The sequence below is a fragment of the Methanosarcina mazei S-6 genome, assembly GCF_000970205.1.
Taxonomy (GTDB): domain Archaea; phylum Halobacteriota; class Methanosarcinia; order Methanosarcinales; family Methanosarcinaceae; genus Methanosarcina; species Methanosarcina mazei.
In genome coordinates this window covers 173,014-230,684 of the sequence record NZ_CP009512.1, presented here as the reverse complement: position 1 = coordinate 230,684, position 57,671 = coordinate 173,014, and the positions used below count along the sequence as shown (strand labels likewise).

Annotated in this window: 38 protein-coding genes and 1 pseudogene (1 of these 39 running past the window's edge); 22 read left to right on the top strand and 17 right to left on the bottom strand. The window is 39.3% G+C overall.

The features are described 5' to 3' along the window. The 3 genes from MSMAS_RS00950 to MSMAS_RS00940 all read left to right on the top strand — a co-directional run. Window positions 1–122: the 3' portion of a UDP-N-acetylglucosamine 3-dehydrogenase gene (locus MSMAS_RS00950; protein WP_230633320.1), read on the top strand. The gene continues 814 nt to the left of window position 1, outside the view; only the last 122 of its 936 coding nucleotides appear in the window; its start codon lies beyond the left edge, outside the window; the stop codon is at window positions 120–122. A 673-nt stretch (window positions 123–795) separates the two neighbouring features. Beyond that, window positions 796–2,730 carry a hypothetical protein gene (locus tag MSMAS_RS00945; protein WP_048046279.1) on the top strand — a complete coding sequence of 645 codons (1,935 nt, stop codon included), beginning with the start codon at window positions 796–798 and terminating at the stop codon, window positions 2,728–2,730. A gap of 117 nt (window positions 2,731–2,847) precedes the next feature. Then, the gene (locus MSMAS_RS00940) at window positions 2,848–4,305 is read left to right on the top strand and encodes a lipopolysaccharide biosynthesis protein (protein WP_011033073.1); all 1,458 of its coding nucleotides are present in this window, start codon (window positions 2,848–2,850) and stop codon (window positions 4,303–4,305) included. 157 nt (window positions 4,306–4,462) lie between these two features. Here MSMAS_RS00940 and MSMAS_RS00935 read toward each other — a convergent pair whose 3' ends face one another. The 6 genes from MSMAS_RS00935 to MSMAS_RS00905 form a co-directional block, all read right to left on the bottom strand. Then, window positions 4,463–5,470 (bottom strand): GNAT family N-acetyltransferase, encoded by a 1,008-nt coding sequence (locus MSMAS_RS00935; RefSeq protein ID WP_048039301.1) that lies wholly within the window; start codon window positions 5,468–5,470, stop codon window positions 4,463–4,465. Window positions 5,471–5,545: 75 nt separating this feature from the next. Next, a complete protein-coding gene (locus MSMAS_RS00930; RefSeq protein WP_048046278.1) occupies window positions 5,546–6,760 on the bottom strand; it encodes a glycosyltransferase family 4 protein in 1,215 nt (404 codons plus the stop codon). 44 nt (window positions 6,761–6,804) lie between these two features. Beyond that, on the bottom strand, window positions 6,805–7,731 hold the full coding sequence (locus tag MSMAS_RS00925; protein ID WP_015411601.1) for a glycosyltransferase family 2 protein: 927 nt from the start codon (window positions 7,729–7,731) through the stop codon (window positions 6,805–6,807). Continuing rightward, window positions 7,721–8,770: a polysaccharide deacetylase family protein gene (locus tag MSMAS_RS00920; RefSeq protein ID WP_011033077.1), complete on the bottom strand. Its 1,050-nt coding sequence runs from the start codon at window positions 8,768–8,770 to the stop codon at window positions 7,721–7,723. The genes MSMAS_RS00925 and MSMAS_RS00920 overlap by 11 nt, the downstream gene beginning before the upstream one ends. Next, window positions 8,754–9,839, bottom strand: a complete 1,086-nt coding sequence (locus MSMAS_RS00915; protein ID WP_048046277.1) for a DUF354 domain-containing protein — start codon at window positions 9,837–9,839, stop codon at window positions 8,754–8,756. The genes MSMAS_RS00920 and MSMAS_RS00915 overlap by 17 nt, the downstream gene beginning before the upstream one ends. A gap of 577 nt (window positions 9,840–10,416) precedes the next feature. Next, the gene (locus MSMAS_RS00905; RefSeq protein WP_226987736.1) at window positions 10,417–10,698 is read right to left on the bottom strand and encodes a hypothetical protein; all 282 of its coding nucleotides are present in this window, start codon (window positions 10,696–10,698) and stop codon (window positions 10,417–10,419) included. A 245-nt stretch (window positions 10,699–10,943) separates the two neighbouring features. On the opposite strand from MSMAS_RS00905, the gene MSMAS_RS00900 reads away from it, so the two are divergent. Beyond that, window positions 10,944–12,227: a UDP-glucose dehydrogenase family protein gene (locus tag MSMAS_RS00900; protein ID WP_048039621.1), complete on the top strand. Its 1,284-nt coding sequence runs from the start codon at window positions 10,944–10,946 to the stop codon at window positions 12,225–12,227. Window positions 12,228–12,345: 118 nt separating this feature from the next. On the opposite strand, the gene galU is transcribed toward MSMAS_RS00900, so the two are convergent. Next, on the bottom strand, window positions 12,346–13,248 hold the full coding sequence (galU, locus tag MSMAS_RS00895; protein ID WP_175413352.1) for a UTP--glucose-1-phosphate uridylyltransferase GalU: 903 nt from the start codon (window positions 13,246–13,248) through the stop codon (window positions 12,346–12,348). A gap of 188 nt (window positions 13,249–13,436) precedes the next feature. On the opposite strand from galU, the gene MSMAS_RS00890 reads away from it, so the two are divergent. Beyond that, window positions 13,437–14,387 carry an NAD-dependent epimerase/dehydratase family protein gene (locus MSMAS_RS00890; protein ID WP_048046276.1) on the top strand — a complete coding sequence of 317 codons (951 nt, stop codon included), beginning with the start codon at window positions 13,437–13,439 and terminating at the stop codon, window positions 14,385–14,387. Window positions 14,388–14,657: 270 nt separating this feature from the next. Here the strand turns inward: MSMAS_RS00890 and MSMAS_RS00885 are convergent, their stop codons facing one another. The 3 genes from MSMAS_RS00885 to MSMAS_RS00875 all read right to left on the bottom strand — a co-directional run bounded on the left by MSMAS_RS00885 (window position 14,658) and on the right by MSMAS_RS00875 (window position 22,048). Continuing rightward, window positions 14,658–16,133: a flippase gene (locus MSMAS_RS00885; protein ID WP_048037463.1), complete on the bottom strand. Its 1,476-nt coding sequence runs from the start codon at window positions 16,131–16,133 to the stop codon at window positions 14,658–14,660. 645 nt (window positions 16,134–16,778) lie between these two features. Beyond that, window positions 16,779–20,102, bottom strand: a complete 3,324-nt coding sequence (locus MSMAS_RS00880) for a disaggregatase related repeat-containing protein (protein ID WP_196296807.1) — start codon at window positions 20,100–20,102, stop codon at window positions 16,779–16,781. A 761-nt stretch (window positions 20,103–20,863) separates the two neighbouring features. Next, window positions 20,864–22,048, bottom strand: coding sequence for a glycosyltransferase family 4 protein (locus MSMAS_RS00875; protein ID WP_048039619.1), 1,185 nt, complete (start codon window positions 22,046–22,048; stop codon window positions 20,864–20,866). 195 nt (window positions 22,049–22,243) lie between these two features. Here MSMAS_RS00875 and MSMAS_RS00870 point away from each other — a divergent pair, with 195 nt between their 5' ends. Beyond that, complete coding sequence (locus tag MSMAS_RS00870) at window positions 22,244–23,449, top strand: glycosyltransferase (protein WP_048039618.1); 1,206 nt, start codon at window positions 22,244–22,246, stop codon at window positions 23,447–23,449. A gap of 578 nt (window positions 23,450–24,027) precedes the next feature. Here the strand turns inward: MSMAS_RS00870 and MSMAS_RS00865 are convergent. Further along, window positions 24,028–25,047, bottom strand: a complete 1,020-nt coding sequence (locus MSMAS_RS00865) for a glycosyltransferase family 2 protein (RefSeq protein WP_011033088.1) — start codon at window positions 25,045–25,047, stop codon at window positions 24,028–24,030. A gap of 21 nt (window positions 25,048–25,068) precedes the next feature. Continuing rightward, a complete protein-coding gene (locus MSMAS_RS00860; RefSeq protein WP_011033089.1) occupies window positions 25,069–25,968 on the bottom strand; it encodes a glycosyltransferase family 2 protein in 900 nt (299 codons plus the stop codon). Between the two features lie 659 nt (window positions 25,969–26,627). Here MSMAS_RS00860 and MSMAS_RS00850 point away from each other — a divergent pair. From MSMAS_RS00850 to MSMAS_RS19675, 6 genes and pseudogenes are all read left to right on the top strand, one after another. Further along, window positions 26,628–28,085, top strand: a pseudogene (locus MSMAS_RS00850) (IS66-like element ISMma15 family transposase). Between the two features lie 363 nt (window positions 28,086–28,448). Next, complete coding sequence (locus tag MSMAS_RS00845; protein WP_011033090.1) at window positions 28,449–29,384, top strand: glycosyltransferase family 2 protein; 936 nt, start codon at window positions 28,449–28,451, stop codon at window positions 29,382–29,384. 94 nt (window positions 29,385–29,478) lie between these two features. After that, window positions 29,479–30,618, top strand: a complete 1,140-nt coding sequence (locus tag MSMAS_RS00840) for a glycosyltransferase family 4 protein (RefSeq protein ID WP_011033091.1) — start codon at window positions 29,479–29,481, stop codon at window positions 30,616–30,618. Between the two features lie 133 nt (window positions 30,619–30,751). After that, complete coding sequence (locus MSMAS_RS00835; RefSeq protein WP_048046275.1) at window positions 30,752–31,933, top strand: glycosyltransferase family 4 protein; 1,182 nt, start codon at window positions 30,752–30,754, stop codon at window positions 31,931–31,933. A gap of 983 nt (window positions 31,934–32,916) precedes the next feature. Further along, on the top strand, window positions 32,917–36,150 hold the full coding sequence (locus MSMAS_RS00830) for a disaggregatase related repeat-containing protein (RefSeq protein WP_230633319.1): 3,234 nt from the start codon (window positions 32,917–32,919) through the stop codon (window positions 36,148–36,150). Beyond that, a complete protein-coding gene (locus tag MSMAS_RS19675; RefSeq protein ID WP_268765542.1) occupies window positions 36,147–36,269 on the top strand; it encodes a hypothetical protein in 123 nt (40 codons plus the stop codon). The genes MSMAS_RS00830 and MSMAS_RS19675 overlap by 4 nt, the downstream gene beginning before the upstream one ends. Here MSMAS_RS19675 and MSMAS_RS00825 read toward each other — a convergent pair. The 3 genes from MSMAS_RS00825 to MSMAS_RS00815 form a co-directional block, all read right to left on the bottom strand. Then, the gene (locus tag MSMAS_RS00825) at window positions 36,262–37,869 is read right to left on the bottom strand and encodes a right-handed parallel beta-helix repeat-containing protein (protein WP_048042563.1); all 1,608 of its coding nucleotides are present in this window, start codon (window positions 37,867–37,869) and stop codon (window positions 36,262–36,264) included. The genes MSMAS_RS19675 and MSMAS_RS00825 overlap by 8 nt on opposite strands. Window positions 37,870–38,326: 457 nt before the next feature. Continuing rightward, window positions 38,327–40,297, bottom strand: coding sequence for a hypothetical protein (locus MSMAS_RS00820; RefSeq protein ID WP_015411617.1), 1,971 nt, complete (start codon window positions 40,295–40,297; stop codon window positions 38,327–38,329). A 380-nt stretch (window positions 40,298–40,677) separates the two neighbouring features. After that, window positions 40,678–41,574: a glycosyltransferase family 2 protein gene (locus MSMAS_RS00815; protein ID WP_011033096.1), complete on the bottom strand. Its 897-nt coding sequence runs from the start codon at window positions 41,572–41,574 to the stop codon at window positions 40,678–40,680. A gap of 903 nt (window positions 41,575–42,477) precedes the next feature. Between MSMAS_RS00815 and MSMAS_RS00810 the strand changes: the two genes are divergently transcribed. Continuing rightward, window positions 42,478–43,362, top strand: a complete 885-nt coding sequence (locus tag MSMAS_RS00810) for a DUF1616 domain-containing protein (RefSeq protein ID WP_048042559.1) — start codon at window positions 42,478–42,480, stop codon at window positions 43,360–43,362. 2 nt (window positions 43,363–43,364) lie between these two features. Next, on the top strand, window positions 43,365–44,222 hold the full coding sequence (locus MSMAS_RS00805) for a CPBP family intramembrane glutamic endopeptidase (RefSeq protein ID WP_048036813.1): 858 nt from the start codon (window positions 43,365–43,367) through the stop codon (window positions 44,220–44,222). Between the two features lie 312 nt (window positions 44,223–44,534). Here the strand turns inward: MSMAS_RS00805 and MSMAS_RS00800 are convergent, their stop codons facing one another. Continuing rightward, on the bottom strand, window positions 44,535–44,732 hold the full coding sequence (locus tag MSMAS_RS00800; protein WP_015411621.1) for a hypothetical protein: 198 nt from the start codon (window positions 44,730–44,732) through the stop codon (window positions 44,535–44,537). 1,003 nt (window positions 44,733–45,735) lie between these two features. Between MSMAS_RS00800 and MSMAS_RS00795 the strand changes: the two genes are divergently transcribed. The 8 genes from MSMAS_RS00795 to MSMAS_RS00760 all read left to right on the top strand — a co-directional run bounded on the left by MSMAS_RS00795 (window position 45,736) and on the right by MSMAS_RS00760 (window position 56,347). Next, window positions 45,736–46,404, top strand: a complete 669-nt coding sequence (locus tag MSMAS_RS00795; RefSeq protein ID WP_048042557.1) for an acyltransferase — start codon at window positions 45,736–45,738, stop codon at window positions 46,402–46,404. A 61-nt stretch (window positions 46,405–46,465) separates the two neighbouring features. Beyond that, complete coding sequence (locus tag MSMAS_RS00790; RefSeq protein WP_015411622.1) at window positions 46,466–47,548, top strand: DegT/DnrJ/EryC1/StrS family aminotransferase; 1,083 nt, start codon at window positions 46,466–46,468, stop codon at window positions 47,546–47,548. Window positions 47,549–47,593: 45 nt separating this feature from the next. Further along, on the top strand, window positions 47,594–48,532 hold the full coding sequence (locus MSMAS_RS00785; RefSeq protein ID WP_011033102.1) for a UDP-N-acetylglucosamine 3-dehydrogenase: 939 nt from the start codon (window positions 47,594–47,596) through the stop codon (window positions 48,530–48,532). 95 nt (window positions 48,533–48,627) lie between these two features. Continuing rightward, entirely contained in the window at window positions 48,628–50,055 is a 1,428-nt protein-coding gene (locus tag MSMAS_RS00780; RefSeq protein ID WP_048042555.1) for a nucleotide sugar dehydrogenase, read from the top strand. Between the two features lie 54 nt (window positions 50,056–50,109). Beyond that, window positions 50,110–51,156, top strand: coding sequence for a polysaccharide deacetylase family protein (locus tag MSMAS_RS00775; RefSeq protein WP_011033104.1), 1,047 nt, complete (start codon window positions 50,110–50,112; stop codon window positions 51,154–51,156). 596 nt (window positions 51,157–51,752) lie between these two features. Next, entirely contained in the window at window positions 51,753–53,261 is a 1,509-nt protein-coding gene (locus MSMAS_RS00770) for a lipopolysaccharide biosynthesis protein (RefSeq protein WP_048046273.1), read from the top strand. A 593-nt stretch (window positions 53,262–53,854) separates the two neighbouring features. Continuing rightward, the gene (locus MSMAS_RS00765) at window positions 53,855–54,541 is read left to right on the top strand and encodes a hypothetical protein (protein ID WP_011033106.1); all 687 of its coding nucleotides are present in this window, start codon (window positions 53,855–53,857) and stop codon (window positions 54,539–54,541) included. A 366-nt stretch (window positions 54,542–54,907) separates the two neighbouring features. Beyond that, window positions 54,908–56,347 (top strand): TIGR04279 domain-containing protein, encoded by a 1,440-nt coding sequence (locus MSMAS_RS00760; protein WP_048046272.1) that lies wholly within the window; start codon window positions 54,908–54,910, stop codon window positions 56,345–56,347. A gap of 261 nt (window positions 56,348–56,608) precedes the next feature. Here the strand turns inward: MSMAS_RS00760 and MSMAS_RS00755 are convergent, their stop codons facing one another. Next, window positions 56,609–57,310 (bottom strand): acylphosphatase, encoded by a 702-nt coding sequence (locus MSMAS_RS00755; protein WP_011033108.1) that lies wholly within the window; start codon window positions 57,308–57,310, stop codon window positions 56,609–56,611. Window positions 57,311–57,671 lie beyond the last annotated feature (361 nt).

Sequence of the window (57,671 nt, the reverse complement as noted above, 5' to 3'; positions counted from 1 at the left end):
TTATCTGCTGTTCCAGAGACGGAACCTGTCCGAGTCCTTCAGGGGAAGAAGGAAAACATGCTCTTGAAGTGGCTTTAGCTGCAATTCAATCATACAGGGAAGAAAAAATGATAGAGATCTGAAACTGCAGCCAGATGAAGCAACCTCCATACATTTGCCCGTTAACCTGCCTTTATTTACGGATAGAAAAATATTACGCAAAGTAAACACTACGCAAAGTAAACACTACGGAAAGAACTTATAGGTTCTAAAAAGTCAGCTTTAGGGAGCCACGATGCTTCTGCTTTCAAGAATAAATAAAAAATGGAGCCCGTTATGGGACTTCTTGAATTTACTCTAACCATGAAGGATGCCCCTTCTTTTAACATTCAGTTTTCTGGACTTCAAGTACGCGCTGGTTCTCAGGAAAAGATTGATTTTCACAACTGGACTCTGCAAAGAGATTTTTGACAGCTGCTGAAATGGTACTTATTCACAGAATAAACGCCAAGAAATTACAAAAAAATTCACGTTGTAGCTCAGAAAAGGCTCATAGATGGATTCAAACATTCAGGTCTGTGGCTGATGGAAAGTAAAATACAAAAGTCAGAGATAATTATTAAATCTAAAAAAGTAAAAGAGTCATCAATTAAAAGAAACATAATTAGTCTAAACAAAGAGAAGTGATAGATATCAATCCTTAAAAAGAAAGAAAAAAAGGATGTGCAACCTGATGAACAGGGGACGTCGGGTTACAAAAATTCTTCATCGGGAAACTATATAACCTCAAAGAAAGTTTAGTATGTAGTGGGTAATATGGAAATTGTAAAAAAGTGTAAAGAGACATTTACCGGGAATCTTGACATGATTCTCAGCTTCATGGGATTTAGCCTGGGCCTGTTCATTGTTTCATTATATTACCTTATCAATTTAAACCAGCAAGACATTGGACTTGCTGTTCTTTTTGCCTGCTTAATCTATTACGTTTTCAGAAAAAAATTTAAAAACGAAGCCCCTATTTCCCCGGGAAAAGATGAATTAAAGAGCGCACTTAATCTATCCTTTTACTTCGTATTTCTGATAAGCATTTTGATTTATAGCATGCACCTTTATTACAGGCCGTTATCTTACTTTATACTTTTATGCGTACTTGCAGGGATCATAGCCTCGGAAATTCTCTATGTAAAGAAAGGAGACCGAGTAGCTCCCATCCTGCTGCAAATATTCCTCCTTTCAATTCTCATAAGGTCCGGAATTTATTATAATTTTCCAAGCCTTATGGGTTATGATGCTTATGCACATGCCGGAATAGCAAAATTGATTACAGAGACAGGAACCGTTCCTCCAATTGAAATCAGCAGTAAATATTTTTATTACCCACTTGCCCATATTTTTGTTTCCATGACCCAGCTGATGGGCGGGCTGGACGTCAAAGATGGATTCTTTTATTCCATAGGTTTTGCTAATATCTTTATCACGGCGGGGATTTACCTTATAGGAAAAAAACTTGAAGGCCCCCAGATGGGGTTACTTGCTGCTTTGTTGATAAACCTTAATAACCACAATATTGTCACCGGAATTACCAACATAACACCGGGTTCCCTGGTCCTATGCTACTTTATAATCATTCTCTACGCGGTCTTCAGCGAAAAGCCTGGTCTGGTTCAGGCAGGTCTTCTTCTTCTGGCTACAATCCTGATGGTGCTGACCCACCAGCTGACCACATTTGTTGTTTTTCTGGCTATGATCTCGATTCTGGCGGGAAAATATCTGCATAACCTTCTTTATGGCAGTTTGCCCACCGCATCAGGCAGCTTCAATTACATACTTTTTTTTGTAATCAGTCTGCAGACCTACTGGATGTTTACATATGTCACCCGGGATACTTCTTTTTTTGAAATGATCTTCAAACCTCTTGTAGAAGTGCTCCAGTCAGGGTCCAGCTACTCAAGTGATGAGCTTATCGTAGGAAGCGCGACCAGCCAGAGCTCAATGGAAGTACTGATACTTCATATAAGCTACCTTGCCCTGCCTTTCTTTGCAATAGGAGGAGTTCTAACCTGGTTTTCCCGCAGGGACGCCGAAAAAATAAATAAATTTTCAATTGCCCTTGTTGTTGCAATTTTATATGGTTTAGCCTATGGGATTCCTTTGCTTGGCATGAGAAATTTCCTTACAAGCAGGTGGTTCCCATTGATAGCAGTATTTCTGGTACTTGTGTCTGCATCATATATGCTAAAACTTGTGAGCCTGTTCAGCTCCAGAAAAGCAAAAGTTTCTGCGGTATTTGCCATAATGCTGTTATTTTCATTTGTAATGATAACAACACCGGGAATAAATAAAGACAACCCTCTTGTAGGAAAAGATACAACTGTAAGAAACCAGTTCAAGAATATTGAAATCCAGGCTGTAAAAACTCTAACTGGAATGTATTCTGGAGGCATCTTGATGGACTCTCCCTATGATAGCTGCCTTTTTTACAGGGACCCTGGATACGATGTAAATAACGCAACATATTTCGATACTGAGCAGATAGAGTCAAAAGAAATAAGTGGCGACCATATGATACTGCTTAGAAGATCGTCCCTTGGTGAACCAGTATCCATAAATGATCCGGAAAGATACGGAGTAAATATAATCAGGCCATTACCTGCAGAGTTCTTTAACAGTTTCGATGCTCCGAAATATGAACTTGTATATGACAACGCAGAAGTACTGGCTTACCTTAAAAAGAGCAAAGAAGCAAACTAATAAGAATTTATTGGACACTAGATAAGAATTCATTGGAAACTATTATATAAATCGCCTGAGTGAAAGCTCTTATCCATGACCGGAACTGGTTTAATATATAAAAAAGGTTGAAACCCCATGTCAAACTTTATTACTAACGTACTGAAACTGGTATCAGGTAGTGTTACTGCACAGATCCTGGGCATACTTCTCATACCTATAATCACAAGAATTTATAACCCGGATGATTTTGGAATTTTTCAGCTCTTCATATCAATATCAGGCATACTTGTAATAGTTTCTACTTTTTCATATCAGCTGGCTATAATGTTGCCCAAAACAGAGGAAGACGCTGCAAATATTACCTCTGTGTGCGTCGTACTGGTGACTCTCATATCCATACTTACAGGCGTTGTGGTCTTATTTATCCCGGAAGACATCAATATTTTTAATACTCCTGGGATTTCGAAATATCTTCCTCTCCTGCCAGTGATAATATTCCTCAATGGGATGTTTTTTGTACAAAACTACTGGCTTTCAAGAAAAACCCGGTTTGGGGTTATTGCAGGGTCCAGAGTTTCAAACACCCTGACCTCAAAAATATCTCAAATAGGACTTGCAAAAATGAGTGTCACTCCATTCGGCCTGATAGGAGGATACATTGCAGGATATGCATTTGCAGACATTGTCATGCTGAAAGGTGTTAAAAAAGACATTCAGATTTTCAAAAAGGTATCAGTAAAAAGAATGAAAGAGGTAGCCATCCAGTATAAGAAATTCCCATTATTCAGCTTCTGGTCATCTATCGCGAACACCATATCCCCACAGGTCCCTGCCTTTCTGCTCGCATACTTTTACAGCACTGCGGTAGTAGGGCATTTCTCACTGGCAAATCAGGTTGTAAACCTGCCAATGGGAATTGTCGGCGGCGCTATAGGGCAGGTTTTTTTCCAGAAAGTGAGCGAGGTTAAAAACGGGAATGGAGAAGGAGATATGAAAGTCATAGTTGGCGAAGTATATAACAAACTGATTTCAATAGGTCTCTTCCCCATGATACTCCTGGTTATTCTTGGAGAGCAGATATTCACTTTTGCTTTCGGAGAAGAGTGGGGCATTTCAGGGACATATGTGAGAATCCTTGTACCCTGGATATTTCTTGTCTTTCTGTCTTCGCCTATTACAACCCTCTATAACGTATTTGAAAAACAGAAAGTCTGGCTCATTTTCAGCATGTCTCTCCTTGTCTCAAGAGTGGTGGCGCTGGTTATCGGAGGAAGGTATGGGAGCCCTGAGTTTGCTCTTGCCCTGTATAGTTTTACGGGAATTGTGTTCTGGCTATGGAACAATGCATACCTCCTGGGGCTTGCAGGAATTAGTAAGAAAGAGAGTTTAGAAGTGCTTATAAAATATGCAATAATAGGCTTTGCAGTTTCTATCCCTCTAATTCTGGTAGAACTGATTTCTTCGAGCTTTTATGTAATAATAATTACAGCTGTTATCACAACGGTCATGTATTATGCGATAACCCTTCACGAAGACCCTATGTTCAAAAAAATGTTCTCATCTTTTCTTATAAAAGTAAAAAATAGAAGCTAAGATGAGAATTGTATTTTTCTGAAAAAATAAGCTCAGGTAGAAGCTATCATTTAAAGGGCTTCTACAAATTTTTAATAAATCAGATCAGGGGAAAGACCCTGATATCAGTTTTTCAGTTTACCTGATTTCCAGGAAAAGAATTCCTTCTATTCCCCAATCATTCATTTTCTTCATGCGTAGCCTGATATAATATCCTCATGAGAGAATACTTTTTGCTGCGGAGGGTTACTCTATAATAAGGAACAATCTTTGGAGAAAATCCCATAATAAAGTCCGTAAATCTTGGAATGTTTGCTGCCATTACGTTCATATATTCAAAATTTCTGGATTTAAGGTCGAGAAACTCATTATAATATAAAAGCGCATTTGGACCCATTCTGCCAAAATCGGGGTTAAGGGCTGAAGACCAGGTGACAGTGCACTTCTTACCATACAGGTTCAGATGAGATGCAACTGCTTCACCTTCAGGAGTCTCCGAGACAAACATATAGCCAGCATCTTTTTCCGCTACCAATTTAAACACTCTTTCAAAGAATTCCTTTGGTACAGGGAGCTTCAGATTCTGTTTATCATATACAAGAGAAAGAAGGTGATAATAAGTTTCAGGGTCATTTGAGATTCTTGTTTTAAGGCCTGCTTCCTCAGCGCTCTTAAGTTCTCTCCGGATTTTCCTGGAGAGATTGCTGTCTACATTTTCTTTAAGGTCCAGGTGGTGAGTATAATACACACTCGATTCCCATCCTTTCCAGGTAAAAGGTCTTACATCCTCAAGCCCCGGGGCAAGTGTTAGAGTAATGCTGTCAAACCCCTGCTTGCAGAGGAATTCCCTGAGAGCTCCTAAAATCTCGTGCGTGTCCTGCATACGTTTGCTGACTTTAGAACTCCCCCCTTCTTTTATGAGGGGACCGCAATAATCAGTCATATTACAGGTGGAAGATGCTATTTTCACCATTCCTTTAATATTTTTAATGAAAATGGGACATCCCCCTACAAGTTCACCATTCCTGAAGCAGCCATAAATCCTTAAGTCTCTGGAAAGGACATCTCTGCAAATTCCCAGCCAGTCACTGGTATGAAAGAGCGTACCGGGTTGAGCTTTTTCAACAAGCAAATCCCATTCTTTGTATTCAGACGGTACTAATTCTCTGACTTCAATTTCGTCCATTTTAAGCCCCGTTTAAGAGATAATAGTTATATCTTCAATAAGTTATGAAATTAGTAGAAAGATGAATTTCGTGTATCAATCCTTGAGTCCGGATTTGCAGACTCTGTCTACCTTTTTAGCAACGCTGTACCAGCTGTAATTTTCAGTAACATAACTTAAACCTTTTGAGCCCATTTTCTCTCTCAATTCCCGGTTTTCAAGAAGCTTCAAAATAGCCTTCGCGAGAGCTTCGTGATTTTCCGGAGGGACTGAGAAACCGCCTTCTGAAGCCTTGAGAGCATCGGCGACCCCGCTGATCGCACTTGCAACAACCGGCTTTCCACATGCCATATACTCATACAATTTCAGAGGAGAAAGCCCTATTTTTGCATTTCTTGCCAGGATAAAGGGGGCGGCGCAGACATCGCTTGCATTGATATAGACCGGTACGCGGTCATAAGGGACCACGCCTGTAAAAATAAATCTGCCATCAACCCCAAGATCTCTTGAGAGGTTTAAAAGTTCATTCTTCATAACTCCGTCACCGACAATAAGAAAACGGCAGTCAGGGTATCTGGAGAGTATTGAAGGAGCTGCCTGTACAAGATACTCAACTCCCTGCCAGGGGGCGAGGTTTCCCACGAAGCAGACATAAGGAGATCCCGGGTCAAGCCCGAGTTCTTTTCTGCATGAGCCCGGCTCAAGAGGTTTAAACATAGTAGTATTTGCTCCGTTGGGCACCACGGTTATTTTCTCACCGGGAATCCCGTAAACACTCTCAAGATTCTCTTTTATTCCAGGAGTCACAGCTATAATCTTATCCGAAAACCCAAGGGCTTTTTTCAGAACCAGAACCTTTAACCTTGATTTGGCAGAAGAAAAATACCCGGAAAAACTGCCTTTTCTATTGCCCTGCAAAGATTGTGCTTCACCATGTCTTGATTTTATAAGACTTGTCTCGTCCTCTGGAATTCCATTCAATTCATAAACCAGGGCTTTACACCTGCTCCTGCAGAAGATCCCGGCAAGAAAGCCGAAATTGGGGTTTCTGGTATAGAGTACGTCAAAAGTTTCGGAACTGACCAGGCCCGCAGAGTTCCTGAAATAATTAATAGTAAGAGCGAGCAGGCTTCCGGGCCTTACGTAATGACAGCGGATATTATCAAGATGTGAAAGAGTAGAACTATCCGTGGTGAAGATATGAACTTCATTCTCCAGCTCTGCCAGGTTGCTTACAAGTTCATGCCTGTGAATAAGCGACCCGTCAGCCAGGTAAAGAGGCCACAAGATGTCCAGAAAGAGCATTTTCATACAATCACCTTAACAAAATACTCTATTAAAATATTTTAAAGTGATCATTGCTCTCCCTGCTCGGGCTCTGTAGAATTGTTGTTTAAAACTCCCGAAACTCTGGAAAACAAAAATCCCAGGCCCTGGCTTCTGTAATAATTTCTTATCTCCATATCCTGGATTTTCACATCTTTTTTAATAACCGAATTCAGGTAACCGTAAAAATACGCAGTACCAGTGTAATAAGGAGATTTCAGGCAATAATAAAGCGTATTGAATAGAACCATGGGAAGGCTTTTATCTACGTAATGAGCCATCCAGCCATTTTTAACATATCCATTCCAGAGACCTTCTCCTGCACTCGTTTTCCTTGTCTGGACCTCAACGACATCTGCATACTGCTTCAGCTGCCAGCCCCTGAGAATTGCTTTAGTATTGGAGATGGAGTCAGGGGAAGGCTCTACCTGATAGCCCCCAGTTTCGAGGAAACAGGCTTTTCTCCAGAGCCTGCCAGTGCCACGGGGCAGGTTTTTATCTGAAACTTCCCGTGAAAGCTTGTCGCCCGTATCATAATAAACCCCACCGCTTGCAATCCCGAGAGAGGAGTCCTTTTCAAATTCGTCTATTAATTTTCCAAAATAGTTTTCTTCCAGTATGGTATCGGCGTCAAGAAGACCTATATAGTCATACTCAATGCCGTTTTCTCTGCAGTATTCCAGCGTATAATCAAATCCCTGTTTGCAGACGTAGCTGTAGTGAAAAGTTATATCCCTGGGCCTTGGAGGAAGCCTTATACTCCGAATCCAGGAATATTTTGTTTTCAGGTCTTCGAGAATATGAGGAGTTCCGTCCGTACTTCCGTCGTCCACTATGATCCAGAGTACAGGCGTGATTTTCTGCCCGGCAACAGACCTGGAAACTTCAGGCAGGTTTTTTTCTTCATTTCTTGCAGGTGTGATCAGAAGATATCTTCCTTTAGAATCAGGCTCCATTTTCCCACCACCTGTAGATCTCTTCTCCGCTTGTGATCCATGCTCCTTTTTCGGAACAGTATTGCAGTGCTTTTTCGTAAAGCTTTATCCAGTCTTTTCTGAAACTGCACCCAAAAACGAAGTTATGCCACAGAAGGGTAATGACCCCATTGAGCCCTGCTGCAGTATCTATAAGATCCTTTGTGCATCTCCAGGCTTCCTCAAAGGAACTTGAGGCTTTGAAAAGAGCAACATCCATTACAGTAAGCGGAATCTCCAGGATATTAATCTCCCGTTCCTTATTCAGATTATATGGTTTGAAAGGGTGGCACATGCCGTTTCTGAAACCTGCTAATTCGCTATAGCCAAAAGTTGAGTCATAGCCGAAACCTGCATCTGCCAGCAGTTCCCAGGTTTCCGGAGTTTTAAATCTGAGATAATGGTTACGAAACCCCAGGACTTTTTTTCCCAGGACTTTTTCAAGGCTTTTCTTTTCATTATTCAGAGCTTCGAGATTGTCATATGAATAATATCCACCATGAAGTCCGGCTTCCCATCCTCTATCAGAAATATCTCCCAGAAGGTTTTCCAGATCTTCGATATCATATCTGAATCTGACCGGGTCTTCCCTGCTGGCTAAGAAATAAAAAGAGGACTTTGCCCCGAACCCTTCCTCAAGGTCCATGATATCGGAGAAGTTAAGGTAAGGCGAGTATTCAGGCCCTTTAAATCTCCAGAGAAACGGAGCTGTTAAGCCCCGGAAATCCAGACTCTTCAGGCAGCTAACCGAAGACAGCAAACTGTGAGAGAAAGGAGGATAAATATCATCCATATCATGAGTTAAACACACAGCAAAGGTTTTATTTTCCGGGAATTCGACTTTCAGCCCATTTTCCACCAGATATCTGGAAACTTCAGGACTTGAGGCGTTTTTCAGATCTTCTTCGGTGAAAAAGAAACGCCCATGTTCATCAAGCTTGCTGGGCTGATATTCTTTTTTCCGGGTAAAAAGGTCCCAGACATCTGCTTTTTGCTTTAATAAATCATACATGGCTCTCATCCGAGACCTTAGATACGGAAAATCCCTTCTTTTCCCCTCGCTTTTCCCCAGGAATCCCTTCTATGAGTTTTACCATGAATTCGGTTACATCAACTTTGTCCCTTAGAAGGGCGTCTCTCTTAAGACCCCAGGTTTTCTTAAGTTCGGGGTCCTTAAGGAGCTCCACCGCCTTTTTCAGGGCTGCTTCCGAATTGCTATAATTGAACAGAAGACCGTAGTTCTCTTCAAGTTCCGAGAAGTTTCCCATGCTTCCTGCAAGAGATGAAACATAAATAGACGGTGTACCAAGGATTGCACTTTCAACAGCCATAGTTGCACCTTCACCTACACACAGGGTAGCATAATAAAGAAGACTGTGAATTTTTTCAGAGGGGACCTTAATTTTATATTTGTCAAACTCTTCTGCCATTTGCCCTTCCGAGGAAATGAAGACCTTCCCGAATTTTTCCAGTTCCTGGATAAGTGCTAGTTTATTATTGATTCCATGCTGCCCTACATCATGATGTGCGCCCCATGAGATAAAGCGTAAAATCACGAATGTTTCACCTGCCTCCACACCGAGTTCTTTCAAAACCTCAGGATTTGGAGAAAAATAAGCAGGGTGAAGATACGCCATTTCATGATAGCCTCTGTATCTGATTTGTTTTGGTCCCACGTCTTTTTTAAAGGACGCAGGCGTGCAGATGATATCACAGAAAGGATAAGTCATTTTTTGAGCTAATTCTGCATGTTCAGTGTCATTAAAGATTATAGATTTCTTTCCCAGTGCCCAGGCCACATGAGCAGCTTCGGGAGAAAGAATACCAATAAAGAGATCTGGATTAAATTTGCGAGCGATTTTATAAAGTTTGGATTCTCTTATGAACAATTCTTCAAGGAGGTAGATTTTACCCTTCTTGACCTTGCTCAGAACTGTATGCGGGATATTATAAGCATTTAATAATTCAATTACAACATCCTTATCTCTTGAGACAACCAGAACTTGATGTCCCTTTTTTTCAAGGTTCCATATAGCATTTTTGAAAAAGTGAACATGGGCCGGATGCCCGATATCAACAATGACCCTCAAGGTTTTCACTCCCTAACTGATTCCCGCTTATAAATATTGACGCAGGGAAAAGAGCAGCATTTCCTGGAGGAAGGCAGCGGTGGAAGGAAGGTAAGAAGGATTTAATGCCAGATCCGTTAGCAGATAAGGCGATGCATTTCAAGAAACCAGTGAGTCTTTCTGCCTCAGATATAAAGAAGCAGTAGGTTGTACCCTGGTTCTTCTTAAGTCCCTTTTTTCCGAACCTTACTATCAGACTGTTGTCTTTTAATCTCCCTGCTGCTGACAACAGGATGTCGGCAACAGCCCCCCGGCTATAGCCCCACCCTATTGCAGTGCCTCCTTAAACTTAATTTTTTGATTATGACAGGATCACTAACAAACACTATTATGCTTAGAAGATGAATAGTCCGTGAATAAATAGTTTTTGGAAGTAAGGTTCTGAACTAAAATGTTTAAAAAACTGAGACCATCATAAGTTCTGGTTTTAACTTCATAAATGAAGAAGAATAACCTCTCACGGCATTCTGAGATTTTAATATGGAATTCTTCCGGGATAATGAAAGAAAAATAGGAGTGATGTAAAAAATGAGAGGGGTCAGGGAGATAACCCTGTAAAAATAATTTCCAGGCCTGCAAAAAGAAAGTTAGCGACAAAGCAAATTAGTAGCGGGAATATTCCAATATCAATAGAGTCTATAGAAAAATGATCTTCTTTTCTGGAAGTCAGAAGCATTTCTTTTATTCCCACAAGGGCTATCAGTCCCAGGACTATTATCCTGTAATATTCAGGTATTCCAAAGTCCGTATAAACAAAACAGACGCCTGAACCGGGAAAATTATTCCCCATCATCAGTTTTTCTGAACCCAGAGCCAGCATTGAAAGCACTGCAAATCCCCCATAATTGGTAAAGGTATTGTTAAAACATATACTAAATTCTAACTATAGAAACCTATAAACTGTCAAACTATATAAATATTTGAACAGACACGAAAAGGATAAATATATTAAAGCCTGAAATCGAGAACCTTCCAGATTTAGAAATATGAAAGAGACAGGCTATCAAAAAATAAATAAGAATTGGGATCGATTACCTGTCAATTCCCGAAAAAGAGGTCAAGATTATGAAAGTTTCTGTTATAGGTTCAGGGTATGTGGGTTCGGTCACCGCTGCTTGCTTTGCAGAAGTCGGGCACGAAGTTATCTGCGTAGATATTGACAGGAAAAAAACGGAGCAGATAAACGCAGGCATCCCTCCCATTTATGAAGAAGGACTTGGAGAGCTTTTGCAAAAATATGCAGGAAAAAAGCTCATAGCAATTACTGATTATGAACTTGCGGTCAAAGAGACAGAGATCTCCTTTATCTGTGTAGGGACACCTTCTGCAGATGACGGGACTATAGACCTTTCAATTGTCAGGGCAGCAGCAGCAAGTATAGGTAAAGCCCTTGCAAAAAAAGATGCTTATCATGTAGTGGTGGTAAAAAGTACAGTAGTTCCTGAAACTACAGAAAAATTCGTCCTCCCCATTCTTGAGGAAACATCAGGAAAGAAAGCCGGAAAAGACTTTGGTGTGGCAATGAATCCGGAGTTCCTGAGGGAAGGAAAGGCAGTCCAGGATTTTATGAACCCGGATAAAATAGTGGTCGGTGCAATTGACAAAAGATCAGGAAATCTTGTTTCCGAGCTTTATCGCACATTTGAATGTGAGGTCACGCGCACAGGCCCTGCAACTGCAGAAATGATAAAATATGCAAACAACTCCCTTCTTGCAACCAAGATTTCTTTTGCCAATGAAATAGGAAATATTTGCAAAAAAATGGGGATAGATACATATGAGGTCATGGAAGCAGTTGGTAAAGACTTCAGAATTTCCCCGAAATTCCTGAACTCAGGGGCAGGTTTCGGAGGGTCCTGCTTCCCAAAGGACGTCAAAGCTCTTATAGGAAAAGCAAAAACAATAGGATACTCTCCAGTACTACTTGAGTCCGTAATAGCTGTAAATGAGAAACAGCCTCTTCTTATGACCGAAATCCTGCAAAGAAAAATAGGAAACCCTGCGGACAAAAAGATTGCTGTTCTCGGACTTGCCTTCAAGAATGAAACTGACGATATAAGAGAATCCAGGTCAATTCCTGTAATTGCCGAACTTCTTAGACTTGGGGCAAAAGTTTCAGCTTATGACCCGATGGCAGCTGAAAACATGAAACGTATTTTCCCTTCAATCGAATACTGTGACAATGCCTCAGATGCGCTTAAAGATGCAGACGCCTGTCTTGTGATGACAGAGTGGGATGAGTTCAGAAACCTTGACTCCGAATTCCAGAACATGAAAGAAAAAATAATTATTGATGGAAGGCGGATAATCAAAGCTAAAAATATTGATTATGAGGGGCTCTGCTGGTGAAAACCAGCAGGGTCAACCCTTTCCATATACCAATATCATAGATTTATTGTTTTTATTTATTTTTAAGTATCCTTTGTCTGATGCTTATTATATCCTGATTTTTCAGGTCTCTCCGGCATTATTGTTTTAACTTATCTATTTCTGGAGAAATCTTATTAACTGCGAGAATTTCCCGAAGGTATTCAAGCACATCGTCCCTGAGGTTTTCGTTCTGGAGAGCAAAATCGACTATGGATTTTACGTACCCGAGCCGGTCTCCTGTATCGAACCTTTTTCCCTTAAATCTGCAGGCATAGATCATCTGGGATTTGTTAAGGAGCCTGATACCGTCTGTGAGCTGTATTTCACTTCCAACGCCAGTACCGGCATGCTTTATGCAGTCAAAAATCTCAGGCGTGAATACATAGCGCCCTATTGCTCCTATATTGGAAGGAGCATCTTCAGGTGCTGGTTTTTCTACAATGTCTTCAAGAACATAAAGGGAATCATCGAGGGGCTTGCCTTTTATAATTCCATAACTGCTCAGTTTTTCGTAAGGGACCTCTTCAACTGCGATTGTTGACCTCCCGTATTTCTCAAAGTTCTCAATAAGCTGGGCAGTGCAGGGTTTGTCGTTAACGATAATATCGTCTCCGAGAAGCACCGCAAAAGGCTCGTCTCCGATATGGTTTTCTGCCCTTAATACCGCATCTCCAAGCCCATTGGGCTCTTTCTGGCGGATGTAGTGGATATCTACAAGAGAAGAGATGTCCCGGACCAGTTTCAGCATATCTGTCTGGTGTTTTTTAGCAAGATGCATCTCAAGTTCCGGAGAATCATCGAAGTAGTCCTCAATTGCTCTCTTGCCCCTGCCTGTAATAATAATAATATCTTCTATGCCTGAGGCAATAGCTTCCTCCACTACATACTGAATTACAGGTGTGTCAATTATAGGAAGCATTTCTTTTGGCATTGACTTTGTTGCCGGCAGAAAGCGAGTCCCAAGACCGGCTGCCGGGATAAGTGCTTTTTTGATAGTCAAGGTTAATTCTCCAATGAAAAGAAATTCTGTAAGGTTGTATTCTTCTGAGTTAAAGTACTTTTCACCCATAACTTTAATTTTTCCCCTATTTCTATGCAAAGTCCCATATTGTATGAAAAAAGAATTACAGCTTTTGCAAAAAATAGTGCAAAGTATTAATAAAAAGAAGAAGATTATCTGAGGATCATATGCCTGCGAAGAAAAGAGTACTTGTAACCGGAGGAGCCGGTTTTATAGGAAGCAATCTGGTAGACCGCCTTTTAGAAAAAGAAAGTGAAGTCATTGTTTTCGACAATCTCAGTTCCGGAAAAATGGATTTTATAGAGAACCACCTTGAAAATCCGGATTTTTCCTTTATAAAAGGAGACCTTCTTGATCCAGAAGCTATCGAAAAAGCCTGCAAGGATACTGATATGGTATACCATGTGGCTGCAAATCCTGATGTAAAACTTGGCGCTTCGGACACGAAAGTCCATCTGGACCAGAATATCCTGGCAACCTATAATCTCCTGGAGGCTATGAGAAAAGGCAGTGCAAAAAAGATTGCATTTACTTCTACGTCCACGGTCTATGGTGAAGCCAGTATTATGCCTACTCCGGAAAACTACGGCCCCCTTATCCCCATATCCCTTTATGGAGCTTCAAAGCTCGCCTGTGAAGCCCTCATTACCTCGTACTCCCATACCTTCGATATGCAGGCGTGGATTTTCCGTTTTGCAAATATTGTAGGGCCTCGTAGCACTCACGGGATTACTGTTGATTTTATAAAAAAGCTTAAAGAAAATCCTCGCAAACTTGAGATACTGGGAGACGGAAAACAGGAAAAATCCTATCTACATGTCTCAGAATGTGTTAATGCGATCCTTTTTGCAATAGAAAAAAATAAAAAAGAAGTAAATATCTTCAATATCGGCTCTGAGGATACAATCAGCGCTACAGAGATAGGGAAAATCGTTGTTGAAGAGATGGGGCTTTCGGATGTGGAATTTACATATACCGGAGGAAGCAGAGGCTGGAAAGGAGATGTTCCAAGAATGAGGCTTGGGATTGAAAAGTTAAAAGCCATAGGATGGAAGCCTGAATATACTTCTGAAAGGAGTGTAAGAGAGACTGCCAGAGCAGTGATTGATAAAAGGTGATTAATAAAAGCTGAGATATTGCAAGAAGAAGAAGATCTGTTTACTCCCTGAAGCAGTATTATATTACATCAAAGGATCAGATCAATATTTTAAGATTGATATCTTTTTAAAATTTTAATATTTTAATCTTTTTAATATTTTTTCCGTTTATAGAGATCATGATAAATGATTCTATAGTAATTCTCGGAGATGAAAAGAATCTGTTAGCGTTAGCGTCTGGTACTGTGGTTTCCCATTTAAAAAAACCAAAATACGGTAAATTGGGAATGTTTACTTGGTGTCAGGGCTCACCTCTGACCTGAATAAATATCTTTTTATTAAGTACATTTCATGGTCAGTAAATCCGCCAACCATAAACATTACAATCAGATAGATTAGCGTACCTGCTCCTGCCGCTTCAAATAGCTCAAGAATGCCTGAAATGGAAAAGCTCGAAACAAAAAGGTACATTGCAATGGACGAGAGGATACTTTTTGCAATATCCATATAATAAAAATCGAGCTTGAAGTGTTTCAGAGAAATGTGAACGCAAAATGCAGCCATCAAAAAATATGATACGAGGGTGGAAAAAGCTGCACCCAGAATTCCTATTGAAGGTATGGGAATAAGAATAAGATTTATTAATACGTTCGAAACTGCGGCGATGATATTGATATATGTAGCAGGTCTCGTTTCTTTAATAAGGTACATCGTATTTATAAAAATCTGGAATATTCCTGCCATAAGCCCGGCAAAAGCGATAATAGGGATGACAAACCAGCCAGAAATAAAATCCGGAGTGGTAAGAACCGCAAGCAAAGGTTTTGCAAGAGCTGAAAGTCCGAAGACTGCCGGGATAGAGATGATAAGGAAATACCTCAGAGAATGGGACATGTAAATTCTTACTTCATCCATTCTATTCTGATCAAATAGCTTTGAAAGCTCAGGGAAGAGAATAAGCTGTAACGGGTTTACAAAGAGCTGAATAAGGTTTCCAATTGAACATGCCGCAGAATATATACCTACGCTGCCAAGACCAAGGAAATAAGTGACCATATACCTGTCACTCGATTCCGTAACCCACCTGATAAGCGCATTTGGGGTTAAGGGGAGAGAAAACTCCAGATATTCTTTTATATAAGTAAACCGCGGTATGACAAATCCTATCTGCGAAATTATAATGATAAAGGTAATTAAAAATATCAGTCCCTGTACAATTAAAGTAGCGGTAATTACTCCAAGAAGTCCGTATCCCATTTTAAGGAAAATCAATATAAATAGCAGTTTACCAAAAGTTTCAAAAAATGTAAAATAAGAATATTTTTCAATCTGCCTGAAAATCCTGAAATAAAAAAGAGATATGGACTCTATTACATTCACAAGGATTAACAGGGAGCCTGCCTGGACAAAATAGGTTGCTGCAGGATCCTTAAAGCCAAAAGTTGCAAGTGGTTCTGCAAAAGTATATAACACAAATGAAGCCAGAAAGCCCGATACTGTGACAAAAAAAAGAATTGAGTATACTGCTTCTCTTATTTTCTTCTTATCAGTTTCGGAAGATAAAAATCTGACGAAACTCATGGAAAGTCCCATAAGTGCAAGGGAAGAAATTAAAGATACTGTAATATTTATCTGCGCCCAGAGTCCGTAATCATACGCTCCAAGGGTTTTTGTGATAATAGGGAGTAAAAAAAAGCTGCTCAGACTCGTAAGTATCTGAACTGTACCGATAAAGCCTACATCCCTTGCAAATTTTTGATATGACATCACATCACCTTAAAAGGAACTGCCTCTTTTCCGCTGTAAATGGCATCAAAAACACCTTTTGACTGTAAGAAAAGGGGCCGAAAATTCGAGAGTACTTCTCAGTGTTAACTTAATCCGCAGACTGAAGGCGCAATAGTTGTAATTCATAGAAATACCCTTACTTGGAGAGAGGAATATCAAAAATTATTAGATTTTTTCTCAGTGTTAACTTTATTCGTATATTAGAGGCATAATAATTGTAATTCATGAAAACACCTTTAATGAAGAAACAATACTGGATTCAAGAACGAGAGCTCTGGATTTATTCTCACCGTTAATTTTTAGTCTACTTAAATAACATTCTTTTATGAAGAAGCTGGGCTCCTTCTCACCCCAATAAGGAATTTCCGCAAAGGATAAAAGCTTTTGTGTCTAAATAAATTTTTATAATAGTAACTGCTTGGAAAACGGCCTGTTAAAAAGAAATTTCTGGCAGACATAGCAGATAAAATGAAATTTAAGAAAATAACATAAAAAATTAAAACAAAAAGCATAAAAATTAAATCGGTTTTTCCGAAAAACGGATGCAGGAGAAATTAAATAATCCTTCTGTCCGTATCTCGGAGCACTCCTTAAAAGACATCCAGAACTCAATTGCTAAAAGCTTCAAATGAGATACTCTAGCTGAAGTTTTGGTTTCTGTGTTTCTATTCCGCATTCGATGCTGTAGAACGCAATATAATTGTTATTTTCAGTCCTTGCTTTTATGAGAACTCCTGTATTTTCGTATTTTCCGCTAACATATTCCTTTACAAGTTCTGTGACATCCAGCTCATAATATTTATTGTCTGGAAGTTCGCTTCCTTTAAGGGTAATTGAAGCATAAGGAGTGTCTCCCTGAGATACCCCATTTTTATCGTACCAGTCCCCTCCTGGATTTTTCCATGCAACATTTTTGTCTTTTTTATTCCAGCTCACATAACTTGTGTTCCAGGAAGAAGCAGGCCTGTAAACCTCCACAATGGTGTCATCTGGCCTTGTATTTCCTGCAGGGTAATACCAGTAAAGGAAAAGATTTGCACTGGTGACTTCAGTTGTGTTATTGAACTCACTCAGGTCAAACCCCATCATATCTCTATATCCGGCATCATTTATTCCGCCCAAGTCAATAAAGGTTGAGTCCTGATAAACAGCGTCAGGAGAAGCCTCCCTTAGCCTGTTATCTATTGCACCGGTAAGAGTTGCGTTAAGAGTGATTTTTTCAATAATTTCAGGAACCACAGGTATATTCTCTGAGGATACCTTCTTTGTTATGTTAAGGCTGGGTTTCTGTGTTTCTTTTCCGCATTCGTTGCTGTAAAACGCAATATAATTGTTATTTTCATTCCTTGCTTTTATAAGGAACCCTGTGTTTTCGTATTTCCCACTGGTATACTCTTTTACAAGCTCTGTTACATCCAGCTCATAGTACCTGTTATCGGGAAAAGCACTGCCTCTGATGGTAAACGTGGCATATGGAGTGCTGCCCTGCAGTACGCCGTTTTTATCGTACCAGTCTCCACCTGCATTCTTCCATGCAACATTTTTGTCTCTTTTATTCCAGCTCACATAACTTGTGTTCCAGGAAGAAGCAGGCCTGTAAACCTCCACAATGGTGTCATCTGGCCTTGTATTTCCTGCAGGGTAATACCAGTAAAGGGAAAGGGTTGCACCGGTGACTTCCGTACTTACTTCTGCAGTTTCATCGTATACGCTCAGGTCAAACCACATAACATCCCTGTATCTGGCATCATTCATCCCTCCAACATCAATAAAAGATGAGTCCTGATACACAGTATCAGGAGAACCTTCGCGTAGACGGTTGTCTATTGCCCTGGTAATAGTTTTATCAATGGTAACAGGCACTGGAAGTGCTTTCTCTGCTACATTGAGTTTCGGGACCAGACTGTCTTTTCCGCACTCGTTGCTGTAGAACGCAATATAATTGTTATTTTCAGTCCTTGCTTTTATGAGGAACCCTGTATTCTCGTATTTTCCGCTAACGTATTCCTTTACAAGCTCTGTTACATCCAGCTCATAATACCTGTTATCGGGAAGAGTACTGCCCTTAAAAGTTATCGTGGCATATGGAGTGCTGCCCTGCAATACTCCTTTTTTATCGTACCAGTCTCCACCTGCATTCTTCCATGCAACATTTTTGTCTCTTTTATTCCAGCTCACATAACTTGTGTTCCAGGAAGAAGCAGGCCTGTAAACCTCCACAATGGTGTCATCTGGCCTTGTACTTCCTGCAGGGTAATACCAGTAAAGGGAAAGAGTTGCATTATCAATTTCTGAGGGATTAGTGTACTCACTCAGATCAAACCACATTACATCTCTGTATCTGGCATTGTTCATTCCCCCCACATCAATAAAAGTTGAGTCCCGATACACAGCATCAGGGGAAGACTCACGCAGACGGTTGTCAGAGACTTTGAAAACTACCGGGTCCTGAGGTACAGGATCCTCAGGAATTACTTCAGGAGCTGTACCGGAAAGAGAAGCATAGATAGTATTACCGTATCTCCCGATATTGATTCTGTTCCCATTATCTTCAGGTTCTTTTGAATAGTCAGAAGATGGGTTTCCGGCGTCAATGCACGGAGAACTCACACTGTCCTTTACCCATTTTGTCCCGAACCAGTGGCCTGCTACTGATTTGAGGTGGTAATCATGCAAACTCTGACCTGCAAAAAGGGGATCTGCATAAATATCTGTTGTAGATTTGACATTTTTGTAGTTCCCTGCAGCGTTGTTGTACAGGCAGTTATTTTCCAGGACAATAGTATGGGAACTGGGAAGGTGATTAATGACACCATAGCCGGTTCCTGCAGAATTTTTCGTACGAGGTACAGTGTTTACAATTATATTATTACGAACAGTGGTCGTAAACCCTGTTCCAGAAGGTCCGGCATTGGTATCAGTCGAATACATGTTTACAACTGCTGCATTATGGACTCCGTCAAAGACATTGTTCTCGACCAGGACATTATGGAACCCACTGCCAAGGACCCCACCAACCCATTCTATGCTCGGATTGGTTCCGGAATCATAGAAAATATTGTGGTAGATGTGCACACTTGATAAACTTTTATCATATGCACCGGCAGTTCCAATAAGCCAGATGCCTGGTCCATATGTGTTTGTAATTACATTATCATAGATTTTGATATTATTCATGTCACCCGAGGACCTTTCAACCTGGATTCCCGGACCGCCTGCACTCCAGTGATAAAAAGAATCAATGAAATTGTCATGGAACTTTACGTTATTTGTGTTCCATACCCTCAGAGCACTGTTGGTTCTGCAGGTTATTCTGTTGTTCCAGGCTTCGACATTGGAGCACTCAATTGCAAAAAGACCGTCGTGACCGAGCTTATCTATCGTATTATTATAGAACTTAATATTGCTACTATACTTTATTCTGAGCCCGTCACCATGTCCATCATGCATATACATATCATGGACAGTTACATTGCTGGTGTAGAGGAAATAAATCACATTGTAATAACCTTTGCCTTTAGCCAGTTCACTGTTACCATCATGATTTACATTGACCTCGAAGCCTCTTATTGTAATATTATTATTTCCTGAGCTGCTCATCTGCTGGATAAGGGGTTTCATAGTCTCCCATCCTGCATTATTGGTCAACTTAATCACAGCATTTGAGTCTCCTTCAAGAATAGTATTGCTTCCTATCAGAAGAGTATCGTCAATAACATAAGTAAAAGGTCCCTTGAGGTGAACAGTTGTATAAGCAGAATTATCTGCCACGAATTTAAGGGCCTGATTTATCTGCACATGGTCATCTTTTCCGTCACAGTTAAAGTCCCCACTCCCATCTCCTGCAACATAAATTATAGGTGCAGGGCTCCGGCATGAAGCCACAGGAGCACTTGTAATTATAAGGCATCCTACCAGGAAGAGGACTCCTAATTCTCTTTTTAGCATTGCTATCACCTGGAATGATCATAATCTATTATTTTGGTATGTATATCAGGTAGAGATTTAGTCCGAGTTGCCAAACTCTTTAAAAATTTATATATTGAAGGCAGATAAGTTAATTAATATATTTATTCTGAATACAGCAAATTTAGCAATATTTTTTAACCAGTCAGCACTCTTCAGGTATTCGTACAGTAAAACTCCCCCTGAGGAAGACCTGAAGAAGGGGTTATTAAATTCTGCAGATAGACGCCGAATTCAGAAAAGATATCATTAATGTTAAACTAATTTGCCTCCAATATACACAAATTCCCCCCATGCCAACATTACAAATAAAATAATTATTAAATTTATAATTAAATTTCTATAGTCAGCATTGTAGATTAGAACACCATATTATAAAAGTATTTGTACAGTATTCCTAAATTTTTTTACAAACTTAAGAACTGAATAACCAACAGTATGAATTTATATTCGAAGATTGTTTGATAGAAAGAGACTGATTATTAAAAAGTATTAAAGATTATTAAGAATGCTAAAAAATAGAGGAAGCCGAGAAAATTTTTTTCTTTCAGTGAAGTAAGCCCCCTGAAAGAAATATAGCGTAAGTATCTTAAACTACCGTCTTGTGCTTGCTGGATTGGATTAAATCCTGAATCAATGATTTAATCGTAATATGTTGTTAAAATATCGAATAATTAATACAATGAGTACAGCAAAGGTCAGATATTGATATCATGGAAGCGCCAGGGAGTAAAAAAGAAAAATCAAATGATTTCATAACAGATATCAAGGATCTCTCTTGCAACTCCGTCCCAGCTATGATTCTCAATAACATATTTACGACCCCGCTCTCCCATTGTGTTCCTTATATTTTGATCGGAAATAAGCTCTACCACTGCATTGGCAAGATCTCCCGGGTTCTCCGGAGTTACTGAAATTCCGCCTCCTGAAAGATCAAGAAGATCTTTAACACCCGCTATATTACTTGCTACAATAGGCTTTCCACATGCGAGATATTCATATGTTTTTAAGGCAGAGAGTCCTATTTTAGAATTTCTATCCTTAATAAAAGGAGCAACACAAACATCAGCAGCGTTGATATATTCAGGGACACTTTCATAGGGAACCCTTCCGGTAAAAGTAAATTTGTCCAGAACCCCTGTCTCTGAGGCAATTTCTATCAATTTGTCCTTCATAACTCCGTCTCCGACAACAAGGAAACGAACATCAGGAGATTTTTCCAGAATATACGGAGCTGCATAAATGAGAAACTCAACTCCCTGCCAGGCTGCAAGGTGCCCCACAAAACACACATACTTTTTTGAATTATCAAGTTTGAGCCTATCCCTTACCTGCTTCTGGTCCATAGGTTTGAAAATATCAGTATTTGCTCCGTTATTGATCACAATAACTTTCTCTGCAGGAACTGAATATAACCTGACAAGTTCATCCTTTAGCTTGTCAGTTACGGAAACTATCCGGTCACAGTACGTGTAATTAAATTTTTCAGAACGGAGCGCCAGATAGGAAAAAACCCTGTATGCAAAAGATTTAGAATCCGGACTCACACTGAGCTCGTCCATAACCAGCCCGTTAACTTCCACTATGGAGGGGATCTTAAAAATCCTACATAAAGCAATAGGTAAGAACGGGAAAGAGTTCTGACGGAGATAAAGCACTTCAGGTCTGTTTTTTAAACATGCGTACAGAAGATAAACAGACAGCATGATCTCGTAAGAAGGCTGTACAAGGTACTTGTTATTTATCACAGGCACATACTTTACTCCGGAAAAAACGCGCTCTATGCCTTTTTGACCTGGCGCAAACAAAACTACATCCGTATATTTCTTCAAATTATTTAAGAGCTCGAGTATGTGTATATTAGAGCCTGATTTTGTGGTAAAAGAGCTGTAATAAACCAGAAAAATGTTATTTACTTTTTTAAACATAGTTGCCGTTACCTCAATAGCAAAAGTAGTTAATTAGCTTATCCCACGACTCCAGGTATTAATTTTTAGAGATTGGAAGAGCTTATTCATGATTAAAAAAAGAAAAGATATGCGTTCCACAGAGAGATATTTATAGGAGAAATTCTCTCCTTTGTGTGTTTTTGAGGCATCCAAATAGAAAAAAGGAAAAGAATTATGAGAGTACTGGAAGTATGTCAGGAGTTCCCTAACAGGTATTATCCACAGCTTGGAACATTTATAAAGCAAAGTATAGACTCTATCGCAAATCAGGGAGTAGAATTGACAGTTATTTCTCCAAAAGCTTTTGTACTTCCTTTTTCTGCATTTCCGTACCATAATTTTTCTAAATTACCCGGGATTGAGCACACGGAAAAATATGACCTTCACTATCCGCGCTACTTCTACGCAGTCCCTAAAAAGTACTTCTATCCTTTAACCGGCATGTCATATTCTTATTTTGTTTCCGGATATGCCATGAAAAACATAAATCTGAAACCGGAGCTGATTCATGCACACTTCTCATACCCTGATGGGTACGGAATGATGAAACTCGCAAAGAAATGGGAAGTTCCTCTTGTAATCAGCGCCCTTGGCACTATAGAAAGAAAAGTTGCCTATGAAGGTTCCTATACTTCAAAACAGATTATAGAAGCCATGAATTTTGCCGACAGGATACTTTCTGTCAGTGAGGACCTCAAAACCCACATAGTAAACCTCGGGATAGACGAAAATAAAGTAGATGTGGTTCCTAACGGCGTGGATACGGAAATATTCAGACCGGCAGGAAAAGAATATGCAAGAAATGTTTTAAACCTGCCTCAGGAAAAAAAGATTGTCCTGTTTATAGGAGCCCTGAGGAAAATAAAAGGTGTGGATTATCTTATTGAAGCTGCAAAAAGTTTTGTGAATAAAAACACAGACCTCTACATGGTAGGCAGGGATGATGGGCTTAGAAAAAGCCTGGAGAAAAGGGCAGAAGAACTTAAAATCTCCGGCTTTATCAAATTTACAGGGCCAGTAACCCATGAAGAGATTCCCCTCTGGATTTCAGCAGCTGATATGCTGGTTTTACCTTCCCTTTCAGAAGGGAGACCAAATGTTGTTCTTGAAGCTCTTTCCTGTGAAGTCCCTGTAGTGGCGACTGACGTTGGCGGAATCCCGGAACTGATGGTTGAAGGGGAAACAGGCTATCTGGTACCTTCTAAAAACCCTGTACAGCTATCAGAGAAAATAAACAAATTACTTGAAAACGAAAGCAGAAGAGAAAAGATGGGAAAATTCGGCCGCAAAAGCATAATCCAGAGAGGACTTACCTGGGAATCTCATGCAAAGAAAACTGTAGATATATATTCAGAACTCCTCGCAAGATCCTCAAAATGAATTTACCGGAAAATTAAAGACAAAGTACAGATTTGCCCAAAAGCTCTCTCCACATACTAATATAACATCTGAGCTGTCCCTTTAGCTCAGACAAAGCTCCGGAACTGCAGGTATTCACCGAGTCAATCAAGTTTACTGATCAAGGCCACCGATCGAATTCACTCATCAAGGTCACTCATTAGGGTCAATGATCGGATTCACCTATACCCATTAAACAACCTATTTTTGACCCTTTAGCAGTATAACAAAACTCTTTTTGGCCTGTTTTCCAGAATAAATGTTATGTAAAACATTCCAGGGAAATCAAGCAGTTTGGATTACCATAAAATTAAAAAATCTACGTAACCTTAAAGCACTCAAATATATATTGAGCGAAATAAAAAGATTAAAATTCATCTGAATAAAAGATTCAGGGTTGAACCTGAATAAAAAGTTCAGATTTTTGTTCTAAGTCAACAGAGCTTACAGTGAAGCCTATGTCGAAAAAGAACTTTTTGCTCCAATCTGTCCCAAATTCAGGTTATTTCAGTAATTTGTAATTTGGGTAAAGAAAGCAGCTCTAAAATGGGGCTAGATCCTTAATTTTGAACTATCGAAGAAGACACTCCTTTTGATTTATAGAGAGAGTTTGCAAAACTGTACAAAAATCCCATACCATAAGTGATGTGCTGCACAGGAATCACAACAAGGGCATAAAGTCCGTACTTTGATTTCATTTTAAATATTACCTGAATTGAGGCAATGAAGACCAGAATGAGATATAAAAATCCCATTAAGAGCAGGACTATTATTGGCGTGGTATAGACCGGAGAAATGATAAGCGAAAAAACTGAGAAGAGAATAGCGACAGAGGGCAAAATCGCATACCACCGAACAAGCTCCCCATGTTTTTTAAAAAGTTCCCCCATCCACATGCCATACTTGAACATTCTTACTGAAAATGACTTGAGAGTTCCCCTTCTATGATGCAGAACTATTGCTTCTGGAATATACAAGAACTTATAACCTTTTTTATTTATTCTGTAGTTAAGGTCTCCATCCTGACCTACAACAAACCGCTCATCGAAATATCCTGCTTCAATTATTGTATTTTTTTTATACATCGCATTGCAGTTAGGGAGAGAGCTAACATAGTGTTTCTTTAAGGAATTTTTAGACTGAGCAGAACCTCCTGAACCGAGAAATGTTTCCTGGGCATGCCCCACCACTCTACCAAAAACAGGATCGGTATCAAATATTAAGTTAGGCCCACCAACACATACCACATCTTCAGGAGCATTTTTCATTTCAGTAACAAGGGTTTTTAACCATAGAGGGTCTGCCTTGCAGTCCCCGTCTGTAAATGCAACAAAATCTCCCATGGAATTCTGCACTCCAAGGTTTCTTGCCGCTGCAACGTTTTTTCTCTCATTAAGAAGAAGCCTGACCGGGTATTTCTGTACCAGTTCCCGGGTTCTGTCGGTGGACATTCCATCGACGATAATAATCTCGTAAGAATCCTGGGGGTAATCCAGACGAAGTAGCGACTCGATACATTCTTCAATATATCGTTCTTCGTTGCGAATACCCACTACAACCGAAACAAAAGGACATTCCATAAAATAACCACTTTTTAACCGTTATTGTCTTCGAATCTGTTCATTAATAAACATCATTCTCGAAATTGCATGCAGTATGATTCCTGTAAATATCATGAAAGCGCCTATTATTGTCAGCATCACCATAAGGAGCGTGGGTCCAAAACGCAGGTATCCTCCAAGAATGTAGTCCTGGAGAAACTTAAGACCCATAAGGACGCCTGCGGATGCCATAATCATACCAGGGACAGCAAAGTAGTACAGGGGACGCCTGTATTCCATATCTTTCAAAAGCCGAAACAAAACACGTGGCCCGTGTATAAACGGATGTTCACTTGAGCAGTCTTCAAGGTCATACCTGCAGTGGATCTCCACTTCAGTAAATTTAAGTTTATGGTCTCTTGCCTGAATAAGAATCTCAGAACCTGCAGACATGTCAGCTCTGTTCAGGTTAATATTCTCAATAGCCTTTTTGCCATAGGCGCGAAAACCACTCTGAGAATCTGTAACATGAAGACCGCCTGCGATATAAGTTGCCACATCAAGAACTTTCATGCCGAATTTACGGTAAATAGGAACGTTTTTTCCGTTACCGTTGACGAAACGTGAGCCAATAACAAGGTCGAAACCATCTCTTAAAGGCTCAAGAAGTTTGGGGATTTCAGAAGGATCGTGCTGACCGTCGGAATCGATGATAACCATGGAGCTGGCACCAAGATTGCGGGCAGCTTCAAAACAGTGGCGGAGGGCTGCACCATAACCCTGGTTAACTTCGTGGCGGACGACATAAGCGCCAAGGGACTCAGCGATATCAACAGTGTTGTCAGTACTTCCATCATCCACAACCACAACCCGGTCCACGTATTTTTTACAGCCCTGAATAACATCGGCAATAGAATGGGATTCATTATACGCAGGCATGGCTGCAATAGTAATGGTCATGTATAATCAACTACCTCTTCATCAAAAGATACAAATGTCTGTATAAACCGCTGTTCTGCAGAGAAAGTGACCAGAATTCCAAATACAGTAAATAAATTTTTCAGGGTCGTCGCTCCACAAATTTTATAGGGTTTCTAAGGATTAACTACAATTAAGGGTGCAGAAACATCATTGGAGGATTTTTGTGCTTCTTTTAGCGAAAGCAAAGATGTTTTGCAGCCAGATCATAGTTCTTATTAAGACGTGTATTTGTTTTAATATATGAACTATATAAGCGTTTAGGCACAAAAAATAGTTCAGCAGTTTAGCCGATGACGAAAAAGAAATGAAACCGGATTAAAACGCCTATTAAATAAAAAAGCTATTATAAGCGCGGAAAAAATTATACATAAAAATGAAATAAATAAAAAACTTTAGATATATAACTTATAACCAGAAGATTTTTCGTAATAGAGTATAAAATAAAAAAAAAGGACAGACTTGTTCAGAAAACTGCTCTAAAAATATTAGACTCCAGCTGAACTATAAAATTTCTGAAATCAATAGTGAAATAGGAATAATTTTTGTAACTATTCAGGTAGAGCCTTTGAAAGGCTACAATTTTTCCTCTTTTCGAGGAAAAATTGCATATAAATTGAATCCTATTTCCTTTCGTTATTATGCTTACACGTGAAGAGATTCTTATCATTTATGACGCTGGTCCTGAAGCTGTAATTTCTGTAATCCAGAGGCTTGAGACTATCATAGAAGAACAATCTATTCGTATTGCTGAACTCGAAGAACGTGTAAAGGTATTAGAATCTCGTTTAAACCAAAACAGTCGTAACAGCAGTCGCCCTCCTTCTACTGATTTTTTTATCAAGGAGAAACCTAACCCCAAGAGTCTCCGTAAAAAGAGTGGCAAAAAACCTGGAGGTCAAGATGGTCATCCAGGAACAACTCTTGAAATGGTTGATCATCCTGAGTAGGTAATAGAACATTCTTTGAGTTGCTGCAAAGAATGTGGCCATACTCTTGAGAATGTTGAAGTTGAAGCCTATGAGAAAAGACAGGTCTTTGATATTCCTCCTGTAAATCTGATTGTTACAGAACACAAAAGTCAGATAAAGACCTGCCCTTACTGTGGAAAAATAAATAAAGCTGTTTTTCCTGAATCAGTTAAATATCCAGTTCAGTATGGTCCAAATATTTTAGCTTCAGCTATTTACTGTAAAAATCACCATTTTATCCCCTATGAAAGAATTTCCGAATTTTTTGAGGACATAATGGGAATAAAAATCTGTCCTGCTACGATAATTAGAGCAGAAAGAGAATGTTTCCAGAATTTAGAGGAATTTGAAAACGTTATTAGAGAGAAGTTATTAGCCTCGCCTGTAATCAATTTTGATGAAACTGGTATGAAGATTGAAGGAAAAAGACACTGGCTTCATGTAGCTTCTAATGAGAAATACACCTGTTATTTACCTCACTCAAAAAGAGGAGCAGAAGCAATAGACGCTATGGGTATTCTTCCGGAGTTTAAGGGAGTAGCAGTTCACGACGGATGGAAACCTTACAACGTTTATGACTGTGATCATGCTCTCTGTAATGCTCATTTACAGAGAGAACTTACTGGAATTGAAGAGAACTATAAACAGCAGTGGGCTAAAGAAATGAATGAATTGCTCACTGAGATGAAAAAGTATACCGACGAATGCAAGGATCAAGTCAAAGAACTGGATTTTGAGCAAATTAAAGCATTGGAAGAAAGGTTCGATGCTATCATAATTAAAGGAATTGAAGAAAATCCACAATCTCTAAATCCTGAAAAGAAAGGAAAACGTGGAAAAAATCCAAAAACAAAAGCAAGGAATCTGCTAGATAGGTTTATAGAACACAAAGAAAATATTCTGAGATTCCTGACAGATTTGAAAGTTCCGTTTGAGAATAATCAAGCAGAAAGAGATATCAGGATGATGAAATTACAGCAGAAAATATCAGGAACTTTCAGAACTATACAAGGAGCGGAAGCTTTCTGCAGAATTAGAGCTTACATCTCTACAATTAGAAAGAACGGATTACCTGTTTTGGAGGGTATTATAGCGGCGCTCAAGAGAGCGCCGTTAACTATACCCTGAATAGTTACTAATTTTTTTATAAATCTTACAGGAAAATGAAAGTTATGTTATAAAGAAACTATTTGAATAGGTTAGACAAAAGATGTTATTTAAAAATAGAACCTGATCAGGAAAGGATACTTTAAAAAAAATAAAAATAGGATTTGAATTAGAAATTCGATTTAATTCTCATGATTAAAAATTCAGGCAAATTATCGAGTAATTTAGAAAAAAACCAATATATTTACAAATGATTAGATCTTCTTGATAGTTTAAGAAATTTCATTGCTAAAATTTTAAACTAGAATTTTTAAATATCTAAAATAATATAGTAAAGAGTGTAATCGGAAATCATCTAAAAAACTGTTTACGGTTGTTTTCTCAATGAAAAAAGATCTTATTAGCGTTGTAATGTCTGCATACAATTCTGAAAAATTTATCTCGGACTCGATTTCGAGTATTTTAGATCAAACCTATGAAAATTGGGAGCTTATAATTATAAATGATGCCTCTTCGGACAATACGCTGAAGATAGTTAATCAATTTTCAGAAAAAGACCCCAGAATTAAAGTAATTGATAATGAAAATAATCTTGGTTTAACAATTTCTCTTAATATTGGGATAAACAATTCTAAAGGGGAGTTTATTGCAAGGCTGGACTCGGATGACTTTGCAGAGCCTTCAAGATTGGAAAAAGAGCTTGATCATTTGCATGCTTATCCAGAAGCGGGGCTGGTAGGATCAGGAGCACATCTGATTAATAGTTCCGGAAATAAAATTGGCTCTATGAATGTAATGTCACAACCATACTTTGTAAATAGATTTCTTATCAATCTTAATCCTTTTATTCATAGTTCTATAATGGTCAGAAAGAAAGCCCTGGATAATGTGGGATCCTATAGAGAAAAATTTCGATACTCACAGGACTATGATCTTATTTTAAGGCTCAGTGATAAATATAAATTATCCAACATCGCACTACCTTTAATTAGATGGAGAGTTTCCGATAGCAGTGTAACTATGCAACACCACACCCTTCAACGAATATATGCAGATATCGCCAGAGAGTTCGCAATTGAAAGAAGAAACTCTGGTCATGATAGTTATGAGTCTACCGAGTTCGATACTTTGATTCATGAAATGAGAATAAGAAATCAGGGCAGGTATCTGTGTGACCATGGTGTTTATGACCTGTTGTTTAATAAGAAATATAAAGAAGGGTGTTCGGAATTAATAAAAGGGATCTCAAAAGGCGGATTTCCATATAATTCGTTTTATAGAGGGATCACGCAAGTAATATCTAAAGTGAATATCCAGTAATCACATTTTGAGAAAAACACTTTCCGAGACAAAAATATGTTATTTTATGGAATTAAAACGATCTTTTTTCACTTAATAATATAGGACAAAAATTATGAAAATCTGCATGTATACTTCTGAGTTCCCGCCTGATATAGGTGGTATAAGCACTTATGTCTATAATTTATCAAAAAAACTTGTAGAAAGAGGACATGAAGTCACAGTCATTACAAGAGGAACCTGGAGAAAAACATATTATGAAAAGATAGAGGGGATTTCTGTTTATAGAGTAAGATTTATCCCGTTTTTTCCATCTCCGTTTAAAATTCACGAAATATATGTTACTAAACTGTTAAAATCATTAAAATTTGACTTTGATTTGATCCATTTGCATGGATATTTTCTGCCAGTTAAGCCAGTATTTAACAGTTCGCTGCCTGTTATATTCACTTCACACGGTAATTCTACAAAAAAGCTTGATTCTATGGAAGTAAAAACTCTGCATTTCTTTATTGTAAAACTATTACGCAAATATTTATTTAAAGTGGAACAGGAAATTGTTCAGAAAAGTGATATATTAACAGCTGTATCAAATTCATCTGCTAATAATTTTAGAATGTACCATTCAATTAAAAGGGAGATAAGTATAGTTCATAACGGAGTAGATACTGATTTCTTTACCCCCCCCGAAAATAGATCAAATTTAAAATCCGTTTTATATACCGGCAGATTTGAAGTGTTTAAAGGTTTATTCGACTTAATCGAATGTTCAAGCATTGTGTGCAAAAAATATCCAGATGTCAAGTTTATTTTAGTGGGTACAGGGACCATACTGGAGAATTTAAAAAAACAGGTAAAAAAACTTGGACTGGAAGATAATGTCATATTCACCGGTTCTTTAAGTAGATCACAGATTATCGAATATTACAAAAATGCAACTATTTTCGTATTGCCTTCCTATAGAGAAGGATTCCCAACAAGTCTAATGGAGGCTATGTCCTGCGGGGTACCTTCGGTTGCGACAGATGTTGAAGGGTGTGACGAGTTAATAGAGGATGGTGAAAATGGTATACTGGTTCCTCCGAAAAATCCTGAAAAACTAGCTGAATCAATAATATATCTGTTAGAAAATGAAGAATTCAGAAATAGAATAGGGATCAATGCCAGAGACCATATTGTGAGAAACTATGACTGGGAAACAATTACAGATGGTTTTGAAAAATTATATTATCGACTGTCCTCCAGGGATGCATGATTTTATCCTTTTTTCGCCAGTAAATCTTCAAAAGCTATTTTCTAACTGACTGTATTTTGAGAATATGCAATAAATGGGAAGTAGTAACAGAAAATAACAAGACATCTATATCTTTAATGGGAGTTACAATTATATGAAATTGTTTATTAGTTATGGAATGCAGCTGGACTTATTTAATGGATCCAACGTCCATACAATTGAGTTGTTAAATAATCTTAAAAAATTGGGAGTCGATGTGCTACTTTTTTCAAGAAGTTCGAAAAATAGAAGCTACAAAAACCCGAATATAATAGAAGTCCCTTCTACTCACTTCCAGTTTTTATTTTCTAATTACCTGAATATATTCACATATCAATTATCTCTCTTTTTGTACCTCATTTATTATACTATCAAATTGAAACCGGATTTGTTTTATGCAAGATTATCCGGGAGTGGCGCTTCTTCTACTATCGTATCGTCGATTCTGGGGATTCCACAAGTTGGAGAAGTAAATGGGATTACAATAGATGAGATGATTATTCAGGGTTCATCAAAATCGAAAATTAAGATCGCACAACTGATAGAGAGCATAAACTTAAAAGGATGCAGCAAACTTATTGCTGTAACCGATGGAGTAAAAAAGGGACTTATGGAGATATATTTCATTCCGGAGTCCAAAATTGTTGTAATAAATAATGGTGCTAACACGGAATTATTTATCCCAATGGATAAAAATAAAGTAAAAAACGAATTAAATTTAGACAGTACACTGCACTACATTTGCTTTGTTGGGAATTTAATTCCCTGGCAGGGTGTTGAATATCTGATAAGGGCAGCCCCTTTAATTTTGAAAGAATTTGCCGACGCCCGCTTCCTGATCGTTGGAGACGGCATTATGAAAAAAGAATGGATGAAGTTGGCAGATGATCTGGGTTTACTGGATAATTTCATTTTTACTGGGAGAATACCTTACGAAAAAGTCCCTGTATACATTAATGCCTCGGATATTTGTGTTGCCCCATTTATAAAAGAAAGAAATTCGAAAATTGGCTTGTCAGCTTTAAAAACATATGAATATCTTGCCTGCGGGAAACCGCTTGTAGCAAGTGCGATTCCTGGCGTAAAAGATTTAATTGAGCTGTCTGGAGGAGGAATTGCTGTGACACCTGAAAATTCGGAAGAACTTGCAGCTGCTGTAATAAAATTACTCCGAGATGAAAATTCCAGAAAATTAATGGGAGAAAAGGGCCGTAAATATATTGTTAAAAATCATAGCTGGAATAGTGTTGCAAAAAAGGTACTGTCTGTTTGCAATGAAGCTAGTAAAAGCCATTAAATCACGAGATATAAATAATATTCTGTCTGCATAATAAACCAGCTTATAAACCAGGTCTTTGATTATTAAGACGATTCGAAACTTGGAATTTGTCTCTTTAATTCCTCTATAATATTGTTAGTTAACTTTTATTTAAGGAATTAATGAAATAAGTCGAAAAATAGAGAAATAAAGAGTGCAAATCGAGTTACGTATATTTCGCTTATGATCATATTCTCAAGAGTTAATAGATAGATTAGACAGATAAAACAACCGAGAGGTCATGAAGACAAAGAACAGATAGGTCATACAGATAAAACTGTGTATAAGAAACTTTTTAAAAAGATCTGAGTTTTACCCTTTTTAGGATCTTTTCATTTAACATTGCTTTTCTGCTATTACACCTGTAACTTCGCCAATTTTCTAATTTATGAATCTTTCTTGATGATTTTAATCAGAACCCCGCTATTATAACTTTTTCATCTAATATCCCCAGTAGTATAACTAAAGAAAGTATTTTTCCCCAAACTGTTAAAATATTTTAAAAACATTGCATATACTTTTTTATAATATAATATCTAATTTACAACGAGAACAATTGAAATTAAATTAGGTAAAACTATGGATAGTTTTTTCGATTGTTTGTAAAAGGGGGGAATTAACTTACAAAGGAGACATTATCTGAAAAAGAAGAATAATATTCCGTTGTCGGTATCTCTCTTTATTTTAATATATTATTCTCTGGATTGAAGATTTTAACCAGAGTATTTATGATTTGTTCATGCTACGGAGTGGATACTAACTATAAAAACTCAATAACCAGGGGAGAAACTGAATAAAAAAATTGAGTTTTTATCAATAGAACACTATCATTTTTCAGATAATGACCCCAGGACGGGCTAATTACCCAGAACAGGAAAAAACTGAATTATGATAATCCAGGTGATAAGTTGAATCAAAAATTTATAATTTCTTTTCTAATAGTTTGTCTTATACTGATCAGTATGCCTACTGCTTTGTGTAAGACTCCGACGGCTCCTATTGTTTACGTTGCGGGAGACGGGAGTGGGGACTTTAACTGTGATGGAAAAGGCGATGAAGTGCAGATAAATCAGGCCCTTAAATTTGTGGCGGAAAACTCTGCTTATACAACCGTTCATCTCAGAGGTCCCTTTACCTATACCATCAACAGTACCATTTACATTCAGGGCAGCAACACTATTCTGGAGGGAGATTCAGATGCTGTTGTCAAACTGGTAAATCATGCAGGATGGGAGACTATGATCCCCTTAATTGGTAGTAAGGGTTCAATAAGCAATGTTACTGTAAGAGGATTTGAAATTAATGCAAACCACAAAGGTAACACCGAATTGTCAAAGGGAAAAGGATATTACAACTGTATTTATTTCGGTAGAGTGAAAAATATAAGTGTTTATGATATGTACATGCACGATGGACATGGCGACGGACTGCGAACATACTACTGTGAGAATATCCAGTTCTATAACAATAAAATCTATTTGCTTGGACACGATGGGCTTTATGCTATTGAATCCGATAATGTGGAGGCCTGGAATAACAGGATTACCTGCCGGATAAACAGTGCACTTAGAGTCTGGAATTCGAACAACGTAAAATTCCATGATAACTTTATTGATTCTTACCCGGATGCAGGCCCGGGAATTCAGGTCCAGAGATCAGCTGATGTTATGAATGTAGAGATCTATGATAACCTGATCACGAATACTTACGGACCGGGAATATGGGTTATCGGAACCGAAGGAGCCTATGATAAAACCTTAACAAGCTGCTACATCCACCACAATATTTTCAATGGCACAGGTACGAACAAAAATATTCAGTGGGTTGGCGGAGTTCTTGGCAGCGGATTCCATAATGTATTGATCGAAAACAACGTCTTTGAGGGAGTACATAACGCTGCAGTTGTAAATATGTACATGACTTACGACAATGCAGGCCCTTCAGGATCAGGATTCACGACAACTATAAGGAATAATATTATTGCCAATACAACTCCCAGATTAACATGGAATGTCAGAGAAGGGCAAGGAACCGGATATGGAATTTTGAACTGCCTCCCCAAATCGCACAATATGGTGGTAGAATACAACTGTGTATATAATAGCGCAGCCGGCGATTATAAGAACGTAAATCACCTGACGGACATCAATGTTGATCCTCTTTTCGTAGACAGTAAAAATGGTGACTATCACCTTAAATCAGAGACGGGACGCTGGACAGGGTCAGCATGGGTAAAAGACAGTGTGAGCTCTCCATGCATTGATGCCGGAAACCCATCTTCTGACTATTCAAAAGAACCTGAAGATAACGGGAACAGGGCCAATATCGGAAGGTACGGAAACACTATCCACGCATCCCTTTCAGGAGTCGGTCCCGAACCAATCCCTGAAGTATATGACAACCGTCTGCGTGAGGCTTCTCCTGATACTGTGTATCAGGATTCAACTTTTATTGACGTGGGGGGGATGAACGATGCCAGATACAGGGATGTTATGTGGTTTGATCTGAGCGTATACGATGAAACTGCAGAAGTAAGTACGGAAGTCACCGGTGCTGCCCTTTCCCTTTACTGGTATTACCCTGCAGGAAATACAAGGCCAGATGATACCATTGTGGAGGTTTACAGGCCTGCATCTTCCTGGAACTCAAGTTATGTAAGCTGGAATAAGAAAGACAAAAATGCTGCATGGAAAAACGCAGGTGGAGACTGGTACGATAAAAACGGAGTATTGCAGGGCAGCACTCCATATGCCACGTTTACCATCCGGGGCAGTACTCTTCCCGATAACAGGTACTATGAGCTGGATGTAACAGAGCTTGTAAAGGAATACGTTACCGGAAAATACGAAAACACAGGCTTCCTCATAAAAACAAGGACTGAAAATAACAATTATATTGCGTTCTACAGCAACGAAGGCGGAATAGAAGCACAGAAACCAAAACTTAACATAACAACTAAAGAAACTCCGGCACCTATTATCATTAACGAAACGATTAATGAGGCAATAGATAACCGTCTACGTGAAGCGTCTCCTGATTCAGTATATCAGGATTCAGCTTTTATTGATGTGGGGGGGATGAACGATGCAAGATACAGGGATGTAATATGGTTTGACCTGGGTGAGTTCAATGACACAACCGAAGTTACCGATTCTACTCTTTCCCTTTACTGGTATTACCCTGCAGGAAATGAAAGACCGGATGATACAGTAATTGAGGTTTACAGGCCTGCTTCTGAATGGAACTCAAGTTATGTAAACTGGAATAAAAAGGACAAAAATGTTGCATGGAAGAATGCAGGCGGAGACTGGCATGATAAAAATGGGGCCACTCAGGGAGACACTCCTTATGCTTCAATTGCCCTTAAAGGAAGCGAACTTCCCGATAACAGGTATTATGAGCTGGACGTGACAGAGCTTGTAAAAGAGTATACCAGTGGGAAATACGAGAATACAGGATTCCTCATAAAAGCCAGGAATGAAAATAATAATTATATTGCGTTCTACAGCAACGAATGCGGAAAAGAAACACAGAAACCCAGCCTTAACATAACAAAGAAGGTATCCTCAGAGAATATACCTGTGGTTCCTGAAATTATTGAAAAAATCACTCTTAACGCAACTCTTACCGGTGCAATAGATAACAGGCTAAGGGAGGCTTCTCCTGACGCTGTTTATCAGGACTCAACTTTTATCGATGTTGGGGGAATGAACAATGCCGTATATAGAGATATAATGTGGTTTGACCTGAATGAGTTTAATAATGCAACTGAAGTCACCAGTGCAAATCTTTCCCTTTACTGGTATTATCCAGCAGAAAATTCAAGGCTAAATGATACTGTGATTGAGGTTTACAGACCTGCTTCTTCCTGGAACTCAAGTTATGTAAGCTGGAATAATAGAGACAAAAACGTTGCATGGAAATATGCAGGAGGAGACTGGTATGATAAAAATGGGGTCTCTCAGGGAGACACTCCTTATGCTTCAATTACCCTTAAAGGAAGCGAACTTCCAGACAATAAATATCATGAGATTGATGTCACAGAACTTGTAAACGAATATGCCAGCGGAAAATACGAGAATACAGGATTTCTCATAAAAGCCAGGAATGAAAATAACAATTATGTTGCATTCTACAGTAACAACTGTGGAAACGAAACACAGGTGCCAAAACTTCAGCTGGAGTATATCAATTGAAGCTTTTAGCAGTTGAGTTCTGGATGTCCTTTAAGGAGGTCCCCGAGATCTGGACTGAAGCGGATTTGATCTCCAGGCACCTGGTTTTCGGAAAGACCTCCTTTACTTATATCAAATAAAAAAGAATATCCTGATCAATGTCCTGAGTATTTTCAGACCTAATGGAGATACCTGAGATACCTTATACCACCACGCCTGATATCCGGGCATTATTCCTGATTTTGATGCTTCCTCAGTGTTTCCGTACCTTCCTATATTAATCCTGCCTCCATTGTCTTCAGGCTCCTGTGAATAATCTGAAGAGGAGTAACCTGCATCAATACATGGAGATATTACACGGTCTTTTACCCATGTTTTTCCGTTCCATCTGCCGCCTGTCGACTTAAGGTGGTAATCATGATTCCTCCTGCTTGCAAAAAGCGGATTCTCATAAACACTGCCTGTTGACGTTGCATTTATAAAGTCTCCACCTTTATTATTGTAAAGACAATTGTTATGGATCACGAAACTATGTGATTCAGGGAGATAGTTAATTACACCATATCCTGTCCCCAGAGAGCTTTTTTTACGTTCAAGTGTGTTCGCTATAATATTATTGCGGACAATGGTTGTATATCCTGTACCTTTAGGAGAAAGGTCGGCAGACTTGCCATCCGGATACATATGGACTACTGCAGCATGGTATACGCCATCAAATACATTGTTTTCAATAAGAGTATCATAAAATCCACTGATTACGATGCCGCCCACCCAGTCTATGCTTGGATTTGTTCCAGTACTGTAAAATATATTGTGATGGATGTGGACGTTTCGAGCCTCCTCTTTAGAGTAAGAAGAGTCGTAACCTATCAGCCATAACCCGGGCCCAAAGGTGTTATGGATAACATTGTTATAAACTTCTATATCATCCATAACAGCTGAGGATTTTTGAATCTGGATTCCAGGTCCTCCTGCGCTCCTATCATAAGTCGAGTCAATAACATTATCATAGAATTTTACGTGATTTGAATTCCAGACTCTGAGACCACTGTTGGTCCTGCAGGTTATTGTATTATTCCAGGCTTTTACATTGTAAGATTCAATAGCATAAAGCCCGTCATGTCCAAGTTGATAGATAGTATTATTATAAAACTGGATATTTTCACCATAGTTAATCCGCAGCCCATCACCATGGCCGTCGTGCATATACATATTGCAAACTGTTATATTTGTCGCGTTGTTAAAATAAATCATATTATAGTAGCCCTGACCTTTGGAATGTCCAGTGTTACCATCATGATTTCCATCAATTTCAAACCCACTGATAGTTACATTGGTTATTTTTGAATCTCCATACTTACCAATCAAAGGTATCATGGGCTTATTGGTCCATCCAGCACGATCAATCAGTTTGACAACAGCATCTGAATCTCCCTCCAGAATAGTGTTGCTGTGGATGTAAATAGTTTCGTCAATAGTATAGGTGAAGGGGCCTTTGAGATAAACAGTGGTATAGTCAGGGTTTTCTGCTACAAATTTAAGGGCATGATTTATCTCTACCTGGTCAGCCTCTCCATCACAGTTGAAGTCTCCACTGCCATCTCCTGCAACATAAACTGTCATATCTGGAGTAAGAGAAATCGAGGCTGTTCCAGTTAAGATTAAAAAAAAGAGAATTACAATGTAAACTCCGACATTTTTTCTATTTTGCCATTTACACGTCCAATTTCTTTTTTTCATTCTTAGTCCCCGTGTTTTGAATAAAATAATTCCCAAAATTGTTTTTGAGAATGACCTTAATCCTTAATTGGGAAGGAAATAATCCAGTAGCCTTTTTTATCCAATCGTTTCGGTCTGAAAAAGGTGTTTAGAGGATGAGACAGAATTATAATTTTCGAAAATCAAGGATGAGATATCTACTCCGGAACATAAAAAATGTCCTGCTACAAAATAATATCACCCATCCAAAGATTGCCTCCATTTCCAGATAAATAGCAAACTATAATTAATAAACACTATCTATCTAACAGTATTCTCAATTTACTGCAGTTCTTCCCCTCCGCATTTTTGACAGCCGTACTCTACTCTTATGAAAGTATGTGAGAAAAATAGCTCACATATTCCCGGAGTAAATATTAAAAAATTTTAACGTATCTGGATATTATCAGATTTATCATACAAGAGAACTGATAGGTGTTTAATTAACTCCATAGCCACCAATGAATATAGATTCTACCGGACTTGAATAAATTTTACTTATTTTTTTCAGATTATTTTCCATTTCCAATTTATTTTCGGTAGTTCCTTTATAAAAATAATTAGCACTTTCCGCATTAGTTCCTCCTTTGCTAAAATATAAACCGGCTCGGAGGAATTCGCTAGTTCTGATCACAATGTAACCTTTATACTGATCGAAATTACTCACATTATCGACTCTATAGCTCCGGTAAATCAAAAGGTCCTTATTCTCTGATGCCCCTGTTGACCCAGGGAATTCAAAGTACCGTGCCGTGTAATAGTCAGAGTAAATATGAGAGCCAGCGGGAATATAGTCTTTAACATGCTCAAATCCTTTCAGTTCCTGAGCTGTAAAGTATGGATGTGCGGACTCGACAACAAGACTTTCAGAATCCGAGATACTGTAGACAGAAGAAATAAACACAAAGGTAGAGAATAATAAGAGAATTATAACTAAAGGATAACTCTTTTTAGAGGGAGATTTTGACAGATAATTCCAGAATACATAAATGCCGTAGCTCATAACAAAAGCCATAAAGGGACTGACAAAAAGCTTGAATCTATCAATCCTGAATAAAACCTGCAGCTGCCAGATAGTATTGAGGGGGTTAGGGATATAAAATACGAGAGTAATCAGGGCGAACAGTCCAAATACCGCAGCATAGTTGTTTCTGTATTTTTTCAGAAGAAAACCAATTCCAATTAAAGCAAAAAACAGAAAAACCGAGTTATCCAGGGATCCTACTAGATTAATCAGATGTTCATTAACACTTTCTGCTCCCTCAAGTGTCAAAATCATTGAGTCATAGAACCGGCTCTGTAGACGTACGGATATACTCCTCTGAAGAAACAGATATGCTACGAAAAACCAGTAGGATACAAATGCAACGCTTAAGAAAACAAAAAAAGGCCTGCTTATATGTTTGCCAACATTAACCAGATATTCACAAACAAGAAGAATGGCCATTAACAAGATAAATTGGGGTAAAGAAACATTGTGCACCAGTATTAAAAAAATAGTGGCAATAACGGAAAGAACTTTTAGAGGAAATTTATCCTCTTTGAAATTGACACTATAAATCAAATACAGTAATACAACAAACATTACAAAAGATATTGTTCGAGTAATCATATATGCACCGTAATAAAGCACAATTGCACTCGAAGAAAACAGTAAGGAAGAAAGCAGAGAAATCTGGCGATTATTAGATACATACTGTGAAAGGTAGTAAACAAAAAAGATAGTTATTGCAAAAATAGGTGCGGCTATTAAAAAGAGAGCTGATTTTACGTCTATGTTCAATAAATTGGAAGCTGAAGCGACCATTATGTGATATAGAGGGAAGAATGCATAATCGGTCAAAGAGGTTGAAATAACATGTCCTGATGCTGCAGTCATTTCAGAGAGTAAAATATGAGGCATAATGTCAGTAGTCCCAAAATAAAGATCGTAATTTAAAGTAACACTATAAGTAAGATTCAGCAGAATTAAAAAAATCTCAACTAGAATAACAGAGGGGTTGGAGTTTTCGGATAATATTTGCAGCAAAACAGAAATGTAAAGCAGCACAATCAGCGCAAAATAATGCCAGGTCCTGGCTCCTGGGAACAATAAAAGTACAGTGACTGAACTGAGGTAGAGAATTCCAAACAAATAGGTTAAGGAATTTTGACTGATGGAAAGAAAAACGCGAATATCATTTAATGCTACATCTCTTTTATAAATAAATAATAAAAAAATACAGGAGATGACTGCAGGGACTCCAGTGAATATCCCTTTAATCACAAAAGCTACTTTTCCAATAGCAAACATCCATAAGAATGCAAATAATACAGCAATAATCACGCATAATGGAAATAAAGAGTAGATAAGTTTCATCCACCTGTTATTAGCAGGTTTTAACTCCTCAATTTCATTCAATAAAGACATAATATCCCTGTTATCCTTAGCTTCATAAAATTCAGATTATATTCACTGACAATCGGTTTAAGTTAAATTGTAGATTTTTTTAAAAATCAAATAATATTCACAAATAGGTTCATTGATTAAGAAGATTTTGCTTTGAAAAAATGCCTCGATAATTTAAAAATATTCGGATTTATTACATTTTACTTACGATTTTATTTTCATATTTTTTCATCAAGATGTATTTATTATAAAAATGTGTTCATTAAGATATTATTAAATAATTATTCAGGGTAGTCGACAATAAGTTTTCTACCCATGAACGTACAGGTTTTCTCTGACATTTTCATTCAGGAATCTTACCACAGGACAGAGAGTATTAAATAATCACTTTTTAACCTTTATCATCTTCGAATCTGTTCATTGATAAATATCATTCTCGAAATCGCATGCAGTATAATTCCTGTAAATATCATGAAAGCGCCTATTATTGTCAGCATCACCATAAGGAGCGTGGGTCCAAAACGCAGATAATCTCCAAGAATGTAGTCCTGGAGGAACTTAAGACCCATAAGGACACCTGTAGACGTCATGATCAAGCCCGGGACAGCAAAGTAGTACAGGGGACGCCTGTATTCCATATCTTTTAAAAGCTGGAACAGGACACGGGGACCGTGTATGAACGGATGTTCACTTGAGCAGTCTTCAAGGTCATACCTGCAGTGGATCTCCACTTCAGTAAATTTAAGTTTATGGTCTCTTGCCTGAATAAGAATCTCAGAACCTGCAGACATGTCAGTCCCATTCAGGTTGATATTCTCAATAGCTTTTTTGCCATAGGCGCGGAAACCACTCTGAGAATCTGTAACATGAAGACCGCCTGCAATATAAGTTGCCACATCAAGAACTTTCATGCCGAATTTACGGTAAATAGGAACGTTTTTTCCGTTACCGTTGACGAAACGTGAGCCAATAACAAGGTCGAAACCATCTCTTAAAGGCTCAAGAAGTTTGGGGATTTCAGAAGGATCGTGCTGACCGTCGGAATCGATGATAACCATGGAGCTGGCACCAAGATTGCGGGCAGCTTCAAAACAGTGGCGGAGGGCTGCACCATAACCCTGGTTAACTTCGTGGCGGACGACATAAGCGCCAAGGGACTCAGCGATATCAACAGTGTTGTCAGTACTTCCATCATCCACAACCACAACCCGGTCCACGTATTTTTTACAGCCCTGAATAACATCGGCAATAGAATGGGATTCATTATACGCAGGCATGGCTGCAATAGTAATGGTCATGTATAATCAACTACCTCTTCATCAAAAGATACAAATGTCTGTATAAACCGCTGTTCTGCAGAGAAAGTGACCAGAATTCCAAATACAGTAAATAAATTTTTCAGGGTCGTCGCTCCACAAATTTTATAGGGTTTCTAAGGATTAACTACAATTAAGGGTGTAGAAACATCATTGGGGGATTTTTATGCTCCGTTTAGCGAAAGCAAAGATGTTTTACAGCCAGGTCATAGTTCCTATTAAGACGTGTATTTGTTTTAATATATGAGCTATATAAGCATTTAGGCACAAAAAATAGTTCAGCAGTCTAGCCGATGACGAAAAAGAAATAAAATCGGATTAAGAGATTTATTAGCCAGAAAAGCCTTTAAAAACCTCCTAAAGGAATCTTGATCAGGAGAAAATAGATATAAAAAATTATACAGATACATTGTTAACAGCGTTTTTTGTGATAAAGTATACATAATTAAAAAAAATGAACATAATCAGGAAAATCATTTCAAAAGAATCATTAAACTTTATCTGAGATATAAAAATCCCAGAATAGGCTGTAAAGAAAAAACATATTTTTATAATAGCAGACAGGAAAAGGGAAAGATATTTTATACAAAAAGATAATTTGATCTACTCAAATTAAAATCATAATTGAAATAATATAGCTTATTCGGAAACATAATTTAATACATCAAAAAAATCGCTACTGGATTGAAACATCTGGGTAAATTATATCATTCTGGACCTCAATTCTTCATAATAGAAGAGAAGGGCAGACGAGCTGAGAAAGCATCAAATAAGTTCGTCTAAAAAACATGAAGATTGACAATCAGATCAGTAGAGTTAGCCTGAATACACGAAAAAATAACTGGGAACCCAGAAAAACATTAAAACCGTTTTATGAGGAGTCATATGGCCGGAAACCAGAAGTTTCCATCTGATCTGCTGCTCGTGGCAGGTCTTGTAATTCTTACAGATATTATCGTACTCATTCCTGTACTTAACGAGAGTTTTATTCGCATCGTCCTTGGACTGCTACTGGTGTTATTTCTGCCGGGGTATGCCCTTGTAGCCTTACTATTTCCGGCAAAAAACGGACTTGAAGGAGTTGAAAGGGCAGCACTTTCCATAGGGATGAGTGTTGCAATAGTACCTCTTACAGGACTTGCACTTGATAATACATCATTCGGGATAAGAGAGATGCCTCTTCTCGCAAGCCTTTCTGTATTTATTATCCTGGCATGTGCAGGAGCGTATATTCGCAGGAAGCAGCTTCCAGAAGACAAAGCCTTTGAAGTTTCTTTCAAAAAATCTGCCAGTTCCATAGTTGAAGTCCTGGGAAAACCGGAATCTTCAACGGAAAAGACCCTGAGGGCTTTTCTGGCAATTTCCCTCCTGACACTTGCAGGGGCTACGGCATATATAAGCATATTTCCCCACCAGCATGACCCATTCACAGAATTTTATATTCTTGGGCCTGAGGGAAAAGCCGATAATTATACTATGGAATATGTGCAGGGAAAAAGCGAAACTGTCATTATAGGGATTGCAAACCACGAACACAGGACAGTAAATTATACACTGGATGTCAGGCTTGAAAATAAATCACTGGCTCTGCCTGAAAACCTGAAACACATACAGCTTGAAGACAATAAGACCCTGGAAGAACCTCTTGAGATAACCCCCTCTATAAGAGGAAAAGATCTGGAGCTCCAGTTTCTGCTTTTCAATGAAACCGAAAAAGAGATACCTTATGAGGACCTGCGCCTCTGGATAGATGTTATCGGGGAGGCATAAAAATGGAAACTTATGAGAATCTGGAGTTAAAAACACCTGATAGAGAAGCACAAAGGCCTGAATACCGGGGAACTTACGCGCACATGTCAGCATCCGAGCCCGAAATAAAAAACAAAGGGCTCTACATTATTATTCCGGTATTATTAGTCGCAATTGCAGAGTTTCTGATATATTCCGGAAAAATCATACCTGCGATGGAAGTCCATGCAGTCCTTCTTATTGGGCTTTGTTTTTCCATGCTATATATAAAAAATGTAGAGATCCAGAAGACTTATCAGGCTTTTATCCTGCTGCCAATCCTGCGGCTGGTAAATCTCTCAATGCCAGCTTTTTATGAGATAACCCTTTACTCATTTGTCTTTATCTATGGGCTCCTCACAATTCCAGTTACTGTTGCGCTCACCAATCAGGGATTTAACCAGGAACAACTTGGGGTAACCTTCAAAAAAATAGGCACCTATATTCCACTTTCAATAATTATCGGTCTCCTTCTCGGAATAGGAGAATATTTTATAATAGAGACAAATTACCTGGTTCCTGATCTCTCAATAATCAGCCTGTTGATACTCACCCTTGTTATGGTCTTTTTAGTAGGTCTTGTTGAAGAGATCATTTTCAGATCCATCTTGCAAAACAGGCTTGAAATGTTCCTTGGAAGCAGGGGTGGCTTACTTGTGACAAGCGTCCTCTTCGGGCTGATGCATTCGGGATATGGAAGCATGGTTGAAATTTTCTACGCTTTCCTGGTAGGTTTTATTATAGGATACATGTTCTACAAAACCCGAAGCCTCCCTCTTGTCACAATGGTACACGGCTTCATAAATGTCTTCCTCTTTGGGGTTATTCCCCATCTATTTTAAATTTATTTTTTAAAATGCACACTCCGATCTGTAATTTCAACCATGCCACGCATTCTGCCATAAAATTTTGCCGACAGAAAGAAAAATCAGATGCTTGAAGCAGGTAAGAGAATGTAAATAAAAAGCAAAAAAGAGCAGGACATAAAGAATGAACAGGCAGAAAAGAAGGAGCAGAAAAAAAGGCAGGAAAACTTATTTTTGACAGCCTGAAAAAACTAATTTTCCTCAGAACTTTTAAAATAAAAAATGGTTTATCTCTACAGTGTTTTGTCTCCAGCTTACAGGCTTAAAATATTAAGCTCTCCCCATAAATTAGAAGAGAGCTACGAGTTTATAAAGGACTACTGCACCGAAAGAAAACAGAAGTGGAAGAATCCCCATATTCAAAGAAGTTTGTACAGATTCATCCCAGTTCTTTAGCAAAGGAAGGATGTCTCTGAGAAGTAACATTACAAGCAAAACCGCTACGGCGACTGATGCGCCATCAGGGACTCCAGGTGGAGTCATCATTGTTAGCTCGCCCGAAAAAGCAGAAGTTGATGAAATTAAACTGAGCGTAGTTAAAACTCCTCTAGTTGATTGAAGTATAAAAGAATCAAATGTGCGATCTGATATAAAAACTCTCCTTCATTTAATCTCCTGAACTCAAAGAATAGAACGTAAAAAGAGAATGAAAAAAAGAAAGCAATAGATGTTAATTTCAAAAAATCCTGCTCCATTTTGCAGGATAAAAAAGTAGATATATAAATTTTAAATCAAGGGCGATCCAGCTTTATAGTTATTAGTTTTTTCCTTGAAAATGAAATATACATACCTTTTTTATGTAAGGCAGAAGATGAGTGGAATATATTGCCCTTACAACAAGCTACTGGCATAAGTCCCCATCCATATAAATCTTCTAACAGAGAAATGGTAAGATCTTATCAGGAAGGGCTTAAAAATATTTTTGATAGATTAATAGATAATTTTTAAATCGGATTACTATCATATAAAATTATAACTGTGTATATTCAGTATTATACATATTGTTCTAAAAGAATCAAGACAGACATGTAAAAGTAAGACAGCAATTATAGAAATAAAACCACAATTATTATAGAAGTAAAAAGTCAATAAGGAATAAGACAGTGATTAAAGATATACATACACTATAAAAAATTAGATGTGAATTTAAAAGAGCTTCAAGGTTAATTTGTACCAAATAATTTCGATAAATTAAATACCATTACAAAAAAAGATCGAAAAAGCTGTGGATTGACAGATAAACCAAATCAGTTAAATAATTATAAAGTGTATTCAAACTAAAAAATTCACATAGTTAGTAAATTGAAGGGAGTGGGTACAGGGAATAAGGAAATAACAAATGTCCCGGGCAGGCTGTAACATCAGATAACCAGAAAGTTCGGAACATGAAAATAAAATATATACTTTCTAATTCATTAAAAATTTTAAGTATGTCTTTGTTCAATTTGGAATTTATCGAACGGATATAAAGTATATGAAGGGGAAAGATATGAATTCAAAAAAATTCAAAATCCATGATTCTTCCAAGATTTACGGAAATTCTGTAATCGGAAAAGATACTGTGGTTCTGGAAAATGTAATACTGGGGTATCCGGAACACAAAATCCTCATGGAAATCCTCAAACAAAATATAGAGATTGAGGACTTTGATTTTCCGGGCTGCACTATAGGCGCAAACTCGATAATTAGAGCAGGTTCGACAATATTCTCCAGTGTAAAGACCGGGAATAACTTCAAGACCGGACATAATGTAATGATCAGGGAAAATACACAAATAGGAGACAACGTACTTATCGGAACGAACGTTATCATAGACGGAAACGTAAAGATAGGTAATAATGTCAGCATTCAGGGGAATGTGTATATTCCAACGAATGTGCTTATCGAAGACAATGTATTTATTGGACCTTGTGCTGTTCTTGCCAACGACAAATATCCTATCCGTAAAAAGTACGAGCTTAAAGGCCCTGTTTTGAGAAAAGGAGCGTCAATAGGCGCGAACGCGACTTTACTTCCAGGAGTAGAGATTGGAGAAGGAGCAATGGTTGCCGGAGGAGCTCTTGTAACAAAAGACGTGCCCCCATGGAAACTGGCTCTAGGTGTGCCTGCTAAAATACAGGAACTCCCGGAAGATCTCAAAGAATTAAACAGGATATAAGCCTACTGAAAAAGCTAATCGAAATCAAAGGAACATAATCAAGATTATAAGAGGTCTAAAAATGATCCCAATCGCCAGGCCCCTGCTGGGCAAGGAAGAGATTGATGCAGTAACAGAGGTCCTGAGTTCAGGCATGATCGCACAGGGACCAAAAGTAGAAGAATTTGAGCTTGCTTTTTCCGAGTACACAGGCTGCGAATATGCAGCGGCCGTAAATTCCGGCACTGCAGCTCTTCATATTGCACTTCTTGCCCACGATATCGGAAAAGAAGATGAAGTAATCACAAGTCCCTTCACATTTATTGCCACTGCAAACAGCATCCTTTATACCGGAGCAAAACCTGTTTTTGCAGACATTGAGCCTGATACATACAATATAGACCCGGAAAAAATAAAGGAAAAGATCAATCCAAAAACGAAAGCCATTATGCCTGTCCACCTTTACGGGCAGTCTGCTGACATGAAAGCCATAATGGAAATCGCTGAAGACCACAAACTTGTTGTGATAGAAGATGCCTGCCAGGCACATGGCGCAGAGTGCCTGGGGAAGAAAGCAGGCAGTTTCGGGACAGGAGCATTCAGCTTTTACCCGACCAAAAACATGACAACAAGCGAAGGCGGCATAATTACAACCAGCGACCGGGAAATTGCAGAAAAATCAAAAATGATCAGGGCTCACGGCTCCAGAGTCCGCTACCTGCACGAAATGCTGGGCTTTAACCTGCGCATGACTGACATTGCAGCCGCAATAGGGCTTGCTCAGCTTGAAAAACTGGACGGGTTTAATGCCTCCCGGCAGAAAAATGCAGCCATGCTCTCAGAAGGGCTTAAAAGCATTTCAGGAATTGTACCCGCAACTACAAGGGAAGGTTATACCCACGTTTTTCACCAGTACACAATAAGGGCACAAAACAGAGATAAACTGGCAGATTTTCTGAAGGAAAAAGGCATAGGCACAGGAGTTCACTACCCGATACCTATCCATAAACAGCCTTATTATATGGAGCTTGGATACAAAGACTCCCTGCCTGTCTCGGAGAAAGCAGCAGAAGAGGTTCTTTCCCTTCCTGTACATCCTGCCCTGTCCAGAGACGATGTTCTGAAAGTAATAAAGGAAGTCAAAGAATTTTATGCAAGTGCCTGATCAGTTTTCAGGTTGCAATCACATTCTTAAAAAGGAAGTGAAATTTTGATAAGAGTAGGAGTAATAGGCACGGGTGCCATGGGCCAGAATCACGTCCGAATCTATAGTGAGATGGAAGGCGTGAAGCTTGCAGGGATATCCGATGTGGACCAGAGTAGAGTCGAAGCCATGGCTGCCCAGTTTAAAACAAAAGCCTTTACAGATTATAAAAAAATGTTTGCCGAAGGCCTTGATGCAGTGAGCGTTGTTGTGCCTACAAAACTGCATAAACAGGTAGTCCTTGATGCCCTGGAAGCAGGCCTTCATGTCCTTGTTGAAAAACCCATAGCAGATACGGTTGAAAACGCAGACGTTATGATAGAAGCTGCAAAAAAGGCAGGTAAAGTGCTCATGGTAGGTCATATCGAACGCTTTAACCCTGCAGTCATAAGGCTTAAGGAGATCATAAATTCAGGCACTCTGGGTAAAATAGTATCTATCTCTACAAGAAGAGTAGGCCCGTATAACCCGAGGATAAGAGACGTCGGCGTAATTCTGGATATCGGTGTCCATGATATAGATATCATTTCATATCTCTACGGCAAGAAAATAAAAGGCGTTTACGCCATTGCAGGTGCAGACATACACTCTTTTGAAGACCATGCCTCAATTATCCTGCGTATGGACCATAACTTTGCAGGAGTTGTAGAAACAAACTGGCTGACTCCTCATAAGGTCAGGCACCTGACAGCAATAGGGGTCAAGGGTGTGGCGTATCTGGACTATATTGACCAGACAGTAGAACTGCACGACAACGGCTGGATAAGAAAAGCCAAAGTCGAGCCAAGTGAACCCCTGAAAAATGAACTCGCCTATTTCATAGACTGTGTTCAGACAGGTAGAGAACCAAACCCCTGCGGTGAAGATGGGAAACATGCCCTTGAAGTGGCGATGGCAGCAATCAGGTCTTACGAAGAAGAAAGACTGATTGAAGTGGGGAAGTAAACCGCATAAAAGATAAAGGGTGAAGGGAAAAAGAAACCGAAAGCCTCGGGAAAATTCAAAAAAATTTTAAAAAACAATACCGGAAAGTGATAAGTATGAGCAAATTAGAAAAACTTTTGAAGGAACGCGGCCCTATAAAAAAGATAGGCGTTCTTGGCATGGGATATGTAGGAATCCCTGCTGCTGTCCTTTTTGCAGATGCTCCCTGTTTTGAGAAAGTCCTCGGCTTCCAGCGCAACTCAAAAAGCTCGGGTTATAAAATTGAAATGCTTAACAGAGGGGAGAGCCCGCTCAAAGGGGAAGAGCCCGGCCTTGAAGAGCTTATTGGAAAGGTTGTAAAAGCCGGAAAGTTCGAATGCACACCTGATTTTTCAAGGATTTCCGAGCTTGATGCAGTTACACTTGCAATTCAGACTCCTTTTGCAAATCCCAAAGACCTGGAACCTGATTTCAGCGCGCTTATAGATGGTATCAGAAATGTGGGCAAATACCTTAAACCGGGGATGCTTGTGGTCCTGGAATCCACAATTACTCCCGGGACAACTGAAGGCATGGCAAAACAGATCCTTGAAGAAGAGTCAGGGCTAAAAGCAGGTGAAGATTTTGCCCTTGCACACGCCCCCGAAAGAGTGATGGTAGGCAGGCTTTTAAAGAACATCAGAGAACACGACAGGATCGTGGGCGGAATAGATGAAGCAAGCACAAAAAGGGCTGTTGAACTGTACTCCCCTGTGCTCACAGTCGGACAGGTTATCCCTATGAGTGCAACAGCGGCTGAGGTCACAAAAACCGCAGAAAACACTTTTCGCGACCTTCAGATTGCAGCAATCAACCAGCTCGCCCTTTACTGTGAAGCTATGGGCATAAATGTCTATGATGTCAGGACAGGAGTCGACAGCTTAAAAGGCGAGGGAATTACAAGGGCTGTCCTCTGGCCCGGAGCAGGAGTTGGAGGCCACTGCCTGACCAAAGACACTTACCACCTTGAAAGAGGAGTTAAAATCGGGAGGGGAGAACTTGACTATCCGGAAGGTGCAGATTCTATTTACGTGCTTGCAAGGAAAGTCAATGATTTCATGCCCGCACACATGTATAACCTGACCGTTGCAGCCCTTGAAAGGCTCGGGAAGAAGATGGATGGCTCAAAAGTCGCAATGCTCGGCTGGGCATTTATCAAAGATTCGGACGATGCCAGAAACACACCTTCGGAACCATACAGGGACCTCTGCCTGAAAGCCGGGGCCAGCGTAATGGTACACGACCCTTACGTTGTCAATTATCCGGGCGTTGAAATTTTAGATAATCTGGAAGAGGTTGTCAGAAACGCAGACGCTATAGTTGTACTTGCAGGGCACAGTGCATACTCCAGCCTTAAAGCTGATTGGGCAAAGAAAGTAAGCGCAAAAGCAAATCCGGTTATTATTGATGGGAGAAATGTCATCGAGCCGGACGAATTTATCGGGAAAGGGTTCGTTTACAAGGGAATTGGGAGGGGAGACAAAAACTCACATAAAATAAAATGAAGGGGAAAATTCCCCTTTGATATATTTTATATTCTGGGAAACAGGGCGAAAATTATGTTTGATAAACTGAAAGAAAACGAAGAACTCTGGGACCTCTTTACCAGGAAAGAAGAGTACAGCGTAACTTTTCGCGACGCGTATGAGAGGTTCCCTTATTATCTGAGCAGTCACAGGAATATCTTTGAGCCGAGGGTTTCCAAATTTCTGGTAGAAAACGGGTTAAAACCTCAGTATCCTGACGGGAAAAAGTTCGCTGTCTGCCTCACACATGATATCGATGCGATTTATCCGGACAAATTGTATCCGATTGTCGGGCCAGTAAAAGCCCTTTCCAGGGGGAAACTGGCTGAAGCAGTAAAAGCTCCTTTTTCAAGAGTTAACAGGAAATGGAACCCTTGCTGGAACTTCAGGGAAATACTGGCTCTTGAAGCAAAGTACAATGCAAAATCCAGTTTCTATTTTCTTGCCCTGACATCTGAAGAAACCGACTTCAATTATAATATTAAAGATCTTGAAACCGAGCTTGGATTCATATCAGATAGCGGATGGGAAGTCGGACTTCACGGAGGGCACGAGTCTTACAACAGCCTTGAAGATATTAAAGAAAAAAAGAGGCGACTTGAGGAAGTCCTGGGCAAAAAGGTTGTCGGGTACAGAAACCACTATCTAAGGTTCAGAGTACCGGATACCTGGGAATTATTAAGCAAAGCAGGGTTCAAATACGATACCACATTCGGATATTCGGACTGTGCCGGTTTTAGAAACGGGATGTGCCATCCTTACAGGCCTTTTAATTTAAACGAGGGGCGCCAGATCGATATCCTGGAGATCCCGCTGGTGATAATGGACCGTTCTCTTTTGAAGGATTACATGCGCCTGAACGTTAAGAAAGCCTGGGAATGTACAAAGCATCTGATCAATACAGTTGAGAAATATAACGGTGTGATCACTATCCTCTGGCACAATAATATGTGCATCGATGGAGAGAACCTCAGGTATTATGAAAAAGTCCTTGAATACTGCGCCGAGAAAAACGCCTGGATTACCAGTGGAGAGGAAATCTACAACTGGTGGACCAGTAAGATTGAGCCTGGAAACTAAAGTAGACGTATATTGAATTTAGAGAACGATATACCACTACAGAAGGAACATTATACATTACTATTGAGAAATCACAGTTATTGAACAAAAAACAGCATCAATAAAAGACAGTTCAAAGAGAACTCTTTTTTGCTAAAATACGGCTGCCTCAGGTGAATTGCCTGGTTGATGTTGACAGACAGTTTTGTTATCTTAAAGAGTTAACAGTGACTTTCTTTTGAAATATCGATAATTATTTTATCCGTTGAGATGTAATTATATCTCTCTGATAAGCGAGGATAATAAATAATTGTCCGGTACTGCAGGGTAAAATATATCTGTAAAAATTCTTATTTCGCGGGTTTTCCGGATAAAGGCTGTCACTAATGGGAAAAGGGCGCTTTAGAATCGGATGAGTATATAAAGGAGAATTTGTGTATAGGAGTTTGGAAGGGAGATAAAAAGGCACAGAGAAAAAAGGAGAAGTCAGGATACTGAAATTTGAAGAATTAAGATTCTTCAGGGAAATATGCTTCAGGGTCTTTAAATGACCCAACACGGGAACTAAAACTTTTGGATATCTGGCTGAAAAACAACTTCCTTCACAGGGTACTGCTATGGATAGAAAGATAGAAGAATCAGCAGAAAAGCCATATAGTAACGAAAAAAAGTCAAGTTTTGCGTCGGATGTACTGACACTTGCAGGCGGAACAACTTTTGCCCAGATCCTCACGATTCTGGCAGCCCCTGTCCTTACCCGGCTTTACGGACCTGAAGACTTTGGAGTCTGGGCTCTTTACGTCTCCATCACCAGCATTATAAGTGTTATTTCATGCCTCAGGTATGACTATTCTATAATGCTGCCAGAATCAGACAGGGAGGCAGTAAACCTTTTAGGTCTTAGCGTCCTTGCAGTCCTGACTGTGACCGGATTAACCGTGCCAGCAGTATGGTATTTTAAAGCCCAGCTGGTTGATCTCTTAAATGCCCCGCAGATAGAGGGTTATTTATGGCTTATCCCTCCGTTCGTGTTTGTAAACGGGATTTTTCTTGCACTCACCCACTGGAACTCAAGAACAAAGCTCTTCAAGAGGCTCTCTTTCTCAAAGATTTCCAGTTCGGTTTCAACCACTGCAACCCAGATAGCCCTGGGACTTATGCAGCACCCTCCGACCTCAGCCGGTTTAATAGGGGGCAGTCTTGCAGGTCAGTCTATAGCGACATTTGTGCTTGGGGGCCAGATCTGGAGAGATGATAAAAACCTGATAAAAAAGAGCCTGAGCTGGAAGGAAATATATGAAGGCGCTGTGCGTCACCGCAACCTTCCTCTTATAGACAGCTGGTCTGCCCTTATGAACTCGGTTTCCTGGCAGCTCCCGGCTTTTCTACTCTCAGCGTTTTTTACTCCCGCAATAGTCGGCTTCTATTCCCTTGGGTTCCGCCTGCTTCAGTTGCCTATGAGTTTTATCGGCGGCTCAATCTCACAGGTATTTTATCAGAGGGCATCCAGAGCAGTATCCGACGGCACCCTCAGCATTCTTGTAGAAAGTGTTTTCAGAATACTTGTGATTATAGGCATGTTTCCTATACTGATTCTCACAATTGTAGGCGGAGACGTCTTTACAGTAGTTTTCGGGAGAGCCTGGACGGAAGCAGGAGTATATGCCCAGATCCTGAGCCTCTGGGCTTTTATATGGTTTATCTCATCCCCCTTGACCACAATATACCTGGTTGTGGAAGAGCACCATTTCGGCTTCAGCTATAACTTTTTCAACCTTACAACCCGCTTCCTTTCTCTTACAATCGGAGGCATTCTCGGAAACGCTCGTATAGCCCTTATCCTTTTTTCAATATCAGGTATTGTGGTATATGGGTATCTGTGCCTGAAAATGATGTATTACTCAGGAGTAAAGACTTCGAAAGCCCTTAAAATAGTATTCTCAAACTTTGTCCTTTTTATCCCTGCGGGAGTGGTTCTTACTGCGCTCAAGACCGCGGGAATAAACCAGATCCTTCTTGTTGTAATATCCGGTTTGATAATCTGCATTTACTATCTGTATATATTGAAGATGGATAAGCAGATGAAAGAGATTATTGCCGAGTTCAAACTTCCGGGAAAAGCGTAAGAGACTGAAATTTACACCTCCACACCTCAGGATGATCAGGACAAACGAAAATAATGCTGAAAAATGTTATTAACTCAATTGGTCTCCATAGCCCCGGACTTAAAAGTAAAGGGAAGTAAAGAGAAAAATACACTGAATAGAAGCTGGAAAATTAATTACATATTCAATTCCTTTTGGGTTACAGCCGATTTTATTGCCAGAAATCCCCATTTAATTTCCATATTCAGAATTTTTAGGTCGGAATTTAAGTAAAGATTAATATTTAGATTTATATAAGAATTTAAAACTATAAAAATCCGTAGTAAAATATAAATAGACTTTTCTGAAACATGTTAGTATCAAACTGCCCGATGGCTTGACAATTCACGTCGAAAAATCTGGAAATAAAAAGCAAAATCACATATGTATGCTGATTTATGTGCACACATGAACTGATCAGGCCAGAAACTGCAGCCGGAAAAAGTGGAGAAAGGAGATTCAAAATCTTGCTTTTTAAAGGAACCACGTTCACAAAATTGGTTTTTACTGGTCTTACGTCCCGGAAAAGTGGAAAAAAGCTAAAGTTTCTGCTTTAGCTTTCTTTATTCATATCTTTGGTCACCCTCCCCGGAGCTGCCTCAGCTGCAGCTAACAGCTGGGAACTGGTCCCTGAAAGCCCGGTGGCCGGGGATATAATAGAGATAAAAGGGTCCAATTTCACTGGAGATACGGCTGAGATACTTGTATCCTTTGAAAAAGATGTTCCGGTCTCAGAAGGCAGATATGAGTATTTGCTTGAAAATGTGGAAATCTCACCCGGATTCAAGAACCGTTTCAATGTACAGGCTAAAGGAGCCGAAGACCTGAACGTGAGGGTAAAAATGATACTGTGGATAAGCAGAACTGCAAAGGCAAAAGGAGGAGTTGCAGAGATATCGCAGTCCGCTGTACCTCCAGGGACTTATCAGATCAGGATAGATGGAAAGTCAAATGCCTCCGAGGTCAAACTCAGGATTACAGGTCGCCAGCAGATGGAAGTCAATTCGGGCAATTTCAGTTATAGATATAATACAGAATCCATACCAGCAGGCAATTTTGAGATAAAAGCCGGGAACACCACAAAGCAGGTTACCCTGAAGCCGGCAGAAAAACCGCCTTCAGACGTAAATACTTCACCAGGAAAGAAAGAAAGCTCAAAAAAGGATTTTTCCGGGGAATGGAAAAACTGGAATATACTGGCAGCAGGAACCTTAACCGGAGTGATACTGCTCCTGTTTTATTCGAGGAGAAAAAAGCGTTAAAATTATTGAAATTTTAAAGAGTAAATTCGTGCAGAAGTGATTTTCAAACCTGTAAAAGTTTGTAAAGGCATTTTCAATGAATTTAATAGCAAAATAATGCTCTAAATGAATCAAATAGATATTCCAAATAAAGTAAATGTATATTTAAATAAATCAAGTATTTATTCCAAATAAATCAAGTATGTATTCTAAATAAATCAAACAAGTATTTAAATAAATCAAGTATGTATTCTGAATAAATCAAACAAGTATTTAAACAAATATATGAATGTTGAATTATACTAACTAAGAAAATTAACACATGAAGCCCTGAAAAAGACAAAAGCCGGAACCAGAAAGGAAAAAGGTAACTGAGGGGTGCTATAATTGAAGAAGAGAACAGGAATGTATAGAGTTCATGGTGGAATATTCAGGTTAACCCTGACAGTTTTGATTCTTATTTTTTTATTGAGTCCGGTGTCAGCGGCATTCTCTGAAGATGGACCCTGGATTGCAGTTATTGAAAAAAACGGGAACAGCGTGTATTTTGCAGACCACAATGAAAACCTGACTGAAGGAGGCTGGATCCTCCTGAGCGGAGGAAATGAAATTCAGCTCCCCCAACCTCTTAATTTTACATATAACGGGACAGGCAGCCTTAAGAGTGCAGGAGCTGCTCTTGAACTGAAATCAGAGGCATCAGAGGAAGAAACTGAAATAACTGTTTCGTATCCGTACACTGCTCATCCTTTTTACACTGAAAAAGACAAAGTGACTCTGGATTATAAAGGTCCTGAAGCCTTCGGGCAGAAGGAGGCTAATATTTACCTGGTTGAGGGACTTGACCTTAACTCCCTTGATGAGGCTTTCACGGATGTTAGGGACGGAAACTCCGTGAGCCTGAAAGAAGTCTTTGATGACACCACGAATTCTACAACCCTGATAAACACTGTTACCCTGGATGAAAACGGAGACCTCCCCTCTTCCCTGACCCTTGACCCCCTTTATGCTGGCAGCTACGGAGTAGTCATAATGCTTGCAGGTGATGAAAATGTGGACCCTGAGTCAGAGAGAAAAGTCCTTTCCGCAACATGCTTTGAGGTTCTGGAATATGAACTGAAAATAAAGTCCCCAAATAAGCTCAAAGATGGCGATAACCTTGAGGTCAGCCTGGACCTGAAAAAAGCTCCTTCTGAGGGGAATTACACATATGGCGCCCTGCTGATAAGGGAAGATGCCTACCGCGCAGAAATATATGCCAGCTCAAATGGGACAGCAGCAGAAACCAGTGTATTTGTTAATGGAATAGATGTCATTGATGAGTTTGACATCAACTCAACTAACTATAAAACAAAACTCAACAAAGACGAACTCACGACTGAAATTCAGACCCTCATAGGGGAAGGAAACGGTACCATCAGCATAGGAGAACAGAATCAGAACACACTCTCACTTACTGCTTTTGACCTCCCTCCGGGTGATTACCTTCTCTTTGCAGGCGCCTACGAAAAAGGCAAAGGCATTGTCGGTGTAGCCCAGACCGAGGTATCCATCCGCGAAGCCAAAAAATCTGACGGATCAAATAAAAAACAGGAAACAAACAATAACCCTGTAACAGAGAGCCAGGAGCCCCTCTCCCAGGAAACCGAGGATTCCATTCCTGACACCGCAAGCTCACTAGGACTGGAAAGCCTCGGGCCTCAGATCAGAGGAGAAGCACTTCAGGCAGCAGAAGTAATAAAGAACCCCCCAAAACTTGCTTCTTTCCTCATAGGGTTTATAGGAACTCTTCTTATCGGGATTGTAATAATAAAGAAACTGCGCTAATTGAAGAGGAACAGAAAAATATATCAGAGATTTAAAGCAGGCTTAAATGGAAATTTAACTGAAACCCTGCCTGCTTTAAATTTTAATTTTTCCAACTAGTCTTAAGCGTCCCCAGATTATCAGAGAAAAGCATGTTCAGGGTTTTATCAGGAATTAAAAGCTTGAAAAGCAATATAGCCAAGAAAAATAAGAAAACTTTAAAGAAAGGAAAGAAAGTTTAAAGGAATTATAGAGAAGGGAAAAAAAGTAAAGAAAATTGTTTCAGGTCACAACTTTTGCTCTAATGAGGGCTAATTCTCGTTCTATGACCGAAATCCTTTCATCGAGATGAGACCTGAGACTCTCCCGGCTTATGCGTATTTCAGATGTAATTTCCACCCTGGCAAGGTCGATCTTATTGCCCAGGACATCAATTTTTCCACCGAAGGAATCCACTTTTCCGCCAAAAACATCAATTTTCCCACCAAGGGAATCAATTTTGCCTCCCAGAACGTCGATCTTCCCGCCGAGAAAATCAATTTTGCCTCCAAGAGAATCCATTTTGCCCCCGAGAGAGTCCATTTTTCCTCCGAGGCCATCAATTTTCCCGCCAATAGAATCCATCTTCTGGCACAGGTTTGAATTCATTTCACGAATATACCGCGCAGCTACATCCATTCTCTCATAAGTTGCTGTTGTCAGGTCTTCGTCTCTAATAAGCTCAAATGTCCCGTATTCACCTGTCGGTTCTTTGCAAGTCACCTCAATGTTTTCTACCCTGATAGGGTACTGAGTGACGTTAATTTTTTGGAGCAATTCGCTAATTGCGGCTTCTTCTCCTTCGCAAACAACCTGCACTGTCCCGTCGTCGAGATTCTTAACGTATCCATTGAGATTCAGATTAAAGGCAATCTCATCAATGAAGTCTCTGAAACCTGCTTTTTGGACTCGGCCATATACTTTGATCTCGGCACGTTTCTGCATACCAACCTATTTTCCTTAAGAGATGATAAAGTTTATTCTCCCGAGTCCCGTCTCGGGAGGACGGTGTCCTTCCCGAGTTTCGTTTCGGGAGCACGAGGTCCTTTTCGCTCGCTTTGCTCGCTCAAGAGGACTAATTTTAGCTGGAGATGGAGCTGAAATTAAGAATACTGCTTTATAGTTGAGAGTAGCTGAACTTAATCGGAGTGAGAAAGAAAAAGAACAGGTCAGCCTGAGGGCAACTTATTTTCAAATTTCAATTTTCATTAAATATCGGTACTGGAAATATCTGCGTATTTACTCGAAGTAGTTTTGGATTGGGTTTTAGAAGCTTGAGGAAACGGGTCTGGAAATTATGAAGCCC

Excerpts from the sequence above, each read along its gene's own strand:
- MSMAS_RS00930 (WP_048046278.1), bottom strand. The coding sequence starts at position 6,760 with ATGAAAATGCTCTTTCTGGACATCTTGTGGCCTCTTTACCTGGCTGAC.
- MSMAS_RS00885 (WP_048037463.1), bottom strand. The coding sequence starts at position 16,133 with ATGTCATATCAAAAATTTGCAAGGGATGTAGGCTTTATCGGTACAGTT.
- MSMAS_RS00925 (WP_015411601.1), bottom strand. The coding sequence starts at position 7,731 with ATGGAGCCTGATTCTAAAGGAAGATATCTTCTGATCACACCTGCAAGA.
- MSMAS_RS00820 (WP_015411617.1), bottom strand. The coding sequence starts at position 40,297 with ATGTCTTTATTGAATGAAATTGAGGAGTTAAAACCTGCTAATAACAGG.
- MSMAS_RS00890 (WP_048046276.1), top strand. The coding sequence starts at position 13,437 with ATGCCTGCGAAGAAAAGAGTACTTGTAACCGGAGGAGCCGGTTTTATA.
- MSMAS_RS00770 (WP_048046273.1), top strand. The coding sequence starts at position 51,753 with ATGGATAGAAAGATAGAAGAATCAGCAGAAAAGCCATATAGTAACGAA.
- MSMAS_RS00870 (WP_048039618.1), top strand. The coding sequence starts at position 22,244 with ATGAGAGTACTGGAAGTATGTCAGGAGTTCCCTAACAGGTATTATCCA.
- MSMAS_RS00805 (WP_048036813.1), top strand. The coding sequence starts at position 43,365 with ATGGAAACTTATGAGAATCTGGAGTTAAAAACACCTGATAGAGAAGCA.
- MSMAS_RS00935 (WP_048039301.1), bottom strand. The coding sequence starts at position 5,470 with ATGGACGAAATTGAAGTCAGAGAATTAGTACCGTCTGAATACAAAGAA.
- MSMAS_RS00830 (WP_230633319.1), top strand. The coding sequence starts at position 32,917 with ATGCCTACTGCTTTGTGTAAGACTCCGACGGCTCCTATTGTTTACGTT.
- MSMAS_RS00755 (WP_011033108.1), bottom strand. The coding sequence starts at position 57,310 with ATGCAGAAACGTGCCGAGATCAAAGTATATGGCCGAGTCCAAAAAGCA.
- MSMAS_RS00940 (WP_011033073.1), top strand. The coding sequence starts at position 2,848 with ATGTCAAACTTTATTACTAACGTACTGAAACTGGTATCAGGTAGTGTT.
- MSMAS_RS00780 (WP_048042555.1), top strand. The coding sequence starts at position 48,628 with ATGAGCAAATTAGAAAAACTTTTGAAGGAACGCGGCCCTATAAAAAAG.
- MSMAS_RS00920 (WP_011033077.1), bottom strand. The coding sequence starts at position 8,770 with ATGAGAGCCATGTATGATTTATTAAAGCAAAAAGCAGATGTCTGGGAC.
- MSMAS_RS00945 (WP_048046279.1), top strand. The coding sequence starts at position 796 with ATGGAAATTGTAAAAAAGTGTAAAGAGACATTTACCGGGAATCTTGAC.
- MSMAS_RS00795 (WP_048042557.1), top strand. The coding sequence starts at position 45,736 with ATGAATTCAAAAAAATTCAAAATCCATGATTCTTCCAAGATTTACGGA.
- MSMAS_RS00860 (WP_011033089.1), bottom strand. The coding sequence starts at position 25,968 with ATGACCATTACTATTGCAGCCATGCCTGCGTATAATGAATCCCATTCT.
- MSMAS_RS00875 (WP_048039619.1), bottom strand. The coding sequence starts at position 22,048 with ATGTTTAAAAAAGTAAATAACATTTTTCTGGTTTATTACAGCTCTTTT.
- MSMAS_RS00835 (WP_048046275.1), top strand. The coding sequence starts at position 30,752 with ATGAAATTGTTTATTAGTTATGGAATGCAGCTGGACTTATTTAATGGA.
- MSMAS_RS00810 (WP_048042559.1), top strand. The coding sequence starts at position 42,478 with ATGGCCGGAAACCAGAAGTTTCCATCTGATCTGCTGCTCGTGGCAGGT.
- MSMAS_RS00815 (WP_011033096.1), bottom strand. The coding sequence starts at position 41,574 with ATGACCATTACTATTGCAGCCATGCCTGCGTATAATGAATCCCATTCT.
- MSMAS_RS00880 (WP_196296807.1), bottom strand. The coding sequence starts at position 20,102 with ATGCTAAAAAGAGAATTAGGAGTCCTCTTCCTGGTAGGATGCCTTATA.
- MSMAS_RS00845 (WP_011033090.1), top strand. The coding sequence starts at position 28,449 with ATGAAAAAAGATCTTATTAGCGTTGTAATGTCTGCATACAATTCTGAA.
- MSMAS_RS00840 (WP_011033091.1), top strand. The coding sequence starts at position 29,479 with ATGAAAATCTGCATGTATACTTCTGAGTTCCCGCCTGATATAGGTGGT.
- MSMAS_RS00790 (WP_015411622.1), top strand. The coding sequence starts at position 46,466 with ATGATCCCAATCGCCAGGCCCCTGCTGGGCAAGGAAGAGATTGATGCA.
- MSMAS_RS00900 (WP_048039621.1), top strand. The coding sequence starts at position 10,944 with ATGAAAGTTTCTGTTATAGGTTCAGGGTATGTGGGTTCGGTCACCGCT.
- MSMAS_RS00775 (WP_011033104.1), top strand. The coding sequence starts at position 50,110 with ATGTTTGATAAACTGAAAGAAAACGAAGAACTCTGGGACCTCTTTACC.
- MSMAS_RS00865 (WP_011033088.1), bottom strand. The coding sequence starts at position 25,047 with ATGGAATGTCCTTTTGTTTCGGTTGTAGTGGGTATTCGCAACGAAGAA.
- MSMAS_RS00905 (WP_226987736.1), bottom strand. The coding sequence starts at position 10,698 with ATGCTGGCTCTGGGTTCAGAAAAACTGATGATGGGGAATAATTTTCCC.
- MSMAS_RS00825 (WP_048042563.1), bottom strand. The coding sequence starts at position 37,869 with ATGAAAAAAAGAAATTGGACGTGTAAATGGCAAAATAGAAAAAATGTC.
- MSMAS_RS00800 (WP_015411621.1), bottom strand. The coding sequence starts at position 44,732 with ATGATGACTCCACCTGGAGTCCCTGATGGCGCATCAGTCGCCGTAGCG.